Below are 57,671 nucleotides of genomic sequence, written 5' to 3'. Positions count from 1 at the left end.
GGTAGCCGCCCTCGCCGACGTCCCAGGGCTCGGCGATGAGCTTGACCCGGCTGACCACGGGGTCCTGGTGGACGACGTCGAAGAACGCCGAGAGCCGGTCGACGTCGTGGAACGAGCGGGCCAGCGCGCTGGCGAGGTCGAAGCGGAACCCGTCGACGTGCATCTCGGTGACCCAGTAGCGCAGCGAGTCCATGAGCAGCGCCAGCACCGCCGGGCGGCGGACGTCGAGGGTGTTCCCGCAGCCGGTGTAGTCGGTGTAGCGGGCCGGGTTGCCGCCGGCGAGCCGGTAGTAGCCGCCGTTGTCGATGCCCTTGAGCGACAGCGTCGGGCCGCTGTGGTCGCCCTCGGCGGTGTGGTTGTAGACGACGTCGAGGACCACCTCGATGCCCGCGGCGTGCAGCGCCTTGACCATCGCCTTGAACTCCGTCACCTGCGCGCCGCCGGACCCGGCGGAGCTGTAGGCGGCGTGCGGGGCGAAGTACCCGAGGGTGTTGTAGCCCCAGTAGTTGGTCAGCCCGCGGCGCAGCAGGTGCGGCTCGCTCACGAAGTGGTGCACCGGCAGCAGCTCGACGGCGGTCACCCCGAGGCACCGCAGGTGCTCGACGAACGCCGGGTGGGCCAGCCCCGCGTAGGTGCCGCGCAGCGCCGGCGGGACGTCGGGGTGGCGCATGGTCGCCCCCTTGACGTGCACCTCGTAGATGACGGTGTCCGACCACGGGGTGCCCGGCCGCCGGTCGCCGTCCCACGGGAAGGAGTCGTGGACGACGACGCCGCGCGGGACGTGCGGCGCGGAGTCGCGCGGGTCGGGGGCGCCGGTGTCACCGCCCTCGAACGGGAAGCCGAACAGCGCCGGGTCCAGGGTGAGCTCGCCGTCGACGGCCCGGGCGTAGGGGTCCAGCAGCAGCTTGGCCGGGTTCCAGCGGGCGCCGGCGCCGGGGTCGTAGGGGCCGTGCACCCGGTAGCCGTAGCGCTGGCCGGGTCCGATCCCGGGCAGCCGGCCGTGCCAGACCTGGTGGGTGGTCTCCCGCAGCCGGTGCCGGTGCTCGGTGCCGTCGGCGTCGAACAGGCACAGGTCGACGGCGGTGGCCCCGGCCGACCACAGCGCGAAGTTCGTGCCGGTGCCGTCCCAGTGCGCACCCAGGGGCGCGGGGGAGCCCGGCCACACCTCTGCGGCGTCGGGGCGGTCCTCGGGAGTCCTCACCCGGCGATCCTGCCCGGTCCGCCTGTCCGGCGGAGGGAGGCGGGTGCTTGGTTGGATGGGGTCGTGTCGAGCAGCGCGGTGACCGACCTCCCCGCCACGTCCGAGCCGGTCGTCGAGATGCGCGGCGTCGACGTCGTCCGCGGCCGGGCCTCCCTGCTGCGGGGGGTGGACTGGACCGTGCTGGCCGACCAGCGGTGGGTCGTGCTCGGCCCCAACGGCGCGGGCAAGACGACGCTGCTGCAGCTGGCCGGCGCGCACATGCACCCCACCCACGGCGAGGTCCGCCTGCTCGGCGAGACGCTCGGCGCCGTCGACGTCTTCGAGCTGCGCCCGCGGATCGGGCTGACCAGCGCGGCACTGGCCCAGCGGATCGAGCCGGGGGAGCGCACCGGCGACGTCGTCATCTCGGCCGGGTACGCCGTCGTCGGCCGCTGGCGGGAGCGCTACGACATCCACGACCTGTCCCGCGCCGCCGCCCTCATGCAGCAGTGGGGGGTCGCGGGCATCGCGCACCGGCCCTTCGGCACGCTGAGCGAGGGCGAGCGCAAGCGGACGCAGATCGCCCGCGCGCTCATGCCCGACCCCGAGCTGCTGCTGCTCGACGAGCCCGGCGCCGGCCTGGACCTCGGCGGCCGCGAGGACCTGGTCAGCCGGCTGTCCGCCCTCGCCCGCCACGCGTACGCGCCGGCCCAGGTGCTCGTCACCCACCACGTCGAGGAGATCCCGCCGGGCTACACCCACGCGCTGCTGCTGCGGGAGGGCCAGGTCGTCGCCGCCGGGCCGGTGGACGGGGTGCTGACCGCCGAGGCGCTGTCGGAGACCTTCGGCCTGCCGCTGGAGCTCGAGCGCGCCGACGGCCGCTTCGCCGCCCGCCGGAAGGCGTGAGCTCCGCCGCTGACTAGGGTGCGGCGACGACGTCGTCCACACCTGCGGGAGGCCTTCGATGGCAGAGCCGGAGTTCGTGACCCTGTCGGTGGAGGACGGGGTGGGCACGATCCGCCTCGACCGTCCGAAGATGAACGCGATCGACGAGCAACTGCACCAGGAGGTCCGCGCGGCCGCGCTCGAGGCCGGCGAGCGGCCCGACGTGCGTGCCGTCGTCCTCTACGGCGGCGAGCGGGTCTTCGCCGCCGGCGCCGACATCAAGACCATGTCGCAGCTGACCGGCAGCTCGATGGTCGCCTGGGGGCGGGAGCTGACCGACAGCTTCACCGCCGTCGCGCACGTCCCCAAGCCGGTCATCGCGGCGATCACCGGCTACGCCCTGGGCGGTGGCTACGAGCTGGCGCTGTGCGCGGACTTCCGGGTGATGGGCGCCGGCGCCAAGATCGGCCAGCCCGAGATCCTGCTCGGCGTCATCCCCGGTGCCGGCGGCACCCAGCGGCTGGCCCGCCTGGTCGGCCCGGCCAAGGCCAAGGACCTCGTCTTCACCGGCCGGCACGTGGGTGCCGAGGAGGCGCTGGAGATCGGCCTGGCCGACGCCGTCGTCCCCGACGCCGAGGTGTACGACACCGCCGTCGCCATGGCCCGCAAGTTCGCCGCTGGCCCGCCGCTGGCGCTGGCCGCGGCCAAGAGGGCCATCGACGAGGGGCTCGACCTCCCGCTCGGCCGCGGCCTGGAGCTGGAGAGCCGGCTGTTCGCCGAGCTGTTCGACACCGAGGACCAGTCGACCGGCATGCGCTCGTTCCTCGAGCAGGGGCCCGGCAAGGCCACCTTCACCGGCCGCTGAGCCGCCCCGGCGCCGGAGCGCCGGTGATCACGACTTCGCCAAGGTCTCCCCGCGCGGTCTGCCGTGGGCCGTCCCGTTCTGTCACGATCCGCGGACCCCCACCACCGGCACGCCGCCGGACCGGTGGGCCACCCGGACCACTCGTCGAGGAGGACGCCCGTGCGACGCCCTGCCACCCCCATCCCGAGGACGGCGGCCGTGTTGGCCGCCGCGACCCTGCTGCTGGCCGCCTGCGGCGGGGGTGACGACGGCGGCTCGGGCGGCGGGGGCGGCGGTGGCTCCGACGCGGCGAGCGCCACCTCGGCCGAGGACCTCGGCGGCGTGGACGCCCTCGTCGAGGCCGCCCAGGCCGAGGGCGAGCTCAACGTCATCGCGCTGCCGCCGGACTGGGCGAACTACGGCGAGATCATCTCCACGTTCGAGGAGAAGTACGACATCACCGTCAACAGCGCCTCACCCGACGGTTCGAGCCAGGACGAGCTCAACGCGGTGGAGAGCCAGCGCGGGCAGGACCGCGCACCCGACGTGCTGGACCTGGGCACCGCCTTCGCCCGCCAGGCACAGGCGCAGGACCTGCTCGCGCCCTACCAGGTCGAGACCTGGGACGAGATCCCCGAGGGCCAGAAGGACCCCGAGGGCCACTGGTACAACGACTACGGCGGCTACATCTCCATCGGCTGCAACGCCACGGTGATCGCCGAGTGCCCGACGACGATGGCCGACCTGCTCGACCCGCAGTACGCCGGCCAGGTCGCGCTCAACGGCAACCCGACCCAGGCCGCGGCCGCCTTCTCCGGCGTGTGGGCCGCCTCGCTGGCCAACGGCGGCAGCCTCGATGACATCGGCCCGGGCATCGACTTCTTCGCCCAGGTCAAGCAGGTCGGCAACTTCAACCCCGTCGAGATCACCCCGGCGACCATCCAGAGCGGGGAGACCCCGCTGGCCATCGACTGGGACTACCTCAACGCCGGCCTGACCCCGACGCTGGCCGAGCAGGGTGTGGAGTGGCAGGTCGCCGTCCCCTCCGACGGGTTGTTCGGCGGCTACTACAGCCAGGCGGTCAGCGCCTACGCCCCGCACCCGGCCGCCGCACGGCTGTGGCAGGAGTTCCTCTACAGCGACGAGGGGCAGAACCTGTACCTGGCCGGCGGCGCCCGCCCGGTCCGGCTGCCGGCGATGCAGGAAGCCGGCACCGCCGACGCCGACGCGCTGGCCGCCCTGCCGCCGGTCGAGGGCACCGCGGAGTTCCCGACCCAGGAGCAGGAGAGCGCCGCCCAGCAGGTGGTCGCGACCCGGTGGAACCAGGAGATCTCCGGCTGAGCACCGTCGTCGACACCGCCGCGCCGACGTCCCGCAGGGGGCGCCGGCGCGGCGGTCTGCTGCCCCTGCTGGGCATCGTGCCGTTCCTGCTCTACGTCGCGGTGTTCCTGCTGCTGCCGGTCGGCGTGCTGGCGGTCGAGGCCTTCCGCGCCACCGACCCGGTCACCTTCGAGGACACCTGGTCGACGGCGAACATCGGCACGGTCGCCGGCGGCGCCTACGCCCGCTCCTACCTCGGCAGCCTGCAGCTGTCGGCGGTCACCGCCGTCCTCGGCGCCGTCCTCGGCCTGGCGCTGGCCTTCGCCGTCGTCACCACCCGCCGGGGTCGGCTGCTGCGGCGGCTGGTGCTCACCGCGTCCGGGGTGCTGGCCAACTTCGGCGGCGTCCCGCTGGCCTTCGCCTTCCTCGCCACGATCGGCAACGCCGGGGTGGTCACCGCACTGCTCACCGACACGCTGGGCCTCGACTCCTTCTCGCTGTACTCGATGGCCGGGCTGGCGGTGGTCTACCTCTACTTCCTGGTCCCGCTGATGGTGCTGACCATCGTCCCGGCGATCGAGGCGCTGCGCCCGCAGTGGCGGGAGGCCTCCGACGTCCTCGGGGCCAGCGGCTGGCAGTACTGGCGGTACGTCGGCGGGCCGGTGCTGGCCCCACCGGTCCTGGGCGCCACGATGCTGCTGTTCGCCTCCGCGTTCGCCGCCTACGCCACCGCCAAGGCGCTGGTGGGCAGCAGCGTGCCGCTGGTGACCCTGCAGATCGCCGACTCGCTGTCGAGCAACGTCGTCGTCGGCGCGGAGAACCTGGGCAAGGCGCTGGCGCTGGGCATGGTCGTGCTCGTGGGGCTGGTCATGGCCTTCTACACCTGGGTGCAGCGGCGCACGTCGCGGTGGCTGGCGTGAGCGCCACGACGACCGGCCTGTCGACGGCCGCGGTCACCGGCGCCGGCGGCGTCGAGCCCGAGACCCGCGAGCGCCCCGGACGGCGGGGCCGCGGCTGGTGGCGCTGGGCCGTCTTCGCCGTCCTCGGCCTGTACTTCCTCGTGCCGTTGGCCGCCTCGCTGTGGTTCACCGTGCGCGACCGGGCACGGGGCGGGGTCAGCGCCGACGTCTACGCGGGCATCCCGACCGCCGAGGGCTTCGCGGAGAACTTCGGCCGCTCGCTGGCCCTGGGCGCGCTCACCGTGCTGGTCGCGCTGGTGCTCATGGTGCCCACCGTCGTCCTGGTGGAGCTGCGGCTGCCGCGGCTGCGGCCGCTGGTGGAGCTGCTCACTCTCGTCCCGCTCCTGCTGCCGCCGATCGCGCTGGTCGTCGGCGTGCGCAGCGTGCTGGCCTGGGCGCCGGAGTACTTCTTCCGGACGCCGCTGGCCGACGCGTTCTTCGCCCTCCAGGAGCCGGCGCTGCCGTGGATCCTGGTGCTGGTCTACGTCGTCCTGGCGCTGCCGTTCGTCTACCGGGCGCTCGACGCCGGCGTCCGCGGCGCCCAGCTGCGCACGCTCACCGAAGCCGCCCGGGTGCTGGGCGCCTCGTGGCCGCGGGTGATGACGTCGGTGGTGCTGCCGGTGCTGCGCACGTCGGTGCTCAACGCCGCCTTCCTCACCCTGGCGCTGGTGCTGGGCGAGTTCACCGTGGCCAACATCCTCGGCTTCGAGACCTTCCCGACCTGGATCGTGCGCATCTCGGGGTCCCAGCCGCGGCTGTCGGTGGCCGTCTCGGTGCTGTCGCTGCTGCTCACCTGGGTGCTGCTGTTGCTGATCTCCGCGCTGGACCGCCGGCGCCGCGAGGAGGAGCCCGCATGACCGCCCTCGGCGCCGCCCCCGCCGACCTGCGCGCGCAGCCCGGGGTCGCCGTCCGCCTCGAGGGGCTGACCCGTCGCTACGGCTCCGTGCTCGCCCTCGACGCCCTCGACCTCGACATCGCCGGCGGGGAGTTCCTCGCCCTGCTCGGCCCCTCGGGGTGCGGCAAGACGACGGCGCTGCGGGCGATCGCCGGCTTCGAGCAGGTCGACGTGGGGCGGGTGTGGTTCGACCGCCGCGACGTCACGGGTGTCCCGCCGTCCCGCCGCGACGTCGGGATGGTGTTCCAGGCCTACAGCCTGTTCCCGAACATGACCGTCGCCGAGAACGTCGCCTACGGGCTGCGGGTGCGCCGCCGGGACCGGGCCGAACGGGCCGGGCGCGCCGCCGAGCTGCTCGAGCTGGTGGGGCTGGCCGACCGCGGCGGGCGCTACCCGCACCAGCTCTCCGGCGGCCAGCAGCAGCGGGTGGCCCTCGCGCGCGCGCTGGCGGTCGCGCCGCAGGTGCTGCTGCTCGACGAGCCGCTGTCGGCGCTCGACGCCCAGGTGCGGGTGCAGCTGCGGGAGGAGATCCGCCGCATCCAGCTGGAGCTGGGCACCACCACGGTCTTCGTCACCCACGACCAGGCCGAGGCGCTCTCGGTGGCCGACCGGGTCGGCGTCATGCGGGCCGGCCGGCTGGAGCAGGTGGCCTCGCCCGACGAGCTCTACGAGCGCCCGGCGACGGCGTTCGTGGCCGGGTTCGTCGGCACCATGAACCGCATCCCCGCCGTCCTCGGCGACGGCGACGTCGAGTTCCTCGGTGTGCGACGCGAGGTGCTCGGTACCCCGGCGGCACCGGGCCCGGCGTTCGCGCTCGTGCGCCCCGAGGCGCTGCTCGTCGAGGCCGACCCGCGGGGGAGCGGCCGGGTGGTCACGCGCACGTTCTCCGGTGCCACCACCCGCCTCGCGGTCGCGCTGCCCGACGGCCTCGAGGTGCAGGCCGACGTCCCCAGCGCCGAGAGCCAGGGCCTCACTCCGGGGACGGCGGTCACCGTCACCCCCGCCGAGCGCCCCGCCCTGGTCGAGCCGGCCACTGGGGACCGGGCCACTGGGGACCGGGCCACTGGGGACCGGGCCACTGGGGACCGGGACACGGCGGACCGGGCAACGGCGGACCGGGACACGGCGGACGGAGCCGCGGGGGTCTGAGCCGCGGGTGCACGAGGATGGGCCGGTGAGCAGCCCCGACCCGACCGACCCCGAGCCGATGGACGTCGACCGGTCCGACCCCGCCGGCCGGGCGTGGGTGGAGTGGGCGATCGCCGCCGTCGAGGCCGACGCGCTGCGCAGCGCCGACACCCACCTGCTGGTCCACCCGCTGCCGCCCGAGTGGGGCGTCGACCTCTACCTCAAGGACGAGTCGACCCACCCGACCGGCAGCCTCAAGCACCGGCTGGCCCGCTCGCTGTTCCTGCACGCGCTGTGCTCCGGCTGGATCACCGAGGGCAGCGCCGTCGTCGAGGCCTCCAGCGGGTCGACGGCGGTCAGCGAGGCGTACTTCGCCCGGATGCTCGGCCTGCCCTTCGTCGCCGTCATGCCCGCCTCGACCAGCCCGGAGAAGGTCGCGCTCATCGAGCGGCACGGCGGGCGCTGCCGCTTCGTCGAGCGCGCGGCCGACGTGTACGAGGAGGCGCGCCGGCTCGCCGCCGAGAGCGGCGGGCACTACCTCGACCAGTTCACCCACGCCGAGCGGGCCACCGACTGGCGCGGCAACAACACCATCGCCGAGTCGGTGTTCGAGCAGATGGCCCTCGAGCGCCACCCGGTGCCGGAGTGGGTCGTCGTCGGCGCGGGCACCGGCGGCACCAGCGCGACCTTCGGCCGCTACCTGCGCTACCGGCGGCACCCGACCCGGCTGGCCGTCGTCGACCCGGAGAACTCCGCCTTCTTCCCCGGCTGGGTGACCGACGAGCCGGCCTGGACCACCGGCACGCCCTCCCGGATCGAGGGGATCGGCCGGCCGCGCGTGGAGCCGTCGTTCCTGCCCTCGGTGGTCGACCGGATGATCCGCGTGCCGGACGCCGCGTCCCTGGCGGCGGTGCGGCACCTGGAGCGGGTCACCGGACGGCGGGCCGGCGGCTCGACCGGCACCAACCTGTGGGGCGCGTTCCGGCTGGTCGCCGAGATGGTCGCCGAGGGCCGCACCGGCAGCGTCGTCACCCTGCTGTGCGACGGCGGGGAGCGCTACGCGCACACGTACTTCTCCGACGACTGGGTGGCCGCCCGCGGACTGGACCTCGCCCCGCACGCGGCGGTCCTCGAGGAGTTCACCGCGACGGGGCGCTGGACGCCGTGACCCTCGTCACCCGGGCCCCCGGCCGCAGCCCCGTTACCCCGCAGTAACCTCCACTATCGAAGCCAGGCGGGCTGCGGCCCGCGTCACCCATGACCGATCGCGGAGGTAGGTCTGGCGATGAACATCGTCGTTCTGGTCAAGCAGGTCCCCGACTCCGGCACCCAGCGCTCGCTGGACGCCGCGGACAACACCGTCGCCCGCGCCACCGCGGACAACGTCATCAACGAGATCGACGAGTACGCGATCGAGGAGGCGCTGCAGGTCCGCGACCGCGAGGGCGGCGAGGTCACGATCCTGACCGTCGGCCCGGCCTCGGCGACCGACGCCATCCGCAAGGCGCTGTCCATGGGCGCGGACAAGGCCGTCCACGTCCAGGACGACGCCATCCACGGCTCCTGCGCCATCCAGACCTCGGCCATCCTGGCCGCGGCGCTGCAGCAGATGGACTACGACCTGGTGCTGATGGGCGCCACCTCCACCGACGGGCAGGTCGCCGTCATGCCGGCGCTGCTGGCCGAGCGGCTGGGCGTCCCGCAGCTGTCGGGCGCCCAGAAGCTCACCGTCGAGGGCTCCACGGTGAAGGTCGACCGGCAGACCGACGGCGGCTTCTGGGCCCTGGAGGCGCCGCTGCCGGCCATCGTGTCCACCTGGGACACCATCAACGAGCCGCGCTACCCCTCCTTCAAGGGGATCATGGCCGCCAAGAAGAAGCCGGTGGAGACGAAGTCGCTGGCCGACCTGGGCATCGACCCCTCCACCGTGGGCCTGGCCACCGCCACCAGCGCGGTCGTCGACTTCGCCGGCCGCCCGCCGAAGGGCGAGGGCGTGAAGGTCACCGACGAGGGCGACGGCGCGCAGAAGCTCGTGGGCTTCCTGGCCGAGCAGAAGCTCGTCTGACCGGCGATCGCAGCGAAGGAGAGAGGCGAACACACATGGCAGAGGTCCTGGTCCTCGTCGAGCTGAACCCGGCCGACGGCACCGTCCGCAAGACCACGCTGGAGGCGCTCACCGCCGCGCGTGCACTGGGTGAGGTGTCGGCGGTCGTCGCCGGCGGCCCCGGTGTCGCCGCCGGCGTGCGCGAGCGGCTCGCGGAGTACGGCGCGGCGAAGGTCTACGTCGCCGAGTCCCCGGAGATCGACGAGTACCTCGTCGCGCCCAAGGCCGAGGTGCTGGCCCAGCTGGTGGCGCAGGTCTCGCCGGCCGCCGTCGTCATCCCCTCCTCCCCGGAGGGCCGCGAGGTCGCCGGCCGGCTGGCGCTCAAGACCGGCAGCGGTTTCCTGACCGACGTCACCGAGATCGCCGCCGACGGCACCGCCACCCAGGTCATCTTCGCCGGTCAGCAGATCGTGCACTCGAAGGTGACGACCGGTACGCCGATCTACACGCTGCGCGGCAACTCCGTGGCCCCCGAGCCGGCGCCCGCCGCCGGTGAGGAGGTCCCGGTGCAGGTCACGCTGTCCGAGCAGGCCAAGCAGACCCGCGTGGTCGACAAGGTCGTCGAGCAGAAGAGCAACCGGCCCGAGCTCACCGAGGCCGCGATCGTCGTCTCCGGCGGCCGCGGCGTGGCCTCGGCGGAGAACTTCTCGATCATCGAGGGCCTGGCCGACACCCTCGGTGCCGCGGTCGGTGCCTCGCGCGCCGCGGTCGACTCCGGCTTCTACCCGCACAGCTTCCAGGTCGGGCAGACCGGCAAGACCGTCTCGCCGCAGCTCTACATCGCCGTCGGCATCTCCGGGGCCATCCAGCACCGCGCCGGCATGCAGACCAGCAAGACCATCGTGGCCGTCAACAAGGACCCCGAGGCCCCGATCTTCGAGCTGGCCGACTTCGGCGTCGTCGGCGACCTCTTCCAGGTCGTCCCCGCCGCCACCGAGCAGATCGCCGCTCGGAAGTGAAGGACCCCCTCACACCCCACTGCCCGCAGGCTCGCAGCGGGACCCTGTGAGGGGGCCGAGCACAGCACTTCGGTGACAGCACGGCACGTCGGGCGCCGGTCCCCGTTCGCGGGGGCCGGCGCCTGCGCGTTCCGGGGGTCTCAGGCCCCGGGCGGTGGGGCGGCGGGGTCCCGGAGCGCGTCCGGCCGCTCGCGCGGCCCGGGCACGGCGGCGGGCCGGTCGCCCGACACCCGCCGGGTGACCCGCGCGGCGTCGACGGCCGGCGGTGGCGCCGGGACCGCGGCCGGCTCGGGCTCGGGGAGCAGCCAGCCGACGTCGACCTCCTCACCGCCGACGTTCGCGGTGTCCCAGGAGCCGCTGACCGTCAGCGTGTGCAGCGTCGGGCCGGTGAGCGGTTCCAGCTGGGCGAGCAGCGCCGCGTCGTCGGGCAGCCCGGGCAGGCGCCCGTCCAGCCGGGCCCGGTTGCGCCGCAGCCGCTCCATCAGCGCCTCGGTGTCCGCGGCCCGGTCGAAGGCGCCCTGCTCGCCCTCCGCGATGCCCCGGGCGATCTGGCCCTTGATCGTCCGCGGCCGCCCGGTGGCGTCGATGGTCACCATCTGCCGCCAGGCGCGGGTCTTGTGCCGGTACTGCAGCATCGCCATCACCGCCTCGTGGCGCACGAAGTCCGCGTCGCGCAGCGGCGTCCCCCGCCAGACGGTGGCCAGGGTGCGGGCCAGCGAGATCGCCGAGGCCAGGCCGCTGTTGAGGCCGCGGCCGGGCCAGAAGTGGATGGCGTTGCCCGCGTCGCCGAGCAGGCAGGCGAAGGTGCCCGGTGTGGTGCGGGTCGGCGGGTAGAGCTGTGCCGTGAACCGCGGCCGCTGGACCATGTCCAGCCGGAACCCGGTCACCGCGGTGAGCCGGTCCTCGGGGACGCCGAACAGCCGCAGCCCCTCCTGCACCCGCGTCCACAGCGCCGAGCCCTTGAGCAGCGCCGGGAGGAAGAAGGTGCGGTGGGTCTCGCACATGTACTCGCCGTCCGGCTGCCGCTCCAGCACGCAGGGGGCGGACTGGAGGCAGGCGGTGAACACCTGCCGCACCGGGTTGATCCCCACCGCCTCCTGCGCCTCCTGGTCGGTCAGCCGCATGTTGAGGAAGCCCTCGCCGTGCAGCGAGTTGAGCAGGAACCGGTTCTGCGACACCGTCAGCAGCACGCTGGTCGGGTCGGGCAGACCGGAGCGGACCCGCAGCCCCAGCACCATGTCCGACACGTGCTCGCCGTCGACGGAGTACATCGAGGTGTCCGCCGTCCCGAACCGGTCGGCGAAGTGGTCGCGGGTGCGCGAGCGGCTGCCCTCGCAGACGGCCAGCACGTGCTGGCCGACGAGGTCGTCGGCCGCCTCGGCGGCGTCGAAGCGCTCCGGGACGAGCGTGATGCGCTCGGACCGCTCGTTCGCCAGCTCGAGCAGCTTGTCCTCGATGAACCGGACCGGGGTGTTGCGCGGCGCGGCGCCGTCGACGGAGTCGGGGCCGATCGGCCACATCTGCGACCAGTCCTCGCGGGCGGCGAACAGCCGCTCCTGCACGTGCGGCGGCAGCCGCAGGTACTGGCGGCTCTGCAGGGTGACCACCTGCTCGCGGCGGACGTTGCCCTTCTCGTAGGTCGTCCACTCCACGTGGTCGCCGACCCGCATCCATCGGCGGTCGTGGACCCGGACGGCCACGCGCGGGCCCAGGTGGTGGTCCAGCAGCAGGGCCAGGGCCAGGCCGACCGGCCCGCCGCCGGAGATCGTGACCCGCAGGACGTCCGGCGACCGGCCGGCGGGGTCGTCGACCGGGCCGACGAGGGTGGCCGACTCCCAGGTCTGGAAGCGGAACACCTCGTCACCGATGCGGATCTCGTCGCCGGGCTCCAGCGGCTGCACGGTGACCTGGACGCCGTTCACCCAGGTCCCGTTGTCGCTGTCGCGGTCCTCGAGGACGAACCCCGCGCCCTCCCGGCGCACCTCGGCGTGCACCCGGGAGGCGAACCGGCTGGCGAGGACGACGTCGTTGGTGTCGCCCCGGCCCAGCGTGACGGGGGTGCGGCCCAGCGGGAACCGCTGACCCTCCAGCCGCCCCTGGACTCCGACGAGTGCGGTGATCATCGAATCCGGCTCCCGCTCCGAGTGACCCGTGCGCGGCGGCCGGCGGTCCTCGCCGGGCACCGCGCCGCGGGGTGTCCGTCGAGCGGTCGTGTCCCCGTCGCCGGGACACGGTCCCGGCACACGGCCTCCTCCGACCCCGGTCCTCCGGCGGTGCGGACCCCGCGGGTCCGCACCGCCGCCCGGTCCGGGGCCGTGTCCACGGTGGGGCGTGCGGGGGGAGGTGTCAACGTCCGCGGGCGTGGCTCCGGCAGGGCCGCCGCGACCGCGGGGACGGTGGTCCGGCGCTCCCGACCGGCCGGTCGTCCCGCGCGACTACCCTGGCTCCGGTGACCGGGCGGTCACCCAGGGGAGAGCGGCCCGGGGCACGACCCCGCCGAGCGGTGGTGAGGAGAGCAGGTGACGTACCTCGACCACGCGGCCACCACCCCGGTGCTGCCCGAGGTCCTGGCCGCCATGACCGAGCAGATGGGCCGGGTCGGCAACGCCTCGTCGCTGCACGCCGGTGGCCGGGCGGCGCGCCGGGCCGCCGAGCAGGCCCGCGAGCGGCTGGCCGAGGCGCTGGGCGCCCGGCCGTCGGAGGTCCTGTTCACCGGCGGTGGCACCGAGAGCGACAACCTCGCGCTCAAGGGCCTCTACTGGGCCCGGCGGGAGGCCGACCCGCGCCGGCGGCGGCTCGTGCTCAGCCCCGCCGAGCACCACGCCGTCCTCGACAGCGCCGAGTGGCTGGCCGAGCACGAGGGCGCCGAGCTCACCTGGCTGCGCGTGGAGCCCACTGGGCGGATCACCCCCGCGGCGCTGGCCGACGCGCTCGGCGACGGGTCCGACGTCGCCGTCGCCAGTGTCATGTGGGCCAACAACGAGATCGGCACGGTCAGCGACGTCGCCGCGCTCGCCGAGGCGGCCCACGCCGTCGGCGTCCCGCTGCACACCGACGCGGTGCAGGCCGTCGGCCAGGTGCCGGTCGGCTTCGCCGCCAGCGGCGTGGACGCGCTGACCATGACCGGGCACAAGCTCGGCGGCCCGATGGGCGCCGGCGTGCTGCTGCTGCGGCGCGACGCGGAGTGCACGCCCCTGCTGCACGGCGGCGGCCAGGAGCGCGACGTCCGCTCCGGCACCCTCGACGTGCCGGCCATCGTCGGCCTCGCCGTGGCCGCCACGACCGCCGTCGCCGGCCGGGACGAGCGGGCCGCGCGGCTGGCCGCGCTGCGCGACCGGCTGGTGGCCGGCGTCCTCGAGGAGGTCCCTGACGCGCAGCTCAACGGCGCTGCCCTGGACGACGTCGTCGCCGGCGGCCCGGGACGGCTGCCGGGCAACGCGCACCTGTCCTTCCCGGACGCGGAGGGCGACGCGCTGCTCATGCTGCTCGACGCGCGCGGCATCGAGTGCTCGACCGGCTCGGCGTGCAGCGCCGGGGTGGCCCGCCCCAGCCACGTGCTCACCGCCGTCGGCGCCGACGCCGGCCGGGCGCGCAGCTCGCTGCGCTTCAGCCTCGGCTCGCCCAGCACCGACGCCGACGTCGACGCGCTGCTGGCGGTGATCGGCCCGGTGGTGGAGCGGGCCCGCCGCGCCGGGATGGGACGGCGCTGATGCGGTTGCTCGCCGCGATGAGCGGGGGAGTGGACTCCGCCGTGGCCGCCGCCCTGGCGGTCGACGCCGGCCACGACGTCACCGGGGTCCACCTCGCGCTCTCGCCCGACCGGCAGACCCTGCGCAGCGGCGCCCGCGGCTGCTGCAGCGTCGAGGACGCCCACGACGCCCGCCGGGTCGCCGACGAGCTGGGCATCCCGTTCTACGTCTGGGACCTCGCCGAGCGGTTCACCGAGGACGTCGTCGAGGACTTCGTGGCCGAGTACGCGGCCGGGCGCACGCCGAACCCGTGCCTGCGGTGCAACGAGCGGATCAAGTTCACCGCGGTGCTCGACCGGGCGCAGGCGCTGGGCTTCGACGCCGTCGTCACCGGGCACCACGCGCGGCTGGCCGGCGGGCAGCTGCGCCGGTCGGTCGACGCGGCCAAGGACCAGTCCTACGTGCTGGGCGTGCTCACCGCCGGCCAGCTGGCCGGGGCGCTGTTCCCGCTGGGGTCGATGACCAAGGAGCGGGTGCGCGCGCTCGCCGCCGAGCGCGGGTTCGCGGTGGCCACCAAGCCCGACTCGCACGACATCTGCTTCATCCCCGACGGCGACACCCGCGGCTTCCTCACCCGCCGGCTGGGCGCGCGCCCGGGGCCGGTGGTCGACGCCGCCACCGGGGCCACCGTCGGCACGCACGAGGGCACCCACGGCTTCACCGTCGGGCAGCGGCGGGGGCTGGGCCTGGCCGTGGGCGACCAGCGGCCGCGCTACGTGCTCGCGATCGAGCCGGTCACCCGCACGGTCACGGTCGGGACCGCGGAGCTGACCGGGGTGGACGTCGTCCGGACGGGACCGCCCACGTGGACGGGCGCCGCCCCCGACCTGCCGCTGCGGGCGGAGGTCCAGCTGCGCGCGCACGCGGCCGCCGTGGCGTGCGAGGTGTCCGCCGGCCGGGACGGCGGGCTGGTGCTGGCACTCGGCGAGACCCAGCGCGGCGTGGCTCCGGGGCAGTCGGCGGTGCTCTACGCCCCCGACCCGGTGCACGGCGACCTGGTGCTGGGCCAGGCGCCGGTGGTCGTCCCCGGCTGACCCGCGTGGTGCGGGACCGGTTCGTCACCTAGCGTGTGCGGCGAGCCACCCCCTGGTCCCTCGGAGGACGCCGTGCGCCGCACCCACCTCGCCCTCGCTGCCGCCGTCGTCACCTCGGCCGGGGTCCTGGCCGTGCCGTCCGTGGCCGCGGCCGCGCCCGCGGACGTGATGGTCCAGCTGCTGGCCATGAACGACTTCCACGGGCGGATCACCCCGCAGACCGGGGCCGACGGGTCGCTGGCGACCTCGCCCGGGGCCGACGGCCAGTACGGCACGCCGGATGACGTCAGCGTCCCGGTCGGCGGCGCGGCGCACGTCGCCGCGACCGTCCAGCGCCTGCAGGCGACGTTCGAGGACACGACCCAGGGCCCGTCCACCTCGTTCTTCGTCGGCGCCGGCGACCTGGTCGGTGCCTCGCCGTTCGAGTCCAGCGTGTACCGGGACGAGCCGACCATCGAGGCGCTCAACGCCATGGGTCTGGACGTCTCCTCCGTCGGCAACCACGAGTTCGACCGCGGCACCGAGGAGCTGCGGCGCATCTCGGCCGCGACCGACGGCACCTACACCGACGACGTCGAGGCCTGCGAGGGCGTCGAGCCCGGCGTGGACGGCTGCTTCGGCGAGGGCGAGCACGCGTTCGAGGGCGCCCGGTTCCCGTACCTGGCCGCCAACGTCGTCTCGCGCGAGACCGGTGAGCCGGTGCTCCCGCCGTACCAGGTCCTCGACGTGGCCGGCGGGCAGCGGGTCGCCCTCATCGGGGTGGTCACCGAGACCACCCCGACCATCGTCTCGCCGGACGGCGTGGCCGACGTCACGTTCACCGACGAGGCCGACGCGGTGAACCGGTGGGTGCCCGAGCTGCAGGAGCAGGGCATCGAGGCGATCGGTGTGCTGGTCCACGAGGGCGGCACGGTCACCGACCCACCCGCCGCCCCCACCGCGGACAGCTGCACGGGCCTCACGGGCCCGATCGTCGACATCAACGCCCGCACCTCCGCCGCGGTCGACCTGATCGTCAGCGCGCACACGCACCAGGCCTACGACTGCCGGCTGGACGACCCCAGCGGCCGGCCGCGGCTGGTCACCCAGGCCGGCTTCTACGGCCGTCTGCTCACCGACATCCGGCTGTCGATCGACCGCGCCACCGGTGACGTCGACCGCGGCGCCACCTACTCGGCGACCAACGTGCCGGTGACCCGCGAGGCCGCCGACCCCGAGGTGGCGTCGATCGTCGACTACTGGAACGGCCGCGCGGCGGAGGCCCGCAACGTCGTCGTCGGCTCGGCCACCACGACGATCGGCACCGCCGGGTCCGCCGGCCGCAACGCCGAGCAGCCCATCGTCGACCTGGTCGCCCAGGCCCAGCTCGAGGCGGTGCAGCAGGACCAGTTCGGCAACCCGGTCATCGCCTTCATGAACCCCGGCGGCGTGCGCACCGACATCGAGGCCGGTGAGGTGACCTACGGCGAGCTGTTCGCGGTGCAGCCCTTCGGCAACACCGTCAACGCGCTGACGCTGACCGGCGCGCAGATCGACGACGTGCTGGAGGAGCAGTTCCAGCTCGGCGGCGGCCCGCGCGACAGCCAGCTGATCCTGGGCACGTCGGAGGGCTTCGCCTACACCTACGACCTCGACCTGCCCTACGGGGAGCGGGTGGTCGACACCTCGATCACCCTCGACGGCGTGGCCGTCGACCCGGCGGCGAGCTACCGGGTCGTGGCGAACTCGTTCCTGACCGCCGGCGGGGACTCGTTCACCACCTTCACCGGCGGGACCGACCTCACGGTGGGCCCGGTCGACGTCGACGCCCTCGTCGCCTACTTCGAGGCCCACTCCCCGGTCGGCCCGCCGGCGGCCGACCACGGCACGGCCGTCTGACCGGCCCGCGCACCCCGACCCGGTCGGGGCTCCGGCGGCGCGGGACTACCGTCGCCGGGGTGGCCTCCCCGATCGACCCCGAGCGCGCCCCCGAGCAGACCAGCACCGACCCGGGGCCGGCTCCCGCGCCGTGGGGGCCGGCCTCGGGCGTCGGGTCGCTGCCCGGCACCGACGCCGCCGAGGCGATCCGGGTCGTCCTGGGCGAGCTGCCCGGCATGCCGCACCTGCCGGAACTGCCCGCGCGCGGCGCCGGGGCGGACCTGATCGGGCGGAGCGCCGCGCTGCTGGTCGACCTCGCCGTCGACCTGACCCCCGCGGGCTGGCGGCTGGTGCCCCGCGGCGGCATCGACCTGCGCCGGGCGCAGGAGTTCCTCGCCCGCGACCTCGACGCCCTGCACGACGTCGCCGAGAGCCACCGCGGACCGCTCAAGGTCCAGGCCACCGGGCCGTGGACGCTGGCCGCGGGGCTCGAGCGCGAGCGCGGGGAGCGGGCCGTCGTCGACCCCGGCGCCCGGCGGGACCTCGGGCAGTCGCTGGCCGAGGGGATCGGGGCGCACGTCGCCGCGGTCGCCGCCCGCGTGCCCGGTGCGCAGGTGGTCGTGCAGCTCGACGAGCCGTCGCTGCCCGCCGTCCTGCAGGGGGCCCTGCCCACGGCGAGCGGGTTCGGCCGGCTGCCCCAGGTCGAGGCGTCGGTGGTGCAGACCGAGCTGGCCGCCGTCGTCGCGGCGGTGCCCGGCCCCGTCGTCGTCCACTGCTGCGCGCACCGCGCGCCGCTGGACCTGCTGCGGGCCGCCGGCGCGGACGCGCTGTCGTTCGACCTCGGGCTGGTGCAGGACCTCGACGCGCTCGGCACCGCCGTCGAGGCCGGCACCCACCTGGTGGTCGGCGTCGTCCCCGGGACCGACGCGCCGCTGCCGGCGCCCAAGGCCACCGCCTCCCGGCTGCACGCGTGGTGGCGCGAGCTGGGGTTCCCCGCCGACGCGCTGCACGAGGCCGTCACGCTCACCCCCGCCTGCGGTCTGGCCGGTGCGAGCCCGGCCTACGCCCGAGCGGCCATGACCCACGTCCGGGAGGCCGCCCGCTACCTGCTGCCGGAGTGATCCCGAACGGGTGAGTGCGGCGGGTGTGCCGTCGTACTCGCCGGTTACCGTCCTCCGCGTGAGCACGGACGCCGCCGACACCGTCCAGGACGACGCCCCGCGGGTGGCTGCCGCCGTCGACCGGGCGGACCTCACCGAGGTGCCCGACGCCGCGCGCACCCGCCACCGCGACCTGTCCGAGGAGCTCGACCGCTACGCGTTCGCCTACTACGTGCAGGACGCGCCGCTGGTCAGCGACGGGCAGTACGACGAGCGCATGGCCGAGCTCCGGGCGCTGGAGGCCGAGCACCCGGCGCTGCTGACCCCCGACTCGCCGAGCCAGAAGGTCAACGGCGGGTTCACCGCCACCTTCGCGCCGGTCGCGCACCTCGAGCGCATGCAGAGCCTGGACAACGTCTTCGACCGCGACGAGCTCTCGGCCTGGGCCACGCGGGTGGTGCGCGATGCCGGCAACGGGATCGCCTGGCTGTGCGAGCTCAAGGTCGACGGCGTCGCGGTCGCGCTGGTCTACGAGCGCGGCCGGCTGGTGCGGGCGGCCACCCGCGGCGACGGGACGACGGGGGAGGACGTCACCGCCAACGTCCGCACCATGGACGACGTCCCGCAGCAGCTGGCCGGCGACCCCGACGACCTGCCCGAGCTGCTGGAGGTCCGCGGCGAGATCTACTTCCCGCTCGAGGGGTTCGCCGACGTCAACGCCGGCCTGGTCGAGGCGGGCAAGGCGCCGTTCGCCAACCCGCGCAACGCCGCGGCGGGCTCGCTGCGGCAGAAGGACCCGCGGGTGACGGCCTCGCGGCCGCTGCGGCTGGTCGTGCACGGCCTCGGTGCCCGGCGCGGCTTCGAGCCCGGCCGGCAGTCGGAGGCCTACGAGCGGCTGCGCGGCTTCGGCCTGCCGGTGAGCAGCCGCTACGAGGTGGTCGACGACCTCGAGGCGGTGGGGGCCTACATCGAGCGCTACCGCGAGCAGCGGCACTCGGTGGAGCACGAGATCGACGGCGTCGTCGTGAAGGTCGACCAGGTCGCCCTGCAGCGGCGGCTGGGCTCGACCGCGCGGGCGCCGCGGTGGGCCATCGCCTTCAAGTACCCGCCGGAGGAGGCCACCACCAAGCTGCTCGACATCCGGGTCAACGTCGGGCGCACCGGCCGGGTGACCCCGTTCGGCTACATGGAGCCGGTCAAGGTCGCCGGCTCGACCGTGCAGCTGGCCACCTTGCACAACGCCAGCGAGGTCAAGCGCAAGGGCGTGCTGATCGGCGACACCGTGGTCGTCCGCAAGGCCGGCGACGTCATCCCGGAGATCCTCGGCCCGGTGGCCGCCGCCCGCGACGGCTCCGAGCGCGAGTTCGTCATGCCCACGCACTGCCCCGAGTGCGGCACCGAGCTGCGGCACGAGAAGGAGGGCGACGCCGACATCCGCTGCCCCAACGCGCGGTCCTGTCCCGCCCAGCTGCGGGAGCGGGTCTTCCACGTGGCCGGCCGGGGCGCCTTCGACATCGAGGTGCTCGGCTACGAGGCCGCCATCGCGCTGCTGGCCGAGCACCTGCTCGAGGACGAGGGCGACGTCTTCGACCTCACCGAGGACAAGCTGTGCCGGACGTCGTTCTTCACCAGGAAGGACGGCAGCCTCTCGGCCAACGGCACGCGGCTGCTGGCCAACCTGGAGACCCGCAAGGACGTCCCGCTGTGGCGGGTGCTGGTGGCGCTGTCGATCCGGCACGTGGGCCCCACCGCCGCGCAGGCGCTGGCCCGGGACTTCCGGTCGCTGGACCGCATCGCCGCCGCCTCGGAGGAGGAGCTGGCCGCCGCCGACGGGGTGGGGCCGACGATCGCCCGCTCGGTGCTCGACTGGTTCACCGTCGACTGGCACCGCGAGGTCGTGGAGAAGTGGCGGCGGGCGGGTGTGCGGCTGGCCGACGCCGGCGAGGACGCCCCGCCCGGGCCGCTCACCGGCGTCACGGTGGTCATCACCGGCTCGCTGCGCGACCTCTCGCGCGACCAGGCCATCGCCGCGGTGCAGGAGCGTGGCGGCAAGGTCACCGGCTCGGTGTCGAAGAAGACCGGCTTCGTCGTCGTCGGCGCCGACCCGGGCAGCAAGTACGACAAGGCGGTGCAGGTGAAGGCGCCGATCCTCGACGACGACGGCCTGCGCGTCCTGCTCGAGGAGGGTCCGGAGGCCGCACGCGGGGTGGCGACGATCGGCGACGGCAGCGAGCCGGCAGCCGCAGAGCCGGCCGGGGACGAGGCGGAGGCGACGACCCCGGCCGGCGCCGAGGCCGAACCGGCCACGGCCGAGCGGGCGAGAGCCAAGCGAACGAGAGCCAAGCGGGCGGAGGCCGAACCGACGCAGGCCGAGCCGTCGGGGACCGAGCCGACGCAGGTCGAGTCGACGCAGGCGGACCCGTTGGAGGCCGAGCCGGCGGAGGCGTGATCCGCCGGGCGCTCGTCGCCCGGGCACCGCTCCGGTGGTCGCTCCGGTGGTCGCCCCGGTGGTCGCCCCGGTGGTCGCCTCGGTCGCCGCTCAGGACGGTGGTGAGGGTGGTGACCGCGGTCAGACCGGCGGGAGGTGGGCGACGCTCGCGGCGATGCCGGTCAGGTGGGTCAGCCGCAGCAGCTCCGAGCGCCGGTAGGCGGGCCCACCGGACCGGCCGACCACGATCGCCGTCCCCGGGTCGCCGAACGGCGAGGTCATCATCTCCACGGCCATCTCCCGCCACCGCTCGGGCAGCCAGTCGTCCTCGCTGGGCAGCAGCCGCGGCGAGGCCAGCGGCAGCCACGGCAGGTGCATCCCGTCGAAGGTCGGCGCGGCGTCGGAGGCGGCGAGCACCTCGCACCCGCGCCCGTCGGCCGCCTGCAGGACCGCCGCCCAGCCGCTGTGGAACACCCGCGGCAGCTCGGCGGCGAGCAGCTTGACGGCGGTCCCCTCGGCGGCGCGGGCCAACGCCTCGAGCAGGTCGAGCTCGCGGTGGGTGTCCAGCGGCCCGTGGAAGGGACGCAGGGTCTCCACCTGCACGCCCGGCACCGTCTGCACGGCCGTGATCAGGCTGTCGGGCAGCCGGTCCGGGGGCAGGTCGACCACGACGTCGTCGACGGCGACGCCGTTGCCGCGCTCGAGCACGTCGACCGAGACGATGTCGATGCCCGCGGTGCCCAGCGCGGTCGCCACCGCGCCGAGCAGGCCGGGGCGGTCGGGGACGACCAGCCTCAGGAGATGGGACACGGTTCCTCCGCTGACGACGTCGAGCTGCTGGCCGATCCTCGTCGATCGCGTGGCCCCTGCAGCTTCCCCTATACGAGGCCCCCGGTCGAGCCGCCGTCCCGGCCGCCCCGGGGCCGGCACCGGTCCACGTACAGTGACCGGGTTGCGTCCCTGGCGCCGGCCGGCGCCGACGACAGGAGTCCTCCCCCTTCATGAGCACCGAGCCGATGCCCGACCCCGGCGCGCACCCGGCCCTCGACCGCCAGGACATCGCGCACCTCGCGCGGCTGGCCCGCCTGGCCGTCACCGACGAGGAGCTCGACCGCTTCGCCGGCCAGCTGGGTGCGGTCCTCGACGCGGTGGCCCGGGTGCAGCGCGCCGACGTCGCCGATGTCACACCGACCACGCACGCCGTGCCGCTGACCAACGTCCTGCGACCGGACGTCACCCGGCCCAGCCTGCCGCGCGACGTCGTCCTGGCCGGCGCGCCCGCCGCCGAGGACGACCGCTTCCGCGTGCCGCGCATCCTGGGGGAGGAGGCGTGAGCGACCTCACCGCCCTGAGCGTCGTCGAGCTGCAGCAGGCGCTGTCGTCCGGCGAGACCACCTCCGTCGAGGTCACCCGCGCGCACCTCGAGCGCATCCACGCCGAGGACGGGGCGCTCGGTGCCTACCTGCACGTCGACGACGAGGGCGCCCTGCGGCGCGCCGCCGAGATCGACGCCGCTGGTACCGCGGGCACCGGCCTGGCCGGCATCCCGGTGGCGCTCAAGGACGTCTTCGTCACCGAGGGTCTGCCCACCACCAGCGGCTCGCGCATCCTCGAGGGCTGGCGCCCGCCCTACTCCGCGACCGTCGCCCGCCGGCTCGCCGGCGCCGGCACGGTCCTGCTCGGCAAGACCAACATGGACGAGTTCGCGATGGGCTCCTCCACCGAGAACTCCGCCTACGGGCCCACCCGCAACCCCTGGGACACCGACCGGATCCCCGGCGGGTCCTCCGGCGGGTCGAGCACCGCCGTCGCCGGCCGGCTGGCGCCCTTCGCCCTCGGCACCGACACCGGCGGCTCGATCCGGCAGCCCGCGGCGCTCACCGGCCTGGTCGGGCACAAGCCCACCTACGGCTCGGTCTCGCGCTACGGGCTCATCGCCTTCTCCTCCAGCCTCGACCAGGCCGGCCCGATGGCCCGCACGGTGGTGGACGCCGCCCTGCTGCACGAGGCGATCGGCGGCCACGACCCGTGCGACTCGACGTCCATCGACGCCCCCGTGCCCGCGGTGGTCGAGGCCGCCCGCCGCGGTGCCGGCGGCGACCTGGCCGGCCTGCGGGTGGGCGTCGTGCGCGAGCTCGGCGGCGAGGGCTCCCGCGAGGGCTACGACGCCGGCGTCCTGGACCGGTTCGCCGAGGCCGTCGCGCTGCTGGAGGCCGCCGGCGCCGAGGTCCGGGAGGTGTCCTGCCCGGCGTTCGACCTGGCGCTGCCGGCCTACTACCTCATCGCCCCGAGCGAGGCGTCGTCGAACCTGGCCCGCTTCGAGGGGATGCGCTTCGGCATCCGCGTCGGCGACGACGGCAGCCGCGACGTCGACGACGTCATGGCGCTCACCCGCGAGCAGGGCTTCGGGCCGGAGGTCAAGCGGCGGATCATCCTCGGCACCTACGCGCTGTCGGCGGGCTACTACGACGCCTACTACGGGCAGGCGCAGAAGGTCCGCACGCTGATCGGCCGGGACTTCGGCGCCGCCTTCGGCGGCGGCGACGGCGGCGGCGTCGACGTGCTGGTCAGCCCGACCAGCCCGACCGTCGCCTGGCCGATCGGAGCCCGGGTCGACGACCCGCTGGCCATGTACGCCGCCGACCTGTGCACGCTGCCGGCCAGCCTCGCCGGCGTCCCGGCCATCTCGGTGCCCTGCGGGCTGTCCGAGGGGCTGCCGGTGGGCCTGCAGGTCATGGCACCGGCGCTGGCCGACGACCGCTGCTACCGGGTCGCCGCCGCCGTCGAGGCGGCGCTGGGCGCCCCGCTGACCGACCGCCTCGTGGAGCGTGCCGCGTGAACGGTGCCCTCAAGGCCGCCTGGGGCCTGACCGTGTTCGTCGTCCTCGTCGGCGTGGTCGGCTGGCTGGTCACCGGCGAGGCCTTCTTCGCCGTTTTCCTCGTCCTGGGGGTGCTCACCGCGGTCGGTGCGTGGCTGACCGGGCGCAGCACCGCCCCGAAGGGAGACCCCCGCACGTGAGCGAGACCCTCGTCGAGTTCGACGACGTCCTCACCCGCTACGAGCCCGTCATCGGCCTGGAGACCCACGTCGAGCTGGGCACCGAGTCGAAGATGTTCTGCGGCTGCTCGACCACCTTCGGTGCCGAGCCCAACACCCAGACCTGCCCGGTGTGCCTCGGGCTGCCGGGGTCGCTGCCGGTGGCCAACGCCGCCGCCGTCGAGTCGACCATCCGGATCGGCCTGGCGCTGGGCTGCCGCATCGCGCCCTGGTCGCGCTTCGCCCGGAAGAACTACTTCTACCCGGACATCCCCAAGGGCTTCCAGACCAGCCAGTACGACGAGCCGCTGTGCACCGCCGGGCACCTCGACGTCGAGGTGGACGGCGAGACCTACCGGGTGGAGATCGAGCGGGTGCACCTGGAGGAGGACACCGGCAAGAACCTGCACGTCGGCGGGGCGACCGGGCGCATCCACGGCGCCGACCACTCGCTGGTCGACTTCAACCGCGCGGGCATCCCGCTGGTCGAGATCGTCACCCGGCCGGTCCCCGGCGTCGGCGCGAAGGCCCCCGAGGTGGCCCGCGCCTACGTCACCGAGCTGCGCGAGATCATCCAGACCCTCGGCGCCTCGGACGTCCGGATGGAGCAGGGCAGCCTGCGCTGCGACGTCAACACCTCCCTCGCCCCGGTCGGCAGCCCGGAGTGGGGCACCCGCACCGAGACGAAGAACGTCAACTCGCTGCGGTCGGTCGAGCGCGCCGTCCGCTACGAGATGCGCCGGCAGGCCGCCGTCCTCGACGCCGGGGGCCGCGTGGTGCAGGAGACCCGCCACTTCCACGAGGACACCGGCAGCACGTCGCCGGGCCGCAGTAAGGAGGAGGCGACCGACTACCGGTACTTCCCCGAGCCCGACCTCGTGCCGCTGGCCCCCGACGCCGAGTGGATCGAGAAGCTGGCCGCCGACCTCCCCGAGCTGCCCGCCGCCCGGCGCGCCCGGCTGCAGGAGGAGTGGGGCCTGTCGGCCACCGAGATGACCTGGCTGGTCAACGCCGGGGCCCTCGGGCTGGTCGAGCAGACCGTCGCCGCCGGCGCCTCGCCGGCCGATGCCCGCAAGTGGTGGCTGGGCGAGCTGGCCCGCCGGGCCAACGACGCCGGGGTCGAGCTGGCCGAGCTCGCCGTGACGCCGACGCAGGTCGCCGAGCTGGCCGCGCTGGTCGCCGAGGGCACGATCAACGACAAGCTCGCGCGGCAGGCGCTCGACGGCGTGCTCGCCGGGGAGGGCGACCCCCGGGCGGTCGTGCAGGCCCGCGGGCTGGCGGTCATGGGGGAGTCCGACGAGCTGGTGGCCGCGGTCGACGCGGCGATCGCCGGGGCGCCCGACGTCGTCGCCAAGGTGCGCAGCGGCAAGGTGCAGGCGCTCGGCGCCCTGGTCGGCCAGGTCATGAAGGCCACCCGCGGCCAGGCCGACGCCCCGACGGTGAAGCGGATGCTCGAGGAGCGCGTCCTCAGCAGCTGACGTCGGTGCCCCCGCGGGCGGTCCGTCCGCGGGGGCACCGGGGTCACAGCCGGGAGGTGCCCGTCGCCGCGGGCGGCAGGATGCGCAGCACCTTGTCGTCGTCCTCGGCGGGGGTGCCGACGCCGTCCCTGTTCGACGTCGTCACCCACAGCCCGCCCTCGGGATCGAGCACCACCGTGCGCAGCCGGCCGTAGCGTCCGGCGATCAGCTCGGTCGGCTCCTCGACGACGGCGCCGGCCTCGGTCCGGACGACGTACACGCGCTGGCCGTCGAGTGCGCCGAGGAACACGGTGCCGCCCACGGCCGCGCAGCCGCCGAGGCCGCCCTCGGCGTTCGGGACCTCGAGCAGCGGGCCGGTGCTGGTGGTCCCGACCGCGGGCCAGCCGTGGTCGCTGTCCTCGAGCACGGCGTTGAGCTCGTCCGGCCCGTCGGTGGACTCGTCGACGGAGTAGAGCGCGCGCGGGTCGTCCAGCGACGGGCACAGCGCGGTCACGTCGGCGTGCCCGCGGCTGTAGACCGGCCCGGCGCCGACCGGCTCACCGAAGACGTCGACGTGCAGCACCTTGCCGGCGAGCGACACCGGGTCCTGGGCCAGCGCCGGGGCGCCGGTGTCGCCCGTGCCGACGAACAGCGTGCCGTCGGGGGCGAAGGCCAGACCACCGCCGTTGTGCACCTCGCCGCGCGGGATGCCGGTGAGCACCGGGTTCGGGGTGCCGCCGAGGGGGAAGCGGACGACGCGGTTGTCGGTCGGCGTCGACACGTAGGCGTAGAAGAGGCCGTCCTCGTCGAACGTGGGGGACAGGGCCAGCCCCAGCAGCCCGCCGTCGCCGGCGGTGTCGACGCCGGGGACGGTCATGAGCTCCCGCGCCGGCGAGCGGTCGGGGAAGACCTGCAGCAGCCGGCCGGTCTCGCGCTCCCCGACCACGGCGCTGCCGTCGGGGAGCACGACCAGCCCGGTGGGCACGGCCAGGCCGGTGGCGACCACGTTGGGGTCCCCGGGGGCCGTGCCGGAGCCGGGGTCGGCCGGCTCGCCCGGCGACGACGGGGCGGGGGAGGACTCGGTGGGCGGCCCGACCTCGGGCGGCGCCCCCTCGGGCAGCGGCCGGAAGGGCCCGGCGGGCTCGTAGCCGTCCTCGGCGCAGGCGGCCAGCAGCAGCACCAGGGCCACCGCGCACCCGGCGGCGGCACGCCGTCCCCGCAGCCGCCTCACCCGGTCCACAGTACGGCCGGTCCGCGCCCGGCGGCCGCAGCCGGATGCCGACCGCGCGCGCGACCCCACTGGCGTCGGGGCTCCGGCCGCTAGGTTGGCCGGACCCGCTGTCCGAGCGACGGAGGTCGGCATGCACAGCACGGTGTCCGGCCCGGTGCGGCCGCGCGTGGTCGTCGTCGGCGGGGGGTTCGCGGGGCTGGCGGCCCTGCGCCGGCTGCAGCGGACCCTGCCGCCCGGCGCGGCCGACCTCGTGCTGGTGACCCCGACGGACTACCTGCTCTACAGCCCGCTGCTGCCCGAGGTGGCGACCGGGGTGGTGGAGGCCCGGCACATCGCGGTCTCGCTGCGGCGGCTGCTGCCCAGGGTGCGCCTGGTCCTCGGCCGGGTCGAGGACGTCGACCTGGCCGCCCGGTCGCTGACCCTGCAGCGGCCCGACGGGACGACGGCGCCGATGGCGTGGGACCGGCTCCTCCTCACGCCCGGCTCGGTCACCCGCCAGCTGCCCGTCCCAGGGGTCCCCGAGCACGGTCGCGCGCTCAAGACCCTGGTCGAGGCGGTCTTCCTCCGCGACCACCTGCTCGAGCAGCTCGACCTCGCCGATGCCCTCCCCGACACCCCGGCGGGCCGGGCGGAGCGGGCGGCGCGGCTCACCGTGGTCGCCGTGGGGGCCGGGTACACCGGCACGGAGGTGGTGGCCCAGACCCAGCGCTGGCTGCGCCGCATCGAGGGCCGCTGGGACCGCACCCGCGCCGCCGAGGTCCGGTGGCTGCTCGTCGACGTCGCCCCCGCCGTCCTGCCCGAGCTGGGCCCCGAGCTGGGCCGCCGCGCGCTGGAGCTGCTCGCCCGCCGCGGGGTCGACGTGCGGCTGCGGACGTCGGTCGTGTCCGCCGACGACGGCGCCGTCGTCCTGACCGACGGCGAGACCGTCCCGACCCGCACGCTGGTCTGGGGCGCCGGGGTGGTCGCCAACCCGCTGGTCGGCCGGCTGGGGATGCCGCTGCGCAGGGGCCGGCTCGTCGTCGGGGCCGACCTCGCCGTCCCCGGGGCGCCGGGCGTCTGGGCCGCGGGTGACGCCGCCGCCGTCCCCGACCTCGCCGCGCCCGCGGACGGCGGGGACCTGCCCGACACCCCGCCGACGGCGCAGCACGCGCAGCGGCAGGGCGCCGTCCTCGGCCGCAACGTCGCCGCCGACCTCGGCGTCGGCCGGCCCCGCCGCTACCGGCACCGCGACCTCGGCCTGGTCGCCGACCTCGGCGGCTGGGACGCCGTGGCGCGGCCGCTCGGCATCCCGCTGACCGGCCCGCCGGCCAAGCTCGTCACCCGCGGGTACCACCTCTACGCGCTGCCGGCGACGGCCAACCGGGTGCGGGTCGCCGCCGACTGGCTGTTCCAGACGCTGCTGCCGCCGGAGTCCACGCAGCTGTCCGTGGTCCGCCCCGAGGACGCCCGGATCGCCACCGCCCAGGGAGTCGCGGCCGCACCGGCCTAGGGTCGGGTGCCGTGGCTCCCGAGATCCGCGGCACCGACGTCGTCGGCCCCGACGAGACGCTGACCGTCCTCGTCCCCTCCCGCGACACGGCCGTCGCGGTCGAGGCGCTCGACCCGCGGGTGCGCGCCCTCCCGGCCACCCCGGACGACGGCCCGCCCACCGGGGAGGCCGCCCGGGCGCAGGTGTGGGTGCCGCCCAGCGGCGGCGCGTCGCCGGAGCCGGGGTTCGTGGCCGAGCTCCCGGCGCTGCGGCTGGTGCAGCTGACCAGCGCCGGGGCCGAGCGCTTCGTCGGCCGGCTGCCCGAGGGCGTCGTGCTCTGCAACGCCCGCGGCGCCCACACCCCCTCGACGGCGGAGTGGGTCGTGGCCGCGACGCTGGCCGCCCAGCGCGGCCTGCCCGACCTCGTCCGCGAGCAGGGCGCCGGCCGCTGGACGCCGCGCACCTACTCCTCGCTGGTCGGGGCGCGGGTGCTGGTGGTCGGCGCCGGCGACATCGGCCGCCGGGTGGGCGCCATGATGGCCGGTTTCGACGTCGACCTCGCCTTCGTCGGCCGCACCGCCCGCGACGGCGTGCACGGCACCGACGAGCTGCCGCGGCTGCTGCCGGAGGCCGACATCGTCGTCGTGGTGGTCCCGGTGACCGAGGAGACCACCGGCCTGGTCGACACCGCGTTCCTCGCCGCGATGCGCGACGGTGCGCTGCTGGTCAACGCCGCCCGCGGGGTCGTCGTCGACACCGACGCGCTGCTGGCCGAGCTCACCGCGGGCCGGTTGCGCGCCGCCCTCGACGTGACCGACCCCGAGCCGCTGCCCGAGGGGCACCCGATGTGGTCGGCGCCCGGCCTCCTGCTCACCCCGCACGTGGCCGGCTCGGTGCCCGACACCGGTGCCCGGGCGCAGGCCGCGGTGCTCGAGCAGCTCCGCCGGGTGCTGGCGGGGGAGCCGCTGGTCAACGTGGTGGCCGCGTACTGAGGTCCCGGGAGCACGGCGCCTGGGAGCATGGGCAGCCGTGGCTGCCCTCGCGCGCATGCGGCTGAGCCGGGTCTCTCTGCTGCCGGTCGTCTTCCTCGCCGTCTGCGTGCTGCCCTTCGCCGCGGCCTCGCCGTGGGCCGCGCTGGTCCTGCTGCTCCCGCTACTGGCCGCGGCCTGGGTGCTGCGGGTCGGTGTCGACGTCGACGAGGACGGCATCACCACCCACTCGCTGCTGCGCCCGCGCCGGGTGGCGTGGCGCGACCTGGCCGGCATCCGCGTCGGCCGCGGCGCCCGGCTGCGGCTGGTGACCACCGGCGGCTCCGAGGTGCGCCTGCCCGTCCTGCGGGCGCGTGACCTCCCGCGTCTCGCGGCGCTCTCGGGCGGGCGCATCGACGCCCCCTGACCTCACCCGGCCAGCGTGGTGAGCCGCTGCGCCGCGTCGCTGCCCTGGACCGCGGTGTAGACGACGAGCTGCAGGCCGGGCGCGTCGGCCGGCGTCAGCTGGTGGTGCTCGAGCAGCAGGGGACCGACCTCGGGGTGCTCGAAGCGGCGCTCGGCGGAGCTGAACCGGTCGACGTCGCGGCTGGCCCACCCGGCGCGGAAGTGCGGACTGGCCGCCTCGAGCCGGGCGACGAGGTCGACCACCGCCGGGTCGGCCAGCCGCGGGCCGACCTCCGCACGGAACTGGGTGAGGAAGCGCCGGCTGTCGGTCGGCCAGTCGGCGAGCAGCGCGCGCACCGCCGGGTCGGTGAAGACCAGCCACAGCAGGTTGCGCTCGGCGGCGGGGACGGCGGCCACGCCCGGGTAGAGCCGCTGGTAGGCGCGGTTCCACCCGACGATCGACCAGTCCGCGGTGATCGCGTAGGCGGGGGAGGGGCCGAGCGCGTCGAGCAGGCGCTGCAGGTGCGCGGGCATCCCGCCGCCGGGGTCGGCCGGGGGAGCGCCGCCGTGCCCGGTCAGCCGCCGCACGTACTCGTGCTCGGCCGGCGTCATCCGCAGCGTCCGGGCCAGGGCGTCGACCACCTGCCGGGAGGGGCGGATGTCGCGGCCCTGCTCCAGCCACGTGTACCAGGTGTGGCTCACCCCGGAGAGCAGCGCGACCTCCTCGCGGCGCAGCCCCGGCGTCCGCCGCGCCCCGCCCGTGGGCAGCCCGGCCGCCCGCGGGTCGACCTGCCGGCGGCGCGAGCGCAGGAACTCGGCGAGCTCGGACCGGGCGGTGGCGGACACGGCGCGCTCCTCGGTGGTGGTGTCGGTACCAGTATCGACGGCGCCTCGGCACGGGCCGCCGCCCGGCCTACGCTGCTCGTCCGTGACCACCGTGGACGAGCCCCGCACCGCCGCCGACCTCAAGCCCCGCAGCCGCGAGGTGACCGACGGCATCACCAAGGCCCCCGCGCGGGCGATGCTGCGCGCGGTCGGCATGGGCGACGACGACTGGGACAAGCCGCAGATCGGCGTCGCGTCGTCGTGGAACGAGATCACCCCGTGCAACCTGTCACTGGACCGGCTGGCCAAGCGGGCCAAGGAGGGCGTGCACGCGGCCGGCGGGTTCCCGCTGGAGTTCGGCACGATCTCCGTCTCCGACGGCATCTCCATGGGCCACGAGGGCATGCGGGCCTCGCTGGTCAGCCGCGAGGTCATCGCCGACTCGGTCGAGACGGTCATGTTCGCCGAGCGCCTCGACGGCTCGGTCCTGCTCGCCGGCTGCGACAAGTCTCTGCCCGGCATGCTCATGGCCGCCGCCCGGCTGGACCTGGCCAGCGTCTTCCTCTACTCCGGCTCCACGCTGCCCGGGAAGCTCGGCGACCGCGACGACCTGACGATCATCGACGTCTTCGAGGCCGTCGGCGCCTGCGCCCGCGGGCTGATCACCCAGGACGAGCTGGCCGCCGTCGAGCGGGCCGCCTGCCCGGGGATGGGGTCGTGCGGCGGCATGTACACCGCCAACACGATGGCCAGCGTGGCCGAGGCGCTCGGGATGGCCCTGCCCGGCAGCGCCGCCCCGCCGGCTCCCGACAGCCGCCGCGACGCCTTCGCCGTCGCCTCCGGCGAGGCCGTGGTCAACCTGCTGCGCCAGGGCATCACGGCGCGCCAGATCATGACCAAGGAGGCGTTCGAGAACGCCATCACCGTGGTCATGGCGCTCGGCGGGTCCACCAACGCCGTCCTGCACCTGCTGGCCATCGCGCACGAGGCACGGGTCGACCTGAGCCTCGAGGACTTCAACCGCATCGGCGACCGCACGCCGCACCTGGCCGACGTCAAGCCCTTCGGCCGGTTCGTGATGACCGACATCGACCGCGTGGGCGGCGTCCCGGTGGTGCTCCGGGCGCTGCTCGACGCCGGCCTGCTGCACGGCGACACGCTCACCGTGACCGGGAAGACCATGGCCGAGAACCTCGCCGAGATCGCGCCGCCGGACCTCGACGGCACGATCGTGCACGCGATGGAGAACCCCATCCACACGACCGGCGGCCTGACGATCCTGCGCGGCTCGCTGTCCCCGGACGGCGCGGTGGTGAAGTCCGCGGGCTTCGACGCCGACGTCTTCGAGGGCACCGCGCGCGTCTTCGACGGCGAGCAGGGCGCCATGGACGCCGTCACCGAGGGCACCCTGCAGGCCGGCGACGTCGTCGTCATCCGGTACGAGGGCCCCCGTGGCGGCCCGGGCATGCGCGAGATGCTCGCCGTCACCGGCGCGATCAAGGGCGCGGGCCTGGGCAAGGACGTCCTGCTGCTCACCGACGGACGGTTCTCCGGCGGGACGACGGGCCTGTGCGTCGGCCACGTCGCCCCCGAGGCGACCGACGGCGGCCCCATCGCCCTGGTCCAGGACGGCGACCGCATCCGCCTGGACCTGCGGACCCGCACCCTGGACCTGCTGGTCGACGACGAGGAGCTCGCCCGCCGCCGGGCGGACTGGGCGCCGCTGCCCCCGCGCTACACCACCGGGGTGCTCGGCAAGTACGCCAAGCTCGTCGGCTCGGCCGCGCAGGGCGCCATCTGCTCCTGAGCCGAGACCCCTCCTTGGGGTGAGAGGGGCCCGCCGCGGCTCCTGCGGGCCCGCCGTCCTGCCGACACCCCGGGTGTGGACAGGCGGACCAAGTGGGTGCTGGCGTGTGCCCTGGCGGCCGCGGTGGCGTGCGTCGTGGCCGCCGTCGTCCCGGCGCTGCACCCCGTGGGCGAGGTCGTCACGGCCCTCGCCGGGGTGCTGACCGCCGCGGTCCTCTGGCGGTCCGGGCGCCCCGGGGAGCCGGCCGACCGGCCCTGGCGGCTGCTCGCGGTCGCGCCGCTGCTGCCCGTCGCCGGGCTGGTCACCAGCGTGGCCGTCGACCCCGCCTCGGTCCTCGAGGACGTGGTGCTGCGCTGGGTGTTCATCGTCCCCGGCCACGTGCTCGCGGTCCTCGCCCTGCTCGGCATGGTCCGGCGCTCCCCCCGGCGCCCCACCTGCCTGCGCACCGGTCTCGAGCTCGCGCTGTTCGGCACCGCCGCGCTCGTGGTCATGCAGGTGCTGCTCGTCGGCCCGGGCAGCGGCTGGACGGCGCTGTCGGCGGTCGCCCGGCTCGTCCTCGGCGCCGCCGTGCTCGCCACCGCGGCCACCATGGCCGCCGCCCTCACCGTCCTCGGCGCCGCCGAGGCCCGCCGCCAGCCCGCGGCCGCGGCCCTGCTGGCCGGGCTGGTGGCGGTGTGCGCCGGGCGCGGCGCCGCCACCTCGGCGGCGCTGCTGGGCGCTCCCGGCGCCGTCCCCGCCACCCGGGTCGCCGTCGTCGTCGGGCTGGCCCTGCTGGTGCTCGCCCGCCTGCTCGACACCGCCCCGGCCGCCGGGGCGCACCCGGGGGGACGGGCCGCGCAGCTGCGCTCGGCGCTGCCGCACCTGGCGCTGGTCGTCGTCGTCGCCCTCGTCGTCGTGCCGGTGGTGCTGGGCACCGCCCCGACCGGCACCACCCTCGGCGGCGCACTGGCCTGCGCCGCGCTCGCGGCGGTCCACCGCTGGGTCACCGCCCGCGAGGACCACCTGCGCGGCGCCCGGCTGCGCCGCGACGAGGCCTACTTCCGCAGCCTGCTGTCGGCCTCCAGCGAGCCGGTGCTCGTCCTCGACGCGCGGCTGCGCGTCGGCTGGGCCTCCCCGGCGTTCGCGGCGCTGCTCGGCCGCGACCCCGCCGACCTGGTCGGCCGCGACCTCCTCGCCGGCAGCGCGCCGACCACGCGCCCCGGCACGGTCGACGCCCACGACGCCGCCGCGCTGCGCACCCGGCTCGCCGGCAGCGCCCCCGGCAGCGCGGGCGGGCTGCTGGTGCTGCACGTGCGCGACGCCGACGGCGAGCGGCGCTGCCTGGAGGCCGGCGTGTCCGACCTGCGCGGCGACGCCGCGATCGCCTCGGTCGTCCTGCACTGCCGCGACGTCACCGAGCGGGAGGCCCGCGAGCGCGCCCTCGAGGAGGTCGCGTTCACCGACACCCTCACCGGGCTGCCCAACCGGGCCGGCTGGGACGCCGAGCTGGCCGCGGCCGCCGGGCGCGCCGACGCCGGGACGGGGGAGGCGGTGCTCGTGTTCGAGGTCTCGGGCCTGGGCGAGGTCCGCGAGCACGCCGGCCGTGACGCGGTCGCCGACGTCCTGGTCGAGCTGGGCCGGCGGCTGCGCGACGCCGTGCGCGGCGACGAGGTCGTCGCCCGGGTCGCCGGCGGTGCCTTCGCCGTGCTGGCCGCGGGGGACGGCGACACCGCCGACCGGCTCGCCGACCGCTGCCTGGCGGTCCTCGAGCGGCCCGTCAGCACCCCTGCGGGCCTCTTCGACCTCACCGCCGACGTCGGCGTCGTCCCCGTCGAGCACGGCCTGACCGTCGCCGAGCTCACCGCCCGCGCCGAGCTGGCCGTGGCCGCCGCCCGGACCGGCGGCCGGTCCCGGGCCACCCGCTGGACGCCGACCCTCGGCGCCGCCGCCGCGCGCCGCGACCAGCTGCGCCAGGACCTGCCCGGCGCCGCCGCGCGCGGTGAGCTGTGGCTGGTGTTCCAGCCGGTCGTGTCGATGGACGAGCAGCGGGTCACCGGTGTCGAGGCGCTGCTGCGCTGGCGGCACCCGGTGCTCGGCGACGTCCCGCCGCGGGAGTTCGTCCCGATCGCCGAGCGCGCCGGCGTGGTCGGCGAGCTGCAGCGCTGGGTGCTGCGGGAGGCGACCGCGGCCGCCGTCGCGCTGCCCGAGGCCGGCGGCGCGCCGCTGCAGCTGGGCGTCAACATCGCGGCCTCCCACGTGGCCGCCCGCACCCTGGTCGACGACGTCACCACGGCGCTGGCCGACTCGGGGCTGGCCCCGCAGCGGCTGGTCCTGGAGGTCACCGAGGCGACCGTGCTCGACGACGGCGACCACGTGGTCACCGACGTCCGGGCGCTGCGGCTGATGGGCGTGCACGTGGCACTGGACGACTTCGGCACCGGGTCCTCCTCGCTGGCGCACCTGACCCGCCTGCCCATCGACGTCCTCAAGCTGGACAACACCTTCGTCTCGCGGGTCGACCGCGACGCGCAGGGCCGCGCGCTGTGCCAGGCCGTCGTCACCGTCGCGCAGGCCCTGGGTCTCGACGTCGTCGCCGAGGGCGTGGAGACCCCCGCCCAGCTGGGCGTGCTGCGCGGCCTGGGGCTGGGCTTCGCGCAGGGCTTCCTGCTGTCGCGGCCGCTGCCGCTGGCCGACCTCGTGCGCGTCCTCGAGGAGGGCGCCGGCGCCCTGTGGCCGGGTCTGGCCGGCCTGTCGGCCGACGACTTCGGCGCGGAGGGCGAGACCTCTGACGTGCGTGCGGTGCGCGGTGCCTGACCGGCGGACCCGGTCCGCCGCCGCCCGGCCGGTGGGTGCCGGCACGGTCGCCGCGGTCCTGTCCCTGCTCGCGCTGCTGGGCACCGGCACGACCGTCCTGCAGCTGACCGCCTCGCCGTGGGCGGCCGTGCTGGTCCCCGCGGCCCTGGCGCTGGCCTCCGGCGCCGGTGCCGCCGTCCTCGCCCGGACCGCCGCCCGCGTGCCGGGCCGGGCCGGGCGGCCGTGGCGGGCGATGACGCTGGCCGCCGGCCTGCTCGCGCTGGGCCAGGTGCTGGCCGTGACGCGCCCGTACCGCGACATGTCCACCGGCGGGATCGAGGACCTCCCCACGCTGCTCGCGGTCCCGGTGGCCGTGGCGGTCGCGGTGTTCCTGCTCCCCCCGCGGACGGGCCTGCGGGTGGGCGCGCGGGTGCTGCTCGACGGCGCCGTCCTGACCGTCGCCGTCGCCGTGCTCGGCAGCGTCGTCCTCGACGAGCTGCCGGTGCGGGTCGCCGGACCCGGGCAGGGCCTGATCGCGGCCGGCTACCCGCTGGTCGGGGCGGTCCTCTGCGGCGTCGGCCTGGTCACCGTCACCGCGGTGCCCGAGGCGCGCCGCCGTTCGGCGACCTGGCTGCTCGCGGCCTTCGTCGCCATGGCCACCGTGGCGCTCGGCGGGGCGCTGGGCCGCGCCTCGGCCGGCGACGGGCCGCTCTGGGACGTGGTCACCGTGCTCGCCTGGCTGACGATGCTCGGCACCAGCCTGTGCGCCGCCGCGGCCGACCGGCCGGCGGCGGTGCCCGACGGCCGGCGCGTCCTGCCCCTGCGCGGCGCGGTGCTGGCCTGCGGGACGTCGACCGCCGCCCTGCTCGCCGTCACCGGCGGCGTGCTGACCGGCCGGCCGGTGAGCGGCCTGGAGGCCGCCGCGGCCGCCGTCCTGCTGGTCCTGACCTCGGCGCGCACGCTGTCCTGGGCGCTGGACGCCGCGCGCCTCACCCGGCGCTGGAGCGGACCGAGGGCTGGTTCCGCGCGCTGGTGCACAGCGGCGACGCCGTCACCGTCGTCCTGGACGCCGCCGGGCGGGTGACGTCGGTGTCCGGGCCGGTCGCCGACCAGCTGGGCCGGACCGAGCGCGACCTGCGCGGCCGCGCGCTGGTGACCCTCCTGCACGCCGACGACCGCGACCTGGTGGAGCGGGTCGCCGCGGCCCTGCGGGACGGCGCTCCCGACGGCCTGCCCGCGACCGGCCGGCTGCAGACCACCGACGGCGGCTGGCGCGACGTCGAGGTCTCCGGCGCGGCCCGCACGGGCACCCGCCGGTCCGACGACGGGCTCGTCCTGCACCTGCGCGACGTCACCGAGCGCCGGGCCGGCCAGCGCGAGCTGGAGCGGCTGGCCTACACCGACTCCCTCACCGGCCTGCCCAACCGCGCCCGGTTCATGGTCGCGCTGGAGGGCGCGCTCGACCGGGCCACCCGCGGCCGGCGCGCCTGCGTGCTGCTGGTCGACCTCGACGGCTTCAAGTCGGTCAACGACGTGGCCGGTCACGACGCCGGCGACCGGCTGCTGTGCGAGGTGGCCGACTCCCTGCGCGCCGAGGCGCGGGAGGGGGACCTCGTCGCCCGGCTCGGCGGGGACGAGTTCGCGCTCGTCGTCGACGCCGGGCCCGCCGAGGCGATGGCGCTGGGCGAGCGGCTGGTCGCCCGGCTCGACCGCACCCGCCGCTACGGTGCCGCCCCCGGCGCGCCCGACGGCGCCGGGCCGGTCTTCCGGGTCTCGGCCAGCGTGGGCCTGGCCGAGGTCGTTCCGGGAATCGACGCGTCGGCCACCGTCCGCGAGGCGGACCTGGCGCTGCGCACGGTCAAGGCCCAGGGCAAGAACGGCGTCCGGGCGTCGGGGGAGACCCTCGTCGAGGAGTCCGCGCGCCGCAGCCGCCTGGCGCGCGACCTGCCCGTCGCCGTGGCCGAGGGCCGGCTGCGGCTGGTCCACCAGCCGATCGTGGGGGTCCTCGAGCGGCGGGTGACCGGCGTCGAGGCCCTGGTCCGGTGGGACCACCCGGTCCTCGGGCCGGTGTCTCCGGAGGAGTTCATCGGCCTGGCCGAGGACGACGGCCTGATCGTGCCGCTGCAGCGCTGGGTGCTCGAGACGGCGACCGCCGAGCACGCCCGCCTGGTGGCCGGCGGCCGCGACATCCGCCTGGGCGTCAACATCTCCGCGCGTCACCTGCAGGCCCGCTGCCTGGTCGAGGACGTCACCCGGGCGCTGGAGCGCTCCGGCCTGCCGGCGCGGCTGCTGGGCATCGAGGTCACCGAGAGCGTGCTCGTGGACGACGACGAGCGGCTGCTCGCCGAGCTCGCGGAGCTGTCCGCGCTGGGGTGCAGCGTCTCCCTCGACGACTTCGGCAAGGGCTACTCGTCGCTGGCCTACCTCGCCCGGCTGCCCGTCGACGTGCTCAAGATGGACCGCGGCTTCGTCTCCGGCATCGACACCGACCCCCGTGGCGCCGCGCTCGTCGGCAGCGTCATCGACCTCGGCCGCACCCTCGGCATGGACGTCGTCGCCGAGGGCGTGGAGACCGCCGCGCAGCGCGACGTCCTCGTCGGGCTGGGCTGCCGCCACCTGCAGGGGTGGCTGACCGGCCGCCCGGTGCCCGCCGCCGACCTGGCCGGCGTGGTCGACCGGTTCGACCCGACGCTGCTCGGCCCCGAGGCCGACGTCCCGGTGGTCGTCCCATGATCCGGCCGACGGCGTCCACTGGATGGGACGCCGTTGTTGACGTCGCGGCAGCGGAGGCGCACAGTGTGTTCGTGCGCTCCGCCTGTCTGCTCCTCGTAATCGCCTAGCGCGCCGGTCGCCCCGACCGACGCGCTACACCCCTCTGTGCCCGCGGCACGAGGGGTTTTTTGTTGGCCACGAGGGTCCCGACGGGCCGGCCCGGCGACGCCGGGAGGTCCGCCCCGGCACCCGGTCAGACACCCGAACCGCACGCCCTGCCCCGCACGTCCGGCCCAGGAGAGACGCCGCAATGACGACCACCCCGAGCGAGTCCGCCACCCGAGACGCCGCCGCGGCGCTCACCGGTGTCGAGACGACGGCCCGCTCGATCGCCGAGTCCGCCGCCGAGCCCGCCACCGGCATCACCGGCGCGCAGAGCCTGGTGCGCTCCCTCGAGGCCGCCGGTGTCGAGGTCGTCTTCGGCATCCCCGGCGGGGCGATCCTGCCGGCCTACGACCCGCTGTTCGACTCCCGCGTCCGGCACGTCCTCGTCCGCCACGAGCAGGGCGCCGGGCACGCGGCCACCGGGTACGCGCAGGCCACCGGCCGGGTCGGCGTCTGCATGGCCACCTCCGGCCCCGGCGCGACCAACCTGGTCACCCCGCTGGCCGACGCCTACATGGACTCGGTCCCGATGGTCGCGATCACCGGGCAGGTGCCCAGCCGTGCGATCGGCACCGACGCCTTCCAGGAGGCCGACATCCGCGGCATCACGATGCCGATCACCAAGCACAACTTCCTGGTCACCGACGCCGCGGAGATCCCGCAGCGCATCGCCGAGGCCTTCCACCTGGCCGCCACCGGCCGCCCCGGCCCGGTCCTGGTCGACATCGCCAAGGACGCGCTGCAGGCCACCACGGACTTCTCCTGGCCGCCGCGGCTGGACCTGCCCGGGTACAAGCCGACCACCCGCCCGCACGGCAAGCAGGTCCGCGAGGCCGCCTCGCTGATCGCCGCCGCCCGCCGGCCGGTCCTCTACGTCGGCGGTGGGGTGATCAAGTCCGGGGCCACGGCGGAGCTGGCCGAGCTGGCCGAGCTCACCGGCGCGCCCGTGGTCACCACCCTCATGGCCCGCGGCGCGTTCCCCGACAGTCACCCGCAGAACCTCGGCATGCCGGGCATGCACGGCAACGTCACCGCGGTCACCGCCCTGCAGAAGGCCGACCTGCTGGTGGCGCTGGGCGCCCGCTTCGACGACCGCGTCACCGGCGAGCTGTCCTCGTTCGCGCCCGGCGCGCTGGTCGTGCACGCCGACATCGACCCCGCGGAGATCGGCAAGAACCGCAAGGCCGACGTCCCGATCGTCGGCGACGCCCGGGAGACGATCGCCGAGCTCGTCACCGCGCTGCAGACCGAGCACCGGGCCGGCCGCAGCTCCGACCTCACCGCCTGGTGGGCGCAGCTCGACGACTGGCGCACGCGCTATCCGCTCGGCTACGACTGGCCCGAGGACGGCTCGCTGTCCCCGCAGTACGTCGTCGAGCGGCTGGGCGCGATCGCCGGCCCCGACGCGATCTACGCCTCCGGTGTCGGGCAGCACCAGATGTGGGCCGCCCAGTTCATCAGGTACGAGAAGCCGGGCACCTGGCTCAACAGCGGCGGCCTCGGCACCATGGGCTACGCCGTCCCCGCGGCCATGGGCGCCAAGTACGGCCGCCCGGAGACCACCGTCTGGGCGATCGACGGCGACGGCTGCTTCCAGATGACCAACCAGGAGCTGGCCACCTGCGCCATCGAGGGGATCCCGGTCAAGGTCGCCGTCATCAACAACGGCAACCTCGGCATGGTCCGCCAGTGGCAGACCCTCTTCTACGAGGGCCGCTACTCCAACACCAAGCTGCACCCGGTCGACGCCGACGGCCGGCCCAAGCCGGTGCGCATCCCCGACTTCGTGGCGCTGGCCGAGGCGCTGGGCTGCGTCGGGCTGCGCTGCGAGAGCAAGGACGACGTCGACGCCGTCATCGAGAAGGCGATGGCGATCACCGACGCCCCCGTGGTCATCGACTTCGTCGTCGGCGCCGACGCCCAGGTGTGGCCGATGGTCGCCGCGGGCGCCAGCAACGACGACATCCTGGCCGCGCGCGACCTGCGCCCGGTCTTCGGCGACAACCAGGTCTGAGTCGAAGGACCCCCGTTCCCCCCACCCCTCGCTCCGCTCGGGGCGGGCCCCCGAACGGGGGCCGCCGCTGGTGACGATCTGCCGTAAGGGAGAGTTGGCATGACCCGCCACACGTTGTCGGTGCTCGTCGAGAACAAGGCCGGTGTGCTGGCCCGTGTCTCGGCGCTGTTCAGCCGGCGCGCCTTCAACATCGAGTCGCTGGCCGTCGGCCCGACGGAGAACCCCGACCTGTCGCGGATGACGATCGTGGTCGACGCCGAGTCCGCGCCGCTGGAGCAGGTGACCAAGCAGCTCAACAAGCTCATCGAGGTCATCAAGATCGTGGAGCTGGACGGCAGTGCCGCGGTGCAGCGCGAGCTGCTGCTGGTCAAGGTGCGCGCGCCCCTGGCCGACCGCACCACCGTGCTGCAGACCGCCGAGCTGTTCCGCGCCCGCGTCGTCGACGTCAACACCGACACCGTGACGCTGGAGGCGACCGGCACCCCCGACAAGCTGCAGGCCCTGCTCGCCGTCCTGGCCCCGATGGGGATCAAGGAGATGGCGCAGTCGGGCACCGTCGCCCTGGGCCGGGGGCCGCGCTCGATGAGCGGCGCCGGTACCTTGCGCCCGGTCGACCGCAGCGCCTAGAAGGACCCCCTCGCCCCCCGCCGCTCGCAGGCTCGCGGCGGGACCCTGCGAGGGGGCCGTTCCATCCCCTCACCAGAAGGAGCACCACCGCATGGCCGCCGAGATCTTCTACGACGACGACGCCGACCTGTCGATCATCCAGGGGCGGACCGTCGCCGTCATCGGCTACGGCAGCCAGGGCCACGCGCACGCCCTGTCGTTGCGCGACTCCGGCGTCGACGTCCGCGTCGGCCTGCCCGAGGGCTCCAAGAGCCGGGCCAAGGCAGAGGCCGAGGGGCTGCGCGTGGTGACGCCGTCCGACGCCGCCGCCGAGGCCGACCTGATCATGGTCCTCGTCCCGGACCACGTGCAGCGCAAGGTGTACGCCGAGTCGATCGAGCCCAACCTGCAGGACGGCGACGCGCTGTTCTTCGCGCACGGCTTCAACATCCGCTTCGGCTACGTCAAGCCCCCGGCCGGTGTCGACGTCGCCATGGTCGCCCCCAAGGGCCCCGGCCACCTGGTGCGCCGCGAGTTCGAGAACGGCAAGGGCGTGCCCGCGCTGGTCGCCGTCGAGCAGGACGCCAGCGGCCAGGCGCTGCAGCTGGCGCTGTCCTACGCCAAGGCCATCGGCGGCACCCGCGCCGGCGTCATCCGGACGACGTTCGCCGAGGAGACCGAGACCGACCTCTTCGGCGAGCAGGCCGTCCTCTGCGGCGGCGCCAGCGCGCTGATCACCGCCGGGTTCGAGACCCTCACCGACGCCGGCTACCAGCCCGAGATCGCCTACTTCGAGTGCCTGCACGAGCTCAAGCTGATCGTCGACCTCATGTACGAGGGCGGCATCGCCAAGCAGCGCTGGTCGGTGTCGGACACCGCGGAGTACGGCGACTACACGTCGGGCCCGAAGATCATCGACCAGCACGTCAAGGACGCCATGAAGGACGTGCTGGCCCGCATCAAGGACGGCTCGTGGGCGGCGGAGTTCATCGCCGACCAGGACGCCGGCGCGCCGGACTTCACGCGCCGCCGCGCCGAGGCCGAGGCGCACCCGATCGAGGAGACCGGCCGCAAGCTGCGCGGCCTGATGAGCTGGGTGTCGACGTCGGACGACTACACCGGCACCGCCGCCCGCGGCTGAACCACCCCGCACACGCGAACGGCCCCCGCTGCCAGCAGGCAGCGGGGGCCGTTCGCGTGTGGGTCAGGAGGCCCAGCTGCCCAGCGGCGTCTTCGGGTCGGGGCCGTAGCGGTTGGGGTGCCGCTGCCCCTCCAGGCAGTAGAAGACCAGCAGCACGATGCCGCCGAAGGGCACCAGCCCGATGAGCAGCCACAGGCCTGAGCGGTCGGTGTCGTGCAGGCGCCGGACGCCGACGGCCAGGCTCGGGACGAGCAGTCCCAGGCTCACCACCAGCTGGAAGAGGGGGACGTCGATCGCGACGTCGATGATCGCGGCCACCATGACGACGAGCACGCTGAACAGGGCGAACCACCAGTACTCGGCGCGCCGTGCCCGCCCGGTGAAGGTGGCGTACTGCGTCAGGACGCTGCGCACGGCGTCGGAGAAGCCCATGGCGGTCCCGCCCTGCGGGGAGGGGGCACCGTAGCCGTGGGGAGCCGGGGCGCCGTACCCCTGGCCGTAGCCGGGCTGCTGGCCGTGGGGACCGGGCTGCCCGTACGGCTGCTGCCCGTACCCCGGCTGGTCTCCCGGCGGGGGGTCCTTCTCGAAGCTGGGGCCGGTCATCGTTCCTCCTGGAGGTCGTCGCGCCGTGTCGGCGGCCGGTGGCCGGCTGTAGGGGGATCCGGGACGCCAGCAGGGGTCTGCCCGGACGGGCAGACCCCTTCTGGTGACAGCGGTCAGCGGCCGCGGCGGGCGCGGTGTGCCGCGAAGAACGCGGCGGCCGGCTTCAGCGACAGGAGCACGACGATCGCCAGCGCGGCCAGGAAGAACAGCAGGCTGGTGACGATGCCCCCCGCCCCGGCGGTGTCGGCGGCGGTGAGGTTCCCGATCAGGCCGATCAGCGTGAAGACCAGGGCGATCGAGCCGCCGATCAGCAGCAGCACCCGGCTGCGCCCGGTGAGGGCCCACACGGAGCCCCAGATCGTGATCACCGTCCAGATCAGCGCCAGCAGGCCGAACACCAGCAGCACGCCGCCGACGGCGCCGGCCACCGACCCGAAGCCGGGCAGCTCCTCCTCGAGGTCCCCGGAGGAGGCGCTGGTGGCGGCGAAGGCGCCGAAGAAGATCGTGACCAGGCTGATCAGCACACCGATCGCCCCGAGGACGAAGCCGAGCACGGCGGCGGTCACCACACCTCCGGGCTTGGCCGGGACGGCGCCCTGCCCGTACTGCTGGGCGTAGCCGTACTGCCCGTACTGCTGGGCGTAGCCCTGCTGCCCGTACTGCTGGAGGTGGCCCTCCCCGTACTGCTGCGCGTAGCCCGGCTGCCCGTACTGCTGGCCGTACTGCGGCTGGCCCGGCTGTGCGTACTGCTGGCCCTGCCCGTACTGGTCCTGTCCGTACTGCTGGCCCTGCCCGTACTGGCCGTACTGGCCGTGCGGCTGGTCCTGCTGCGGTTGCCCCTGCTGGCCGGCGGCCGAGGCGCCCGTCGGCTGGTCCGACCGCTTGGTCAGGTCGGGCTGTCCCTGGCCCTGCTGGCCCTGGCCGTACGGGGAGGTCCCGCCCGTGCCCTGGTCGTTGCCGTAGTTGCTCATGGTCCCCTCCGCTGGCGCCGGCCCGTGCCGGCAGTCCCGGCCGCCAGGATGCTGGGACGGCCGCGACACGGACAACCAGAGCACCCCTCGTTCGGGGTGTCGAGTCGGGCGGGGCACCTCGTGACCGGGCGGTGACCCGGCTCGCCGCCCCAGGGGCTGGACGGGGCGGAGGCCGGTCGTCTCCCTAGGCTGTGTGCCCGTGACCGAGAACGCGCCCGTCGTCCTGATCGCCGAGCAACTGGCCCCCAGCGTGCTGGCGGTGCTCGGCAGCGACGTCGAGATCCGCCACGTCGACGGCGCCGACCGGTCCGCCCTGCTGCCCGCGCTCGCCGACGCCGCCGCGGTCGTGATCCGCAGTGCCACGCAGATCGACGCCGAGGCCCTCGCGGCCGCGCCGAACCTCAAGGTGGTCGCCCGCGCCGGCATCGGGCTGGACAACGTCGACGTGGCCGCGGCGACCGAGCGCGGCGTCATGGTCGTCAACGCGCCGACGTCCAACATCGTCAGCGCGGCCGAGCACGCCGTCGCGCTGCTGCTGGCCGCCGCCCGGCACATCCCGGCCGCCGACGCGTCGCTGCGCGAGGGCACCTGGCAGCGCTCGAGGTTCACCGGCGTCGAGGTCACCGACAAGGTGGTCGGTGTCGTGGGCCTGGGGCGCATCGGCCAGCTGGTGGCCCAGCGGCTGGCCGCCTTCGGCACCACGCTGATCGCCTACGACCCCTACATCCAGCCCGGCCGCGCCGCCCAGCTCGGCGTGCGGATGGTGTCGCTGGAGGACCTGCTCCGCGAGGCCGACTTCATCACCGTCCACCTGCCCAAGACGCCCGAGACCCTCGGGCTGATCGGGTCCGCGGAACTGGCCACCACCAAGCGCGGCGTGATCATCGTCAACGCCGCCCGGGGCGGGCTGGTCGACGAGGCCGCGCTGGCCGACGCGCTCGCCTCGGGCCAGGTGGGTGCCGCGGGCCTCGACGTCTACGCCCAGGAGCCCTGCACCGACAGCCCGCTGTTCGCGCTGCCCAACACGGTCGTCACGCCGCACCTGGGCGCCTCGACGACGGAGGCCCAGGACAAGGCCGGCACCGCCGTCGCGCACTCGGTGCGCCTGGCGCTGCAGGGCGAGTTCGTGCCGGACGCGGTCAACGTGCAGGCCGGTGGTGTCGTGGCCGAGGACGTGCGGCCCGGTCTGCCGCTGGCCGAGAAGCTGGGGACGGTGTTCACCGCGGTCGCCGGCGGCCTGGCCCAGTCGGTCACCGTCGAGGTGCGCGGCAAGCTGGCCGAGTTCGACGACTCGGTCCTGCAGCTCGCCGTCCTCAAGGGCGTCTTCTCCGACGTCGTCGAGGAGCAGGTCACCTACGTCAACGCCCCGCTGCTCGCCCAGCAGCGCGGCCTCGACGTGACGCTGACCGGCGACGTCGAGAGCCCCGACTACCGCAACCTCGTCCGCGTGCACGGTGCCATGGCCGACGGCCGCGAGGTCGCCGTCTCCGGCACCCTGTTCGGCAAGAACCAGGTGCCCAAGCTGGTCGAGGTCGACGGCTTCGACATGGACCTCGACCTGTCCGGCCACCTGCTGTTCTTCGTCTACACCGACCGGCCGGGCGTCGTCGGCACCGTCGGCGCCGCGCTGGGGGAGGCCGGGATCAACATCGCCGGCGCGCAGGTCAGCCGGACCACCCGCGGGGGCGAGGCGCTGATGGCGGTCACCGTCGACAGCCCGGTGCCCGCCGAGCTGCTCGGCGACATCGCCGGCCGCATCGGGGCGCGCGAGGCCCGCTCGGCCGACCTCGACCCGCGCTGACCTAGGGTCCTCGCCATGCGCCTGGCAGTGATCGCGGGAGACGGCATCGGCCCGGAGGTGGTGGCCGAGGGCCTCAAGGTCCTCGGCGGGGTGGTCCCGGACCTCCAGACCACCGAGTACGACCTGGGCGCCGCCCGCTGGCAGCGGACCGGCGAGCTGCTGCCGGACACGGTGCTCGACGAGCTGCGCGGCCACGACGCCATCCTGCTCGGGGCGATCGGCGACCCGAGCGTGCCGCCGGGCATCCTCGAGCGCGGCCTGCTGCTGCGGCTGCGCTTCGAGCTCGACCACCACGTCAACCTGCGCCCGGCGAAGCTCTTCGACGGCGTGCGCAGCCCGCTGGCCGACCCCGGCGCGATCGACATGCTCTGCGTCCGGGAGGGCACCGAGGGCCCCTACGCGGGCAACGGCGGCGTGCTGCGCCGCGACACCGCGCAGGAGGTGGCCACCGAGGTCAGCCTCAACACCGCCTTCGGCGTCGAGCGGGTCGTCCGCTACGCCTTCCAGCGGGCCACGGCCCGGCCGCGCCGGCACCTGACCCTCATCCACAAGACCAACGTGCTCACCCACGCCGGGTCGCTGTGGTCGCGCACGGTCGAGGAGGTGGGCGCGGAGTTCCCGGAGGTCACCGTGGCCTACCAGCACGTCGACGCGGCCTCGATGTTCTTCATCACCGACCCCGGCCGCTACGACGTCATCGTCACCGACAACCTCTTCGGCGACATCGTCACCGACGTCGCGGCGGCCGTGACCGGGGGCATCGGGCTGGCCGCCAGCGGCAACCTCGACGCGTCGGGCACCAACCCGAGCATGTTCGAGCCGGTGCACGGTTCGGCTCCCGACATCGCCGGGCAGGGCGTCGCCGACCCGACGGCCACCGTCCTGTCGGTCGCCCTGCTGCTGGAGCACCTCGGCCGCGGCGACTCGGCGCGCAAGGTCGAGGCCGCGGTCGCCTTCGACCTGTCCACCCGCGACCCGCAGCAGCCGGTGCGGACCACCGAGGTCGGCGACCGCCTGGCCGCGCTCGCCGGCTGAGGAAGGGACCCTCCTACCCCCCCACCACTCGCAGGCTCGCGCCAGGCCCCGTCCAGGGGCTCGCCGCGAGCTCGCGAGTGGTGAGGAGGACGGGGTCCTTCTGCCGTGGGGGCCGTTCCACCGCGTCACGAGGGCTACACTGCCCGGTGATGCACCTCCCCGGCACGACCCTCATCATCGGCTAGCGCGCGGTCAGCACCCCGACCGCGCGCAGACCCTCCGTACCCGGGGGGTCTTTCTCGTGTGAGGGGCCTGGTCGCCGTCGACCCCCCGGGAGCACCCGTGGCCACCGACGCCTCGTTCCACGTCTTCGACACCACGCTGCGCGACGGCGCCCAGCGCGAGGGGATCAGCTTCTCCGTCCCCGACAAGCTCGCCGTCGCGCGGCTGCTCGACGAGATCGGCGTCGGGTACATCGAGGGCGGCTGGCCCGGGGCGCTGCCCAAGGACACCGAGTTCTTCGCCCGCGCCCGCACCGAGCTCAAGCTGCGCCACGCGGTGCTCGTCGCGTTCGGGTCGACCCGCCGGGCCGGGGTGCGCGTGGAGGACGACCCGCAGGTGCAGGCGCTGCTCGACGCCGAGACCCCGGTGGTCTGCCTGGTCGCGAAGTCCGACGTCCGGCACGTCCGCGACGCGCTGCGGACCACGCTGGAGGAGAACCTCGCGATGGTCGGCGACACGGTCGCGCACCTAGTCGCGCACGGCCGCCGGGTGTTCGTCGACTGCGAGCACTTCTTCGACGGGTACGCCGCCGACCCCGACCACGGCGTCGACGTGCTGCGGACGGCGTTCGCCGCCGGCGCCGAGGTCGGCGTCCTGTGCGACACCAACGGCGGCATGCTGCCCATGGGGGTGGGCCGGGTCGTGGCCGACGTCCGCTCCCGGGTGGAGGGCCGGCTGGGCATCCACTGCCAGGACGACACCGGCTGCGCGGTCGCCAACTCGCTGGCCGCCGTCGAGGCCGGCGTGACCCACGTGCAGGGCACCGCCAACGGCTACGGCGAGCGGGCCGGCAACGCCGACACCTTCGTGCTGGTGGCCAACCTGGTCACGAAGATGGGCCTGCCGGTGGTGCCCGCGGACTGCCTGACCGAGCTGCAGCGGGTCAGCCACGCGATCGCCGAGCTGGCCAACATCGCCCCCGACGACCACCAGCCCTACGTCGGCGCCTCGGCGTTCGCGCACAAGGCCGGCCTGCACGCGAGCGCGATCAAGGTCAGCCCCGAGCTGTACAACCACCTCGACCCGGCGCTGGTCGGCAACGACATGCGCATCCTGGTCACCGAGATGGCCGGCCGCGCCTCGGTGGAGCTCAAGGGCCGCGAGCTCGGCGTCGACCTCGACGGGCACGCCGACGTCGTCGGCCACGTCGTCGACCGGGTCAAGGTGCTCGAGGCCGACGGCTGGTCCTTCGAGGCCGCCGACGCCTCCTTCGAGCTGCTGCTGCGCGCCTCGCTGCCCGGCGCCCCCGACCCGCTGTTCGAGCTGGAGAGCTACCGGACGACGGTCGAGCACTGGGGCAACGGGGTCGTCGTCAGCGAGGCGACGGTCAAGGTGCTCCTGCCCAACGCCGACGGCACGGCCGAGCGGGTCATCAGCACCGGGGAGGGCAACGGCCCGGTCAACGCGCTGGACAACGCGCTGCGCCAGGCGCTGGTCAGCCGCCACCCGCAGCTCGCCGACGTCTCGCTGGCCGACTACAAGGTCCGCATCCTCGGCTGGAAGGGCGGCACGAGCGCCACGACCCGGGTGCTCATCGACTCCACCGACGGCGTCGGCGAGTGGACCACCGTGGGCGTCCACGACAACATCGTCGAGGCCTCCTGGCACGCCCTGGTCGACGCGCTGACCTACGCCGTCCGCTGCCGCTGACATCCCGCCGTCCCGCCACCCCACGCGCGGGGGGAGGCGGGACGGCGGGATGCCGTGTCAGCAGTGGGCGTACTCGTCGAGGCGCCACCACATCGCCAGCGCCATGGCCGGGAGCATCAGCACGTGCCCGGCGGTGAACAGGGTGTCCCCGGAGACCGCGCCGGCCCAGTAGGGGAGGAGCAGGACGGCGAACGGCACGTACATCGCCGCCGACATCTCGGTGATCGCCGGCCACGAGTGCCCGCGGATGCGCATCCAGGCGCCCATGCCGATCGCCATGTTGGTCGCCATGACCAGCGCGTGGACGTCGGCGCGGTCGTCGAGCCCGGGCCAGACCAGGCCCTCGGCGGCGCCCAGGACGACCATCCCGGCGATCATCGCGACGAGCATCTCGAGGTAGTGGCGGACGAGGTGCCAGGTGCGCCGGCCGCGGCTGCGCGTGTGCTGGGGCGGGGTCTGCGTCGTCATGCCCGAAGGGTGGGGTGCCGCGGGGCCCCTGCCAGGTGCCGGAGGTCACGCTCCCCGGTCACGATCCGGCGTGACCCCCGTCAGAGCAGGTCGAGGGCCCGGGCGCGCAGCGCCGCCTGGGTGCGGTCCCGGGCGCCGAGCTTGCCCAGCACGGTGGTCACGTGGTTCTTCACCGTGCCCTCGGCCAGGAACAGCGCCGCCGCGATCTCCCGGTTGCTGTGCCCGTCGGCCAGCAGCCGCAGGACGTCGAGCTCGCGGCCGGACAGCGGCACCACCAGCGGCTGCGGCCGGGACCGGGGGGCGTCGTCGAGCTGCGCGAAGCGGGCCAGCACCTTGGCCGCCACCGACGGCTGGAGCACCGACTCGCCGCGGGCCGCAGCGGTCACCGCCTCGACGAGGCGGTCCGCGGACACGTCCTTGAGCAGGTAGCCCACCGCGCCGGCCCGGAGCGCCGCGAAGACGTCCTCGTCGTCGTCGAAGGTCGTCAGCGCCAGCACCCGGACGCCGGGCTGCTCCACCCGCAGCCGCCGGGTCGCGCCGATGCCGTCGAGGACCGGCATGTGCAGGTCCATGAGGACGACGTCCGGCTGCAGCGCGGCCGCGCGCTCCAGCGCCTGGTGACCGTCACCGGCCTCCCCGGCCACCTCGACCTCGGGACGGGTGCCCAGCAGGGTGACCAGCGCCTCGCGGAAGAGCGCCTGGTCGTCGACCACCAGCACGCGGACGGCGCTCACCCCGGCACCTGGACCAGCAGCTCGGTGCCGCCGCCGGGCACCGAGGCCACGCGGAGCGAACCGCCCGCGCGGGCCGCCCGCTCCTGCAGGCCCACCAGCCCGAAGGCGCGCGGGTCCCGTCCCCCGGCCGGGAGGCCGCGGCCGTCGTCCCGCACGCCCAGCCGCACCGTCCCGTCCTCGCCGTAGGTCAGGGTCACCCGGGCCGACGTCGCGCCGGCGTGCTTGCCGACGTTGGTCAGCCCCTCCTGCGCCGACCGGAACAGGGACTCCTCGGCCTCCGCGGGGAGCTGCCGCTCGGTGCCCACGACCTCGAGCGTCGCGGGGACACCGGCCACGGAGACCTCCGCGGTCAGGGCCTCGAGCGCGGTGCGCAGCGGTGGTGCGGTCCGGGGTTCGCGCAGCGTGGCGACCGACCGGCGGACCTCGGCCAGGGCCTCGCTGGCCTGGGTCTGGGCCTTGGCGAGGACGTCGTCGGCGCGGCCGGGGTCCGACGCCAGGACCGCCCGGGCGGCCTGCACCTGCACCTGGACGACGGTCAGGTGGTGGCCGAGGCCGTCGTGGATGTCGCGGGCCAGCCGGTTGCGCTCGCGGGTGGTCGCGAGCTCCTCGGCCTGCGCGGCGTACCCGCGCAGCCGCTCGTTGGCCTCGGCGAGCTCGGCCCGGGCCCGCTGCTCGCGCTTGAGCAGCTCGGTGACGACGGCGGTGAAGACCGCGGCGCCCAGCGCTCCCAGGCCGTTGCGCGCGAAGTCCCCCCAGCTCATCCCCAGGTGCACGAGCGGGACGGCGGCCGTGACCAGCGCGGCCGCCGGGAGGGGGAGGAGCAGCACGCTCTGGCTGACCAGCACCAGCAGCAGCAGCGTCGTCCCGACACCGGGGCCCGAGACGTCGAAGAGCAGGATCCCGAGCGGCAGCTGCAGGCACACGTGTCCGGCCGCGAGCCAGTACCGGCGCGGGACGGGCTGGCGGGCCAGCCACGGGAGCGCGAGGAGCGCGTGCGTCGCGTACGTCACCGCGAGGGCGACGGGGAGCAGCGGGTGCGGGTCGTCGGTCGCCTCGACCACCACGGTGAGCAGTGCCAGGAGCGTCAGCACCGCGAGGGCGCGGGTCACCTGGTCACTCTCGCGCCGCCGTCTCGGCCCGGTCAACACGCCGGGGGCCCCCTCCCGACCCGGGAGGGGGCCACCGGCGCGTGTCCGCCGGCCGGAGGGTCAGGTGCGGGGCCGGACCTCGCCCATCGGGCCGAAGCCGCTGACGTCAGGGGCGTCGACGTAGACGATCTGCGGCTGCTCGGCGACCAGGTCCGACATCCAGTCGAAGGCGGCCTTGGCGTGCGGGGTGGCCACGTGCGAGGCGCCGGCATCGGAGTCGCGGAAGCCCTCGATGCAGACGAACGTGTTCGGGTCGAGGACGCTGCGCGACCACTCGAAGAACAGGCTGCCCTCCTCGGCGTTCACCGCCGCCGCGTACTCGTCGGCGTGGGCGCGGAACTCGTCGATCGCGTCGGGGCGGACGGGGAACTTGATGACGATCAGGATCACGGGGTCTCCTTGGTCGATCCGAGTGGGGCCCGGAGGGCTCCGCGACGGAGCGGCCGCGCGGGCTCCGCACCGCCGGGGACCGCTCCTGGTCGCGGTGTCGTCCGGAGGACGACAGTGTTACGGCGGGTCGAGCCGGCGGCGGAGCAGGCAGAAGGGGTTGCCCTCCGGGTCGGCGAGCACGTGCCAGCTCTCGTCCCCGGTCTGCCCGACGTCGGCCCGGGTCGCCCCCAGGTCGAGCAGCCGCTGCAGCTCGGCGTCCTGGTCGCGGTCGGTGGGGGAGAGGTCGACGTGCAGCCGGGGCTTGCCCGGGGCGGGGTCGGGGACCGGCGCGAACACCAGCGTCGGTGCGGCGCCCCCGAAGCCGGCCTCCGGGCCGATCTCCACGGCGCCGTCCTCGTCGTGGCCGAGCACCCGGTAGCCGAGCACCCCGGCCCACCAGGCGGCCAGCGCCTCGGGGTCGCGGCAGTCGACGACGAGCTCACTGAAGCGGGCGGCCACGCTGCGACCGTAGGGGTCCGGCGGCGTCGGCGCGGCCCGGGCGGGTCAGTAGCCTCGACGGTGTGCGCATCGTCCGCTTCGCCTCGCCCTCGGGCATGTCCTTCGGCGTCCTCGACGGGGACGGCCAGGTCGCCCAGATCGAGGGCCACCCGTTCGGCACCATCTCCTTCACCGGCCAGCGCTTCGCGCAGGCCGACGTCCGGCTGCTCTCGCCGATCCTGCCGAGCAAGGTGGTCTGCGTCGGCAAGAACTACGCCGAGCACGTCAAGGAGATGAACACCGGGGACGCCCCCGAGCGGCCGCTGCTGTTCCTCAAGCCCTCGACGTCGGTCATCGGCCCCGGCGACGCCATCCGCATCCCGCCGGGCAGCACGAACGTGCACCACGAGGTCGAACTCGCCGTCGTCATCGGCGCCCGCGGAGCACGCAACCTCACCCCCGAGCAGGTCCCGGCCAGCGTGTTCGGGTACACGATCGCCAACGACGTCACCGAGCGGGACATGCAGGCGGCCGACGGGCAGTGGACCCGCGCCAAGGGCTTCGACTCCTTCTGCCCGCTGGGCCCCTGGATCGAGACCGACCTGGGCGCCCTGGGCAAGGACCCCGCCGACCTGGCGATCACCTGCACCGTCGACGGCGAGCTGCGCCAGTCCGGGCGCACCAGCCAGCTGCTGTTCGACGTCCCCACGCTGGTCTCCACCATCTCGCAGGTCATGACCCTGCTGCCCGGCGACGTCGTCCTCACCGGCACCCCCGCCGGCGTCGGGCCGATCGCCCCCGGCCAGCGCGTCGAGTGCGCCATCGAGGGGCTGGGATCGCTGACCAACGGCGTCAGCGGGGCCGACCCGACCTCGACCGCCGGGGCCGGACGGTGAGTGCCCCGGGCGAGGTCCGCACCCGCTTCTGCCCGTCGCCGACCGGGACGGTGCACGTCGGCCTGCTGCGGACCGCGCTGTTCAACTGGGCACACGCCCGGCACTCCGGGGGCAGCCTGGTCCTGCGCATCGAGGACACCGACGCCGCCCGCGACTCCGAGGAGTCCTACCGGCACCTGCTCGACAGCCTGCGCTGGCTGGGCCTGGACTGGGACGAGGGGCCCGAGGTCGGCGGCCCGCACGGCCCCTACCGGCAGTCGCAGCGGCACGAGGTCTACCGCGAGGTCGCCGCGAAGCTGCTCGAGGCCGGGCACGCCTACGAGTCGTTCTCGACCAACGAGGAGGTCGACGCGCGGCGCCGGGCGGCCGGGCAGGACCCCAAGCTCGGCTACGACAACGCCGACCGCTTCCTCACCGACGCGCAGAAGGCCGCCTTCCGCGACGAGGGCCGCGAGCCGGTGCTGCGGCTGCGGATGCCCGACGCGGACAGCGGCGAGGACATGGTCTGGACCGACCTGGTGCGCGGCGAGGTCCGCTTTGCCGCGGGGTCGGTGCCCGACTTCGTCATCGTCCGGGGCAACGGCGTGCCGCTCTACCCGTTCGTCAACCCCGTCGACGACGCCCTCATGGGCATCACCGACGTCCTGCGCGGGGAGGACCTGCTGCCCTCCACGCCCCGCCAGCTCGCCCTCTACGCGGCGCTGCAGGACGTCGGCGTCGCCCGGGGCGCCCCGCGCTTCGGCCACCTGCCCTACGTGACCGGCGAGGGCAACCGGAAGCTGTCCAAGCGCGACCCCACGTCCAACGTCGACGTCTACCGCGAGCGCGGCTTCCTCCCCGAGGGGTTCGCCAACTACCTGGCGCTGCTGGGCTGGTCGATCGCCGAGGACCGCGACGTGTTCTCGATGGCCGAGATGGCCGGGGCGTTCGACGTCACCCGGGTCAGCGCCAACCCGGCGCGCTTCGACGTGCGGAAGGCCGAGGCGATCAACGCCACGCACGTGCGGCAGTTGCCCGTCGAGGAGTTCGTCGACCGGGTCGTGCCCTTCCTCGCCGGCGCCGGCCTGGTCGCCGACCCGCCGACGCCCGAGCAGGACCGGGTGCTGCGGGCGATCGCGCCGATGGCGCAGGAGCGCACCGTGGTCCTCTCCGACGTCGTCGGCCTGGTCGGCTTCCTGTTCACCGACGACGTCGACGTCGACCCCGCCGCCGCGGCCAAGAACCTGCGCCCGGAGGACGGCGAGGTGCTGACCGCGGCCTCCGCGGCCCTCGGCGGCCTGGCGGAGTGGTCGGCCGCCGCGATCGAGACCGCGCTGAAGGAGGCGCTCGTCGAGGGCCTCGGGCGCAAGCCGCGGCAGGCCTTCGGGCCGGTGCGGGTGGCGGTCAGCGGCCGCACGGTGTCCCCGCCGCTCTACGAGTCGCTCGAGCTGCTGGGCCGCGAGCGCACGCTCGCCCGCCTCGCGGCCGCCCGGGACACGGCCGGGTGACCGTCCCGCCCGGGCCGTGGCCGCCCGGTGGCGACGAGCCCTACACCGGGCCGCCGCCGACCGGTCCCTACGGGGCGCCGCCGTACGTCCCGGGAGCGTCCCGCGGCCGGTACCCGCCGCCGCCCGGCGCGGCGGCCGGGCCGGTGCCCTGGCCGCTGGGGCCGGTCCCCGCGCAGCCGGCCCCGCACACCCACCTGCCCGGCGCCCCGTCCTGGCAGCAGGCGGTCCTCGACGCCCGGCCGGCGCCGCCCCCGGCCGTGTTCCCGCCGGGCGTGCGGCTGGCGCCGCCCCCCGGGACGCCCCCGCACGACGAGCCGGTGCCCTACCTGCTCGCCATGCGCTCGCGCGACTGGGCGTGGTGGCGGCCGCTGCTCGGGCTGCTGCTGTTCGCCGTCGCCTACTCGGTGGCGGCCTTCGTCGTCGTCCTGCTGACCCTGCTCACCGGGATCACCCCGGACCTGGCGCTGCTCGACCTGGTCGACCCCGGCACGCTGCTGCTGACCAACCTCTCGCTGATCGTCGCCATCCCGATCGTGTGGCTGCTCTGGGTGGCCGCGCACGGCATGCGGCCGGGCTGGTCGTCGTCGGTGCTGGCGCAGCTGCGCTGGCGGCTGTTCGCGCCCCTCACCCTGCGGGCCCTGGCCACGCTCGGCGTGGGCATCGGCCTGTCGGTGCTGCTCGGGTTCCTGGTCGAGGGGGGCGCGGTCACCGGCCCGGTCGACGACCTCGTCTGGCTGCTGCTGGTCGTGGTGCTCACCACGCCGATCCAGTCCGCCGCCGAGGAGTACGTCTTCCGCGGCTACCTCAGCCAGGCGATCGCCGGGTGGATCCGCAGCCCGCGGGCCGGCGCGCTGGTGGCCGCCGTCGTCACCGCCGCGCTGTTCTCGGCCGCGCACGCCCCCGGCGACGTCGTCACCTTCCTCGACCGGTTCGCCTTCGGCCTGGCCGCCTCCGCCGTGGTCTGGCTCACCGGCGGCCTCGAGGCGGCGATCGTCCTGCACGCGGTGAACAACGTGCTGGTGTTCTGCCTGGCCGGCACGCTGGGCGACGGCGTGACCACCGACGAGGTCCCGGCGGGCGTGGGACTGCTGTCCCTGCTGCTCACGCTGCTGTCGATGAGCGCCTACGTGGCCGCCGTCGCGGCCGCCCGCCGGCGGCTGCACCCCGAGCTGGTCACGGCGGCCCGGGACCTGCGCGTCGCGGCCGGCGACCCGCGGACCCGGGGGTGGTGACACCCGGTCCGCGGACATCGGGTATCGTCTTCCCCGGCGCCGCGAGGTGCCGGCCAAGACCTTGGGGTATGGGGTAATTGGCAGCCCGACGGTTTCTGGTTCCGTTAGTCTAGGTTCGAGTCCTGGTACCCCAGCGAGGAAGCACCACCTCCTCACGCACCACCGCACGGCCCCGTCGTCTAGCGGCCCAGGACGCCGCCCTCTCACGGCGGTAGCGAGGGTTCGAATCCCTTCGGGGCTACAGCGCAGCGAGAGCCCCCGGTCAGCCGACCGGGGGCTCTCGTGCGTCCCGGGCCCCGTCCCGGGGCGCAGGTCGCCCGTGGCACCATGGAGCCCGTCCGGCCCCGTCGTCTAGCGGCCCAGGACGCCGCCCTCTCACGGCGGTAGCGAGGGTTCGAATCCCTTCGGGGCTACAGCGGCACCACGCGCACGACAGCACGCGGCTCAGCACGAGGGCCCCCGGTCACCCGGCCGGGGGCCCTCGTGCGTCCGGACCCGGTCCCCGAGTGGCTGGGCGATCACCGGCGGGCATAGCGTGCGCGGGGTCGGTCAGCGGGCCGGGACGGGAGGCGGGAACGGTGATCCGGACGAGTCGTCGGCTGGCGGACGGCCGGGAGATCCTCTACTTCGACGCCGACGGCACACCCGCCCGCACCGCCGAGGACACCCGCGACCTCCCTGCGGTGGGCACCCACTCGCAGCTGCGCTGGGACGCGCTGCTCGGCGAGTGGGTGGTGATCGCCGCCCACCGGCAGGCCCGCACCTTCCTGCCGCCGGCCGACCAGTGCCCGCTGGACCCCTCCCGGCCCGGCCGGCCCACCGAGGTGCCCGAGTCGGAGTACCAGGTCGTCGTCTTCGAGAACCGCTTCCCGTCGCTGGCCACCTCGGTCGACCGCGACGTCGCGCCGCACGCGCCGGGGGACCCCCTGGCCGAGCTGCGCCCCGGCTTCGGCCGCTGCGAGGTCGTGCTGTTCACCAGCGACCACGACCAGCACTTCGCCGGCCTCGGCCCCGACCGCGCGCGCCTGGTCGTGGACGTGTGGGCTGAGCGCACCGCCGAGCTGAGCGCGATCGACGGTGTCGAGCAGGTCTTCTGCTTCGAGAACTCCGGCGAGGAGATCGGGGTGACGCTGTCGCACCCGCACGGGCAGATCTACGCCTACCCGTTCGTGACCCCGCGGGTGGAGCGGGTGCTGACCTCGGTGCGCCGGCACCGCGAGGAGACCGGTGGCGACCTGTTCGCCGAGGTGGTCGACGCCGAGCGCACCGGCCCCCGGGTGGTGGCCGCCAACGAGCACTGGGTGGCCTTCGTCCCCGCCGCCGCCCGCTGGCCCTACGAGGTGCAGCTGTTCCCCACCCGCCGGGTGCCCGACCTGCCGGCGCTCGACGACGCCGAGCGCGACGCCCTGGCCGCGGTCTACCTCGACGTCCTGGGCCGCTTCGCGCACCGCTTCGACACCCCGATGCCCTACATCGCCTCCTGGAACCAGGCGCCGGTGACCACCGGCCGCGACGAGTGGTGGCTGCACCTGCAGCTGTTCTCGCTGCGCCGGGCCCCGGGCAAGCTGAAGTACCTGGCCGGCTCGGAGTCGGGCATGGGCGCGTTCATCACCGACACCAACCCCGAGGACGTCGCCGAGCAGCTGCGGGCGGTGGTCGTCCCGTGAGCGACCGACCCCTGGACGACGCGGCCGCCGCCGAGCGCGCCGTCGCCGCGTTCACCGAGCGCTTCGGTGCCGCGCCGGAGGGGGTCTGGGCCGCGCCCGGCCGGGTCAACGTGATCGGCGAGCACACCGACTACAACGGCGGGCACGTGCTGCCGGTGGCGCTGCCGCACACGACGCGGGCCGCCGTGGCCCGCCGCGACGACGGCCGGTTGGTGCTCGTCTCGCACCAGCACCCCGGTGCCGACGCCGAGGTGGCCGTCGCCGACCTCGCGCCCGGCAGCCCCGGCGGCTGGGCCGGCTACCCCGCCGGTGTCGTGGCCGAGCTGCGCGGGTCCCTCCCCGGCGGCTTGGACCTGCTCGTCGACGGCGACGTCCCGGCCGGGGCGGGCCTGTCCTCGTCGGCCGCGCTGGAGTGCGCCGTCGCCCTGGCCCTGCGCGACCTGCTCGGCCTCGACCTGGCCCCCGACGACCTGGTCGACGTCGCCCGGCGGGCCGAGAACGACTTCGTCGGCGCGCCCACCGGCATCCTCGACCAGTCCGCCTCGGTGCTGTGCACCGCCGGGCACGCGCTCTACCTCGACACCCGCGACCGCAGCAGCGAGCAGGTGCCCCTCGACCTCGCCGCGGCGGGACTGGCGCTGCTCGTGCTCGACTCCGGCACCACCCACGACCACGCCGAGAGCGGCTACGGCGACCGGCGCCGGGAGTGCGAGGAGGCCGCGCGGCGGCTGGGCGTGGACCTGCTGTGCGACGTCCGCGAGGTCGACGACCTGGCCCCGCTCGACGACGGCACCGACCGCGGAGAGCTGCTGCTGCGGCGCGCCCGGCACGTGGTCAGCGAGGACGCCCGCGTGCGCGAGGTCGTCGGGCTGCTGCGCTCGGGTCGTGACCCGCGCGCCGTCGGCCCGGTGCTCACCGCGGGCCACGCGTCGCTGCGCGACGACTTCCAGGTGTCGGTGCCGCTGCTCGACGCCCTCGTCGAGGCGGTCCTCGACGCCGGGGCCCACGGCGCCCGGATGGTCGGCGGCGGGTTCGGCGGCAGCGCCGTCGCCCTCGTCGACGCCGAGGCCGTGGACGCCGTCACCGCCGGCGTCGCCGACCGCTTCGCGCGCGAGGGCGCCGGTGCCCCCCGCGCGTTCGTCGCCGTCCCCTCGCTCGGGGCCAGGCGGCTGACATGACCCGACCAGAGTGGAGACCCGAGTGGACGATCTGAGACTGGACGCGTCGTTCGTCGACTACCTGCTGGTGGCCGCCTACTTCGGCGTCGTGCTGCTGATCGGCGCCGCCGCGCGCCGGCGGGTGTCCGACAGCCTGGACTTCTTCCTGTCCGGCCGGTCGCTGCCCGCGTGGGTGACCGGCCTGGCCTTCATCTCGGCCAACCTGGGCGCGGTCGAGATCGTCGGCATGTCGGCCAACGGCGCGCAGTTCGGCATGAGCACCATGCACTACTTCTGGATCGGCGCGGTCCCGGCCATGCTGTTCCTGGGCGTGGTGATGATGCCCTTCTACTACGGGTCGAAGGTCCGCAGCGTCCCGGAGTTCATGCGCCGCCGGTTCGGCACCGGCGCCCACCTGGTCAACGCGCTGAGCTTCGCCGCCGCCCAGATCCTCATCGCCGGCATCAACCTCTACCTGCTGGCCACCATCGTCGAGGCGCTGCTGGGCTGGCCGCTGTGGCTGTCGCTCATCGTGGCCGCGGCCGTGGTGCTCAGCTACATCACCCTCGGCGGCCTGTCGGCGGCCATCTACAACGAGGTCCTGCAGTTCTTCGTCATCGTGGCCGCGCTGCTGCCGCTGACGCTCATCGGCCTGCACCGCGTCGGGGGCGTCGGGGGGCTGAT

The 57,671-nt window shown here is 75.2% G+C and carries 49 protein-coding genes and 3 tRNA genes (2 of these 52 cut by a window edge); 40 read left to right on the top strand and 12 right to left on the bottom strand.

Going from position 1 to position 57,671, the window contains the following annotated elements:
• Positions 1 to 1,201 carry the 5' portion of a glycogen debranching protein GlgX gene (glgX, locus tag ACU616_RS02725; RefSeq protein ID WP_446756955.1) on the bottom strand. The gene continues 992 nt to the left of window position 1, outside the view, so the window shows 1,201 of its 2,193 coding nt (coding positions 1–1,201); it begins with the start codon at positions 1,199 to 1,201; the stop codon falls past the left edge of the window.
• Positions 1,202 to 1,279: 78 nt separating this feature from the next.
• Here glgX and ACU616_RS02720 point away from each other — a divergent pair, with 78 nt between their 5' ends.
• The 9 genes from ACU616_RS02720 to ACU616_RS02680 all read left to right on the top strand — a co-directional run bounded on the left by ACU616_RS02720 (position 1,280) and on the right by ACU616_RS02680 (position 10,274).
• Positions 1,280 to 2,086, top strand: coding sequence for an ABC transporter ATP-binding protein (locus ACU616_RS02720; RefSeq protein WP_446756954.1), 807 nt, complete (start codon positions 1,280 to 1,282; stop codon positions 2,084 to 2,086).
• Positions 2,087 to 2,144: 58 nt separating this feature from the next.
• Entirely contained in the window at positions 2,145 to 2,930 is a 786-nt protein-coding gene (locus ACU616_RS02715; RefSeq protein ID WP_446756953.1) for an enoyl-CoA hydratase/isomerase family protein, read from the top strand.
• Between the two features lie 198 nt (positions 2,931 to 3,128).
• Positions 3,129 to 4,250, top strand: a complete 1,122-nt coding sequence (locus tag ACU616_RS02710) for an ABC transporter substrate-binding protein (protein WP_446756952.1) — start codon at positions 3,129 to 3,131, stop codon at positions 4,248 to 4,250.
• Entirely contained in the window at positions 4,226 to 5,149 is a 924-nt protein-coding gene (locus tag ACU616_RS02705; protein WP_446756951.1) for an ABC transporter permease, read from the top strand. Before ACU616_RS02710 ends, ACU616_RS02705 begins: the two co-directional genes overlap by 25 nt.
• Entirely contained in the window at positions 5,146 to 6,045 is a 900-nt protein-coding gene (locus tag ACU616_RS02700; RefSeq protein WP_446756950.1) for an ABC transporter permease subunit, read from the top strand. The genes ACU616_RS02705 and ACU616_RS02700 overlap by 4 nt, the downstream gene beginning before the upstream one ends.
• Positions 6,042 to 7,232, top strand: a complete 1,191-nt coding sequence (locus ACU616_RS02695; RefSeq protein ID WP_446756949.1) for an ABC transporter ATP-binding protein — start codon at positions 6,042 to 6,044, stop codon at positions 7,230 to 7,232. Before ACU616_RS02700 ends, ACU616_RS02695 begins: the two co-directional genes overlap by 4 nt.
• 25 nt (positions 7,233 to 7,257) lie before the next feature.
• Positions 7,258 to 8,379, top strand: a complete 1,122-nt coding sequence (locus ACU616_RS02690; protein WP_446756948.1) for a PLP-dependent cysteine synthase family protein — start codon at positions 7,258 to 7,260, stop codon at positions 8,377 to 8,379.
• A gap of 117 nt (positions 8,380 to 8,496) precedes the next feature.
• Entirely contained in the window at positions 8,497 to 9,276 is a 780-nt protein-coding gene (locus ACU616_RS02685) for an electron transfer flavoprotein subunit beta/FixA family protein (protein ID WP_446756947.1), read from the top strand.
• A gap of 35 nt (positions 9,277 to 9,311) precedes the next feature.
• A complete protein-coding gene (locus ACU616_RS02680; RefSeq protein WP_446756946.1) occupies positions 9,312 to 10,274 on the top strand; it encodes an electron transfer flavoprotein subunit alpha/FixB family protein in 963 nt (320 codons plus the stop codon).
• A 140-nt stretch (positions 10,275 to 10,414) separates the two neighbouring features.
• Here the strand turns inward: ACU616_RS02680 and ACU616_RS02675 are convergent, their stop codons facing one another.
• Positions 10,415 to 12,397, bottom strand: coding sequence for an FHA domain-containing protein (locus ACU616_RS02675; protein ID WP_446756945.1), 1,983 nt, complete (start codon positions 12,395 to 12,397; stop codon positions 10,415 to 10,417).
• 396 nt (positions 12,398 to 12,793) lie between these two features.
• On the opposite strand from ACU616_RS02675, the gene ACU616_RS02670 reads away from it, so the two are divergent.
• The 5 genes from ACU616_RS02670 to ligA all read left to right on the top strand — a co-directional run bounded on the left by ACU616_RS02670 (position 12,794) and on the right by ligA (position 20,463).
• Complete coding sequence (locus ACU616_RS02670) at positions 12,794 to 13,984, top strand: cysteine desulfurase family protein (protein ID WP_446756944.1); 1,191 nt, start codon at positions 12,794 to 12,796, stop codon at positions 13,982 to 13,984.
• Positions 13,984 to 15,057: a tRNA 2-thiouridine(34) synthase MnmA gene (gene mnmA, locus ACU616_RS02665; protein ID WP_446756943.1), complete on the top strand. Its 1,074-nt coding sequence runs from the start codon at positions 13,984 to 13,986 to the stop codon at positions 15,055 to 15,057. The genes ACU616_RS02670 and mnmA overlap by 1 nt, the downstream gene beginning before the upstream one ends.
• Positions 15,058 to 15,129: 72 nt before the next feature.
• Positions 15,130 to 16,935 (top strand): bifunctional metallophosphatase/5'-nucleotidase, encoded by a 1,806-nt coding sequence (locus ACU616_RS02660; RefSeq protein ID WP_446756942.1) that lies wholly within the window; start codon positions 15,130 to 15,132, stop codon positions 16,933 to 16,935.
• Between the two features lie 59 nt (positions 16,936 to 16,994).
• A complete protein-coding gene (locus ACU616_RS02655; protein ID WP_446756941.1) occupies positions 16,995 to 18,035 on the top strand; it encodes a methionine synthase in 1,041 nt (346 codons plus the stop codon).
• Between the two features lie 58 nt (positions 18,036 to 18,093).
• On the top strand, positions 18,094 to 20,463 hold the full coding sequence (gene ligA / locus ACU616_RS02650; RefSeq protein ID WP_446756940.1) for an NAD-dependent DNA ligase LigA: 2,370 nt from the start codon (positions 18,094 to 18,096) through the stop codon (positions 20,461 to 20,463).
• Positions 20,464 to 20,583: 120 nt separating this feature from the next.
• Here the strand turns inward: ligA and ACU616_RS02645 are convergent, their stop codons facing one another.
• The gene (locus ACU616_RS02645; protein WP_446756939.1) at positions 20,584 to 21,252 is read right to left on the bottom strand and encodes an ACT domain-containing protein; all 669 of its coding nucleotides are present in this window, start codon (positions 21,250 to 21,252) and stop codon (positions 20,584 to 20,586) included.
• A gap of 191 nt (positions 21,253 to 21,443) precedes the next feature.
• On the opposite strand from ACU616_RS02645, the gene gatC reads away from it, so the two are divergent.
• From gatC to gatB, 4 genes are read left to right on the top strand one after another with little or no spacing between them, the layout of a single operon-like run.
• A complete protein-coding gene (gene gatC / locus ACU616_RS02640) occupies positions 21,444 to 21,776 on the top strand; it encodes an Asp-tRNA(Asn)/Glu-tRNA(Gln) amidotransferase subunit GatC (RefSeq protein ID WP_446756938.1) in 333 nt (110 codons plus the stop codon).
• Entirely contained in the window at positions 21,773 to 23,281 is a 1,509-nt protein-coding gene (gene gatA, locus ACU616_RS02635; RefSeq protein WP_446756937.1) for an Asp-tRNA(Asn)/Glu-tRNA(Gln) amidotransferase subunit GatA, read from the top strand. The genes gatC and gatA overlap by 4 nt, the downstream gene beginning before the upstream one ends.
• On the top strand, positions 23,278 to 23,460 hold the full coding sequence (locus ACU616_RS02630) for a hypothetical protein (RefSeq protein ID WP_446756936.1): 183 nt from the start codon (positions 23,278 to 23,280) through the stop codon (positions 23,458 to 23,460). Before gatA ends, ACU616_RS02630 begins: the two co-directional genes overlap by 4 nt.
• Complete coding sequence (gatB, locus tag ACU616_RS02625; protein WP_446756935.1) at positions 23,457 to 24,956, top strand: Asp-tRNA(Asn)/Glu-tRNA(Gln) amidotransferase subunit GatB; 1,500 nt, start codon at positions 23,457 to 23,459, stop codon at positions 24,954 to 24,956. Before ACU616_RS02630 ends, gatB begins: the two co-directional genes overlap by 4 nt.
• A 43-nt stretch (positions 24,957 to 24,999) precedes the next feature.
• Here the strand turns inward: gatB and ACU616_RS02620 are convergent, their stop codons facing one another.
• Positions 25,000 to 26,166 carry a PQQ-dependent sugar dehydrogenase gene (locus tag ACU616_RS02620; protein ID WP_446756934.1) on the bottom strand — a complete coding sequence of 389 codons (1,167 nt, stop codon included), beginning with the start codon at positions 26,164 to 26,166 and terminating at the stop codon, positions 25,000 to 25,002.
• A 130-nt stretch (positions 26,167 to 26,296) separates the two neighbouring features.
• On the opposite strand from ACU616_RS02620, the gene ACU616_RS02615 reads away from it, so the two are divergent.
• The 3 genes from ACU616_RS02615 to ACU616_RS02605 are packed head-to-tail and all read left to right on the top strand — an operon-like array spanning position 26,297 to position 29,029.
• Entirely contained in the window at positions 26,297 to 27,655 is a 1,359-nt protein-coding gene (locus ACU616_RS02615) for an NAD(P)/FAD-dependent oxidoreductase (RefSeq protein WP_446756933.1), read from the top strand.
• 11 nt (positions 27,656 to 27,666) lie between these two features.
• Positions 27,667 to 28,626: a 2-hydroxyacid dehydrogenase gene (locus ACU616_RS02610; protein WP_446756932.1), complete on the top strand. Its 960-nt coding sequence runs from the start codon at positions 27,667 to 27,669 to the stop codon at positions 28,624 to 28,626.
• A gap of 37 nt (positions 28,627 to 28,663) precedes the next feature.
• Complete coding sequence (locus ACU616_RS02605) at positions 28,664 to 29,029, top strand: PH domain-containing protein (protein WP_446756931.1); 366 nt, start codon at positions 28,664 to 28,666, stop codon at positions 29,027 to 29,029.
• Positions 29,030 to 29,031: 2 nt separating this feature from the next.
• On the opposite strand, the gene ACU616_RS02600 is transcribed toward ACU616_RS02605, so the two are convergent.
• The gene (locus ACU616_RS02600; protein ID WP_446756930.1) at positions 29,032 to 29,853 is read right to left on the bottom strand and encodes a helix-turn-helix transcriptional regulator; all 822 of its coding nucleotides are present in this window, start codon (positions 29,851 to 29,853) and stop codon (positions 29,032 to 29,034) included.
• A gap of 82 nt (positions 29,854 to 29,935) precedes the next feature.
• Between ACU616_RS02600 and ilvD the strand changes: the two genes are divergently transcribed.
• The 7 genes from ilvD (at position 29,936) to ilvC (ending at position 41,049) form a co-directional block, all read left to right on the top strand.
• On the top strand, positions 29,936 to 31,639 hold the full coding sequence (gene ilvD / locus ACU616_RS02595) for a dihydroxy-acid dehydratase (RefSeq protein ID WP_446756929.1): 1,704 nt from the start codon (positions 29,936 to 29,938) through the stop codon (positions 31,637 to 31,639).
• 75 nt (positions 31,640 to 31,714) lie between these two features.
• Positions 31,715 to 34,432 (top strand): putative bifunctional diguanylate cyclase/phosphodiesterase, encoded by a 2,718-nt coding sequence (locus ACU616_RS02590; protein WP_446756928.1) that lies wholly within the window; start codon positions 31,715 to 31,717, stop codon positions 34,430 to 34,432.
• On the top strand, positions 34,425 to 35,495 hold the full coding sequence (locus ACU616_RS02585; RefSeq protein WP_446756927.1) for a hypothetical protein: 1,071 nt from the start codon (positions 34,425 to 34,427) through the stop codon (positions 35,493 to 35,495). The genes ACU616_RS02590 and ACU616_RS02585 overlap by 8 nt, the downstream gene beginning before the upstream one ends.
• Complete coding sequence (locus ACU616_RS02580; RefSeq protein WP_446756926.1) at positions 35,444 to 37,144, top strand: putative bifunctional diguanylate cyclase/phosphodiesterase; 1,701 nt, start codon at positions 35,444 to 35,446, stop codon at positions 37,142 to 37,144. The genes ACU616_RS02585 and ACU616_RS02580 overlap by 52 nt, the downstream gene beginning before the upstream one ends.
• 289 nt (positions 37,145 to 37,433) lie before the next feature.
• On the top strand, positions 37,434 to 39,302 hold the full coding sequence (locus ACU616_RS02575) for an acetolactate synthase large subunit (RefSeq protein WP_446756925.1): 1,869 nt from the start codon (positions 37,434 to 37,436) through the stop codon (positions 39,300 to 39,302).
• A gap of 99 nt (positions 39,303 to 39,401) precedes the next feature.
• Positions 39,402 to 39,929 (top strand): acetolactate synthase small subunit, encoded by a 528-nt coding sequence (gene ilvN, locus ACU616_RS02570; RefSeq protein ID WP_446756924.1) that lies wholly within the window; start codon positions 39,402 to 39,404, stop codon positions 39,927 to 39,929.
• Positions 39,930 to 40,020: 91 nt separating this feature from the next.
• Positions 40,021 to 41,049, top strand: a complete 1,029-nt coding sequence (gene ilvC, locus ACU616_RS02565) for a ketol-acid reductoisomerase (protein ID WP_446756923.1) — start codon at positions 40,021 to 40,023, stop codon at positions 41,047 to 41,049.
• A 63-nt stretch (positions 41,050 to 41,112) separates the two neighbouring features.
• On the opposite strand, the gene ACU616_RS02560 is transcribed toward ilvC, so the two are convergent.
• Entirely contained in the window at positions 41,113 to 41,652 is a 540-nt protein-coding gene (locus tag ACU616_RS02560; RefSeq protein ID WP_446756922.1) for a DUF805 domain-containing protein, read from the bottom strand.
• A 113-nt stretch (positions 41,653 to 41,765) separates the two neighbouring features.
• Positions 41,766 to 42,623 carry a hypothetical protein gene (locus ACU616_RS02555; RefSeq protein ID WP_446756921.1) on the bottom strand — a complete coding sequence of 286 codons (858 nt, stop codon included), beginning with the start codon at positions 42,621 to 42,623 and terminating at the stop codon, positions 41,766 to 41,768.
• Between the two features lie 199 nt (positions 42,624 to 42,822).
• Between ACU616_RS02555 and serA the strand changes: the two genes are divergently transcribed.
• From serA to cimA, 3 genes are all read left to right on the top strand, one after another.
• On the top strand, positions 42,823 to 44,424 hold the full coding sequence (gene serA, locus ACU616_RS02550; protein ID WP_446756920.1) for a phosphoglycerate dehydrogenase: 1,602 nt from the start codon (positions 42,823 to 42,825) through the stop codon (positions 44,422 to 44,424).
• A 15-nt stretch (positions 44,425 to 44,439) separates the two neighbouring features.
• A complete protein-coding gene (locus tag ACU616_RS02545) occupies positions 44,440 to 45,459 on the top strand; it encodes a 3-isopropylmalate dehydrogenase (RefSeq protein ID WP_446756919.1) in 1,020 nt (339 codons plus the stop codon).
• A gap of 282 nt (positions 45,460 to 45,741) precedes the next feature.
• Positions 45,742 to 47,331 carry a citramalate synthase gene (gene cimA, locus ACU616_RS02540; protein WP_446756918.1) on the top strand — a complete coding sequence of 530 codons (1,590 nt, stop codon included), beginning with the start codon at positions 45,742 to 45,744 and terminating at the stop codon, positions 47,329 to 47,331.
• 57 nt (positions 47,332 to 47,388) lie between these two features.
• On the opposite strand, the gene ACU616_RS02535 is transcribed toward cimA, so the two are convergent.
• The 5 genes from ACU616_RS02535 to ACU616_RS02515 form a co-directional block, all read right to left on the bottom strand.
• Positions 47,389 to 47,799, bottom strand: a complete 411-nt coding sequence (locus ACU616_RS02535; RefSeq protein WP_446756917.1) for a hypothetical protein — start codon at positions 47,797 to 47,799, stop codon at positions 47,389 to 47,391.
• Positions 47,800 to 47,879: 80 nt separating this feature from the next.
• Complete coding sequence (locus ACU616_RS02530; protein ID WP_446756916.1) at positions 47,880 to 48,533, bottom strand: response regulator; 654 nt, start codon at positions 48,531 to 48,533, stop codon at positions 47,880 to 47,882.
• Complete coding sequence (locus ACU616_RS02525; RefSeq protein WP_446756915.1) at positions 48,530 to 49,642, bottom strand: sensor histidine kinase; 1,113 nt, start codon at positions 49,640 to 49,642, stop codon at positions 48,530 to 48,532. The genes ACU616_RS02530 and ACU616_RS02525 overlap by 4 nt, the downstream gene beginning before the upstream one ends.
• Before the next feature lie 99 nt (positions 49,643 to 49,741).
• Positions 49,742 to 50,071 carry a putative quinol monooxygenase gene (locus tag ACU616_RS02520; RefSeq protein WP_446756914.1) on the bottom strand — a complete coding sequence of 110 codons (330 nt, stop codon included), beginning with the start codon at positions 50,069 to 50,071 and terminating at the stop codon, positions 49,742 to 49,744.
• 117 nt (positions 50,072 to 50,188) lie between these two features.
• On the bottom strand, positions 50,189 to 50,569 hold the full coding sequence (locus ACU616_RS02515) for a VOC family protein (protein WP_446756913.1): 381 nt from the start codon (positions 50,567 to 50,569) through the stop codon (positions 50,189 to 50,191).
• A 62-nt stretch (positions 50,570 to 50,631) separates the two neighbouring features.
• Between ACU616_RS02515 and ACU616_RS02510 the strand changes: the two genes are divergently transcribed.
• The 9 genes from ACU616_RS02510 to ACU616_RS02470 form a co-directional block, all read left to right on the top strand.
• Entirely contained in the window at positions 50,632 to 51,444 is an 813-nt protein-coding gene (locus tag ACU616_RS02510; RefSeq protein WP_446756912.1) for a fumarylacetoacetate hydrolase family protein, read from the top strand.
• Positions 51,441 to 52,931 carry a glutamate--tRNA ligase gene (gene gltX / locus ACU616_RS02505; protein WP_446756911.1) on the top strand — a complete coding sequence of 497 codons (1,491 nt, stop codon included), beginning with the start codon at positions 51,441 to 51,443 and terminating at the stop codon, positions 52,929 to 52,931. Before ACU616_RS02510 ends, gltX begins: the two co-directional genes overlap by 4 nt.
• On the top strand, positions 52,928 to 54,163 hold the full coding sequence (locus ACU616_RS02500; protein ID WP_446756910.1) for a CPBP family intramembrane glutamic endopeptidase: 1,236 nt from the start codon (positions 52,928 to 52,930) through the stop codon (positions 54,161 to 54,163). Before gltX ends, ACU616_RS02500 begins: the two co-directional genes overlap by 4 nt.
• A gap of 62 nt (positions 54,164 to 54,225) precedes the next feature.
• Positions 54,226 to 54,297: transfer RNA gene (locus ACU616_RS02495), tRNA-Gln, on the top strand.
• A 34-nt stretch (positions 54,298 to 54,331) separates the two neighbouring features.
• A tRNA-Glu gene (locus tag ACU616_RS02490) sits at positions 54,332 to 54,404 on the top strand.
• A gap of 99 nt (positions 54,405 to 54,503) precedes the next feature.
• Positions 54,504 to 54,576, top strand: a tRNA-Glu gene (locus ACU616_RS02485).
• A 165-nt stretch (positions 54,577 to 54,741) separates the two neighbouring features.
• A complete protein-coding gene (galT, locus tag ACU616_RS02480) occupies positions 54,742 to 55,830 on the top strand; it encodes a galactose-1-phosphate uridylyltransferase (protein ID WP_446756909.1) in 1,089 nt (362 codons plus the stop codon).
• Positions 55,827 to 57,008, top strand: coding sequence for a galactokinase (gene galK, locus ACU616_RS02475; RefSeq protein ID WP_446756908.1), 1,182 nt, complete (start codon positions 55,827 to 55,829; stop codon positions 57,006 to 57,008). Before galT ends, galK begins: the two co-directional genes overlap by 4 nt.
• A 22-nt stretch (positions 57,009 to 57,030) precedes the next feature.
• Positions 57,031 to 57,671: the start of a sodium:solute symporter family protein gene (locus ACU616_RS02470; protein WP_446756907.1), read on the top strand. The gene runs 1,042 nt beyond the window's last position; 641 of the gene's 1,683 nt are visible here — the first part of the coding sequence; the start codon lies at positions 57,031 to 57,033; its stop codon lies beyond the right edge, outside the window.

The sequence above is a fragment of the Geodermatophilus sp. URMC 62 genome (genome assembly GCF_052931475.1).
Note: the sequence above shows the minus strand (reverse complement) of the source record. Positions and strands in the feature narration are given on the sequence as shown.

Excerpts from the sequence above, each read along its gene's own strand:
- ACU616_RS02715 (WP_446756953.1), top strand. The coding sequence starts at position 2,145 with ATGGCAGAGCCGGAGTTCGTGACCCTGTCGGTGGAGGACGGGGTGGGC.
- ACU616_RS02695 (WP_446756949.1), top strand. The coding sequence starts at position 6,042 with ATGACCGCCCTCGGCGCCGCCCCCGCCGACCTGCGCGCGCAGCCCGGG.
- ACU616_RS02685 (WP_446756947.1), top strand. The coding sequence starts at position 8,497 with ATGAACATCGTCGTTCTGGTCAAGCAGGTCCCCGACTCCGGCACCCAG.
- ACU616_RS02680 (WP_446756946.1), top strand. The coding sequence starts at position 9,312 with ATGGCAGAGGTCCTGGTCCTCGTCGAGCTGAACCCGGCCGACGGCACC.
- ACU616_RS02675 (WP_446756945.1), bottom strand. The coding sequence starts at position 12,397 with ATGATCACCGCACTCGTCGGAGTCCAGGGGCGGCTGGAGGGTCAGCGG.
- mnmA (WP_446756943.1), top strand. The coding sequence starts at position 13,984 with ATGCGGTTGCTCGCCGCGATGAGCGGGGGAGTGGACTCCGCCGTGGCC.
- gatC (WP_446756938.1), top strand. The coding sequence starts at position 21,444 with ATGAGCACCGAGCCGATGCCCGACCCCGGCGCGCACCCGGCCCTCGAC.
- ACU616_RS02615 (WP_446756933.1), top strand. The coding sequence starts at position 26,297 with ATGCACAGCACGGTGTCCGGCCCGGTGCGGCCGCGCGTGGTCGTCGTC.
- ACU616_RS02575 (WP_446756925.1), top strand. The coding sequence starts at position 37,434 with ATGACGACCACCCCGAGCGAGTCCGCCACCCGAGACGCCGCCGCGGCG.
- ilvN (WP_446756924.1), top strand. The coding sequence starts at position 39,402 with ATGACCCGCCACACGTTGTCGGTGCTCGTCGAGAACAAGGCCGGTGTG.
- ilvC (WP_446756923.1), top strand. The coding sequence starts at position 40,021 with ATGGCCGCCGAGATCTTCTACGACGACGACGCCGACCTGTCGATCATC.
- ACU616_RS02560 (WP_446756922.1), bottom strand. The coding sequence starts at position 41,652 with ATGACCGGCCCCAGCTTCGAGAAGGACCCCCCGCCGGGAGACCAGCCG.
- ACU616_RS02555 (WP_446756921.1), bottom strand. The coding sequence starts at position 42,623 with ATGAGCAACTACGGCAACGACCAGGGCACGGGCGGGACCTCCCCGTAC.
- ACU616_RS02545 (WP_446756919.1), top strand. The coding sequence starts at position 44,440 with ATGCGCCTGGCAGTGATCGCGGGAGACGGCATCGGCCCGGAGGTGGTG.
- ACU616_RS02535 (WP_446756917.1), bottom strand. The coding sequence starts at position 47,799 with ATGACGACGCAGACCCCGCCCCAGCACACGCGCAGCCGCGGCCGGCGC.